The organism is Paenibacillus sp. JT22N15, assembly GCF_059383755.1.
Map to the genome: position 1 here is coordinate 173,014 of NZ_JBXENV010000006.1, position 57,671 is coordinate 230,684.

Annotated in this window: 53 protein-coding genes, 2 pseudogenes and 2 CRISPR repeat arrays (2 of these 57 only partly in view); of the genes and pseudogenes, 44 read left to right on the forward strand and 11 right to left on the reverse strand. The window is 47.1% G+C overall.

The window, feature by feature from the left end:
- Window positions 1-1,685 carry the 3' portion of a UvrD-helicase domain-containing protein gene (locus tag AC50X8_RS13560; RefSeq protein ID WP_494880074.1) on the forward strand. It extends 274 nt beyond the left edge of the window, so the window shows 1,685 of its 1,959 coding nt (coding positions 275-1,959); its start codon lies off the left edge, out of view; the stop codon is at window positions 1,683-1,685.
- A 178-nt stretch (window positions 1,686-1,863) separates the two neighbouring features.
- Here AC50X8_RS13560 and AC50X8_RS13565 read toward each other — a convergent pair whose 3' ends face one another.
- The 3 genes from AC50X8_RS13565 to AC50X8_RS13575 all read right to left on the reverse strand — a co-directional run bounded on the left by AC50X8_RS13565 (window position 1,864) and on the right by AC50X8_RS13575 (window position 6,097).
- Window positions 1,864-3,930, reverse strand: coding sequence for a serine hydrolase domain-containing protein (locus AC50X8_RS13565; protein ID WP_494880075.1), 2,067 nt, complete (start codon window positions 3,928-3,930; stop codon window positions 1,864-1,866).
- Between the two features lie 141 nt (window positions 3,931-4,071).
- The gene (locus AC50X8_RS13570) at window positions 4,072-5,355 is read right to left on the reverse strand and encodes an ATP-binding protein (RefSeq protein WP_056034601.1); all 1,284 of its coding nucleotides are present in this window, start codon (window positions 5,353-5,355) and stop codon (window positions 4,072-4,074) included.
- Entirely contained in the window at window positions 5,345-6,097 is a 753-nt protein-coding gene (locus tag AC50X8_RS13575; RefSeq protein WP_494880076.1) for a LytR/AlgR family response regulator transcription factor, read from the reverse strand. The genes AC50X8_RS13570 and AC50X8_RS13575 overlap by 11 nt, the downstream gene beginning before the upstream one ends.
- A gap of 304 nt (window positions 6,098-6,401) precedes the next feature.
- Between AC50X8_RS13575 and AC50X8_RS13580 the strand changes: the two genes are divergently transcribed.
- The 6 genes from AC50X8_RS13580 to AC50X8_RS13605 all read left to right on the forward strand — a co-directional run bounded on the left by AC50X8_RS13580 (window position 6,402) and on the right by AC50X8_RS13605 (window position 12,694).
- Window positions 6,402-7,106, forward strand: a complete 705-nt coding sequence (locus AC50X8_RS13580) for a response regulator transcription factor (protein WP_494880077.1) — start codon at window positions 6,402-6,404, stop codon at window positions 7,104-7,106.
- Window positions 7,103-8,464: a sensor histidine kinase gene (locus AC50X8_RS13585; protein WP_235533133.1), complete on the forward strand. Its 1,362-nt coding sequence runs from the start codon at window positions 7,103-7,105 to the stop codon at window positions 8,462-8,464. Before AC50X8_RS13580 ends, AC50X8_RS13585 begins: the two co-directional genes overlap by 4 nt.
- Window positions 8,465-8,656: 192 nt before the next feature.
- A complete protein-coding gene (vanG, locus tag AC50X8_RS13590) occupies window positions 8,657-9,721 on the forward strand; it encodes a D-alanine--D-serine ligase VanG (RefSeq protein WP_494880078.1) in 1,065 nt (354 codons plus the stop codon).
- 107 nt (window positions 9,722-9,828) lie between these two features.
- Window positions 9,829-10,608: a D-alanyl-D-alanine carboxypeptidase family protein gene (locus AC50X8_RS13595; RefSeq protein WP_494880079.1), complete on the forward strand. Its 780-nt coding sequence runs from the start codon at window positions 9,829-9,831 to the stop codon at window positions 10,606-10,608.
- Window positions 10,601-11,848, forward strand: coding sequence for a serine racemase VanT catalytic subunit (gene vanT / locus AC50X8_RS13600; RefSeq protein WP_494880080.1), 1,248 nt, complete (start codon window positions 10,601-10,603; stop codon window positions 11,846-11,848). The genes AC50X8_RS13595 and vanT overlap by 8 nt, the downstream gene beginning before the upstream one ends.
- A gap of 117 nt (window positions 11,849-11,965) precedes the next feature.
- Window positions 11,966-12,694 (forward strand): ATP-grasp domain-containing protein, encoded by a 729-nt coding sequence (locus AC50X8_RS13605; RefSeq protein WP_494880081.1) that lies wholly within the window; start codon window positions 11,966-11,968, stop codon window positions 12,692-12,694.
- Between the two features lie 262 nt (window positions 12,695-12,956).
- Here the strand turns inward: AC50X8_RS13605 and AC50X8_RS13610 are convergent, their stop codons facing one another.
- Window positions 12,957-13,106: a hypothetical protein gene (locus AC50X8_RS13610; protein WP_155973115.1), complete on the reverse strand. Its 150-nt coding sequence runs from the start codon at window positions 13,104-13,106 to the stop codon at window positions 12,957-12,959.
- Between the two features lie 325 nt (window positions 13,107-13,431).
- Here AC50X8_RS13610 and AC50X8_RS13615 point away from each other — a divergent pair, with 325 nt between their 5' ends.
- Both AC50X8_RS13615 and AC50X8_RS13620 read left to right on the forward strand, forming a co-directional pair.
- Window positions 13,432-13,614 (forward strand): DUF3934 family protein, encoded by a 183-nt coding sequence (locus tag AC50X8_RS13615; RefSeq protein ID WP_046231511.1) that lies wholly within the window; start codon window positions 13,432-13,434, stop codon window positions 13,612-13,614.
- A 331-nt stretch (window positions 13,615-13,945) separates the two neighbouring features.
- Window positions 13,946-14,236: a hypothetical protein gene (locus AC50X8_RS13620; RefSeq protein WP_046231510.1), complete on the forward strand. Its 291-nt coding sequence runs from the start codon at window positions 13,946-13,948 to the stop codon at window positions 14,234-14,236.
- A gap of 26 nt (window positions 14,237-14,262) precedes the next feature.
- On the opposite strand, the pseudogene AC50X8_RS13625 reads toward AC50X8_RS13620, so the two are convergent.
- Both AC50X8_RS13625 and AC50X8_RS13630 read right to left on the reverse strand, forming a co-directional pair.
- Window positions 14,263-14,490, reverse strand: a pseudogene (locus AC50X8_RS13625) (hypothetical protein); the annotation flags it as partial.
- A gap of 33 nt (window positions 14,491-14,523) precedes the next feature.
- Window positions 14,524-15,276: a helix-turn-helix domain-containing protein gene (locus AC50X8_RS13630; RefSeq protein ID WP_056034612.1), complete on the reverse strand. Its 753-nt coding sequence runs from the start codon at window positions 15,274-15,276 to the stop codon at window positions 14,524-14,526.
- A 249-nt stretch (window positions 15,277-15,525) separates the two neighbouring features.
- On the opposite strand from AC50X8_RS13630, the gene AC50X8_RS13635 reads away from it, so the two are divergent.
- The 11 genes from AC50X8_RS13635 (at window position 15,526) to AC50X8_RS13685 (ending at window position 26,504) form a co-directional block, all read left to right on the forward strand.
- A complete protein-coding gene (locus AC50X8_RS13635) occupies window positions 15,526-16,650 on the forward strand; it encodes a BMP family ABC transporter substrate-binding protein (RefSeq protein ID WP_494880082.1) in 1,125 nt (374 codons plus the stop codon).
- A gap of 105 nt (window positions 16,651-16,755) precedes the next feature.
- A complete protein-coding gene (locus AC50X8_RS13640; RefSeq protein ID WP_494880083.1) occupies window positions 16,756-18,312 on the forward strand; it encodes an ABC transporter ATP-binding protein in 1,557 nt (518 codons plus the stop codon).
- Complete coding sequence (locus AC50X8_RS13645) at window positions 18,309-19,355, forward strand: ABC transporter permease (protein WP_099516981.1); 1,047 nt, start codon at window positions 18,309-18,311, stop codon at window positions 19,353-19,355. The genes AC50X8_RS13640 and AC50X8_RS13645 overlap by 4 nt, the downstream gene beginning before the upstream one ends.
- Window positions 19,348-20,286, forward strand: a complete 939-nt coding sequence (locus AC50X8_RS13650) for an ABC transporter permease (RefSeq protein WP_056034620.1) — start codon at window positions 19,348-19,350, stop codon at window positions 20,284-20,286. Before AC50X8_RS13645 ends, AC50X8_RS13650 begins: the two co-directional genes overlap by 8 nt.
- Window positions 20,287-20,294: 8 nt before the next feature.
- Complete coding sequence (locus AC50X8_RS13655) at window positions 20,295-21,251, forward strand: nucleoside hydrolase (RefSeq protein WP_056034623.1); 957 nt, start codon at window positions 20,295-20,297, stop codon at window positions 21,249-21,251.
- A 2-nt stretch (window positions 21,252-21,253) separates the two neighbouring features.
- Window positions 21,254-22,648, forward strand: coding sequence for an ADP-ribosylglycohydrolase family protein (locus AC50X8_RS13660; RefSeq protein WP_494880084.1), 1,395 nt, complete (start codon window positions 21,254-21,256; stop codon window positions 22,646-22,648).
- A 267-nt stretch (window positions 22,649-22,915) separates the two neighbouring features.
- Window positions 22,916-23,947, forward strand: coding sequence for a cysteine peptidase family C39 domain-containing protein (locus AC50X8_RS13665; protein ID WP_494880085.1), 1,032 nt, complete (start codon window positions 22,916-22,918; stop codon window positions 23,945-23,947).
- A 48-nt stretch (window positions 23,948-23,995) separates the two neighbouring features.
- Window positions 23,996-24,460: an OsmC family protein gene (locus AC50X8_RS13670; protein WP_494880086.1), complete on the forward strand. Its 465-nt coding sequence runs from the start codon at window positions 23,996-23,998 to the stop codon at window positions 24,458-24,460.
- Window positions 24,461-25,280: 820 nt separating this feature from the next.
- Complete coding sequence (locus AC50X8_RS13675) at window positions 25,281-25,670, forward strand: iron chaperone (RefSeq protein ID WP_056034635.1); 390 nt, start codon at window positions 25,281-25,283, stop codon at window positions 25,668-25,670.
- A 37-nt stretch (window positions 25,671-25,707) separates the two neighbouring features.
- On the forward strand, window positions 25,708-26,322 hold the full coding sequence (locus AC50X8_RS13680) for an SMI1/KNR4 family protein (RefSeq protein WP_494880087.1): 615 nt from the start codon (window positions 25,708-25,710) through the stop codon (window positions 26,320-26,322).
- 29 nt (window positions 26,323-26,351) lie between these two features.
- Window positions 26,352-26,504 carry a hypothetical protein gene (locus AC50X8_RS13685; protein ID WP_494880088.1) on the forward strand — a complete coding sequence of 51 codons (153 nt, stop codon included), beginning with the start codon at window positions 26,352-26,354 and terminating at the stop codon, window positions 26,502-26,504.
- Window positions 26,505-26,626: 122 nt separating this feature from the next.
- Here AC50X8_RS13685 and AC50X8_RS13690 read toward each other — a convergent pair whose 3' ends face one another.
- Window positions 26,627-26,854 carry a helix-hairpin-helix domain-containing protein gene (locus AC50X8_RS13690; RefSeq protein WP_235533136.1) on the reverse strand — a complete coding sequence of 76 codons (228 nt, stop codon included), beginning with the start codon at window positions 26,852-26,854 and terminating at the stop codon, window positions 26,627-26,629.
- A 213-nt stretch (window positions 26,855-27,067) separates the two neighbouring features.
- Between AC50X8_RS13690 and AC50X8_RS13695 the strand changes: the two genes are divergently transcribed.
- The 22 genes from AC50X8_RS13695 to AC50X8_RS13800 all read left to right on the forward strand — a co-directional run bounded on the left by AC50X8_RS13695 (window position 27,068) and on the right by AC50X8_RS13800 (window position 52,044).
- A complete protein-coding gene (locus AC50X8_RS13695; RefSeq protein WP_494880089.1) occupies window positions 27,068-29,032 on the forward strand; it encodes an ABC transporter substrate-binding protein in 1,965 nt (654 codons plus the stop codon).
- Window positions 29,033-29,104: 72 nt separating this feature from the next.
- The gene (locus tag AC50X8_RS13700; protein ID WP_494859114.1) at window positions 29,105-30,115 is read left to right on the forward strand and encodes a FecCD family ABC transporter permease; all 1,011 of its coding nucleotides are present in this window, start codon (window positions 29,105-29,107) and stop codon (window positions 30,113-30,115) included.
- A complete protein-coding gene (locus AC50X8_RS13705) occupies window positions 30,108-31,109 on the forward strand; it encodes a FecCD family ABC transporter permease (protein WP_494880090.1) in 1,002 nt (333 codons plus the stop codon). The genes AC50X8_RS13700 and AC50X8_RS13705 overlap by 8 nt, the downstream gene beginning before the upstream one ends.
- Before the next feature lie 194 nt (window positions 31,110-31,303).
- Window positions 31,304-31,957, forward strand: coding sequence for a TetR/AcrR family transcriptional regulator (locus tag AC50X8_RS13710; RefSeq protein ID WP_494880091.1), 654 nt, complete (start codon window positions 31,304-31,306; stop codon window positions 31,955-31,957).
- Between the two features lie 56 nt (window positions 31,958-32,013).
- Window positions 32,014-32,544, forward strand: coding sequence for a hypothetical protein (locus AC50X8_RS13715; protein ID WP_494880092.1), 531 nt, complete (start codon window positions 32,014-32,016; stop codon window positions 32,542-32,544).
- 225 nt (window positions 32,545-32,769) lie between these two features.
- Entirely contained in the window at window positions 32,770-33,294 is a 525-nt protein-coding gene (locus tag AC50X8_RS13720; RefSeq protein WP_494880093.1) for a DUF6933 domain-containing protein, read from the forward strand.
- A gap of 185 nt (window positions 33,295-33,479) precedes the next feature.
- Complete coding sequence (cas3, locus tag AC50X8_RS13725; protein ID WP_494880094.1) at window positions 33,480-35,945, forward strand: CRISPR-associated helicase Cas3'; 2,466 nt, start codon at window positions 33,480-33,482, stop codon at window positions 35,943-35,945.
- A gap of 17 nt (window positions 35,946-35,962) precedes the next feature.
- Window positions 35,963-36,685: a type I-C CRISPR-associated protein Cas5c gene (gene cas5c / locus AC50X8_RS13730; RefSeq protein ID WP_494880095.1), complete on the forward strand. Its 723-nt coding sequence runs from the start codon at window positions 35,963-35,965 to the stop codon at window positions 36,683-36,685.
- Complete coding sequence (cas8c, locus tag AC50X8_RS13735) at window positions 36,682-38,616, forward strand: type I-C CRISPR-associated protein Cas8c/Csd1 (RefSeq protein WP_494880096.1); 1,935 nt, start codon at window positions 36,682-36,684, stop codon at window positions 38,614-38,616. The genes cas5c and cas8c overlap by 4 nt, the downstream gene beginning before the upstream one ends.
- A gap of 52 nt (window positions 38,617-38,668) precedes the next feature.
- Window positions 38,669-39,535 carry a type I-C CRISPR-associated protein Cas7/Csd2 gene (cas7c, locus tag AC50X8_RS13740; protein ID WP_056034664.1) on the forward strand — a complete coding sequence of 289 codons (867 nt, stop codon included), beginning with the start codon at window positions 38,669-38,671 and terminating at the stop codon, window positions 39,533-39,535.
- Window positions 39,522-40,181, forward strand: coding sequence for a CRISPR-associated protein Cas4 (cas4, locus tag AC50X8_RS13745; protein WP_494880097.1), 660 nt, complete (start codon window positions 39,522-39,524; stop codon window positions 40,179-40,181). The genes cas7c and cas4 overlap by 14 nt, the downstream gene beginning before the upstream one ends.
- On the forward strand, window positions 40,178-41,209 hold the full coding sequence (gene cas1c, locus AC50X8_RS13750) for a type I-C CRISPR-associated endonuclease Cas1c (RefSeq protein WP_494880098.1): 1,032 nt from the start codon (window positions 40,178-40,180) through the stop codon (window positions 41,207-41,209). Before cas4 ends, cas1c begins: the two co-directional genes overlap by 4 nt.
- An 8-nt stretch (window positions 41,210-41,217) precedes the next feature.
- Window positions 41,218-41,508, forward strand: a complete 291-nt coding sequence (gene cas2 / locus AC50X8_RS13755; protein WP_056034675.1) for a CRISPR-associated endonuclease Cas2 — start codon at window positions 41,218-41,220, stop codon at window positions 41,506-41,508.
- A gap of 206 nt (window positions 41,509-41,714) precedes the next feature.
- Window positions 41,715-42,900: a CRISPR direct-repeat array (repeat unit 33 nt; unit sequence GTCGCACTCCGTACGGAGTGCGTGGATTGAAAC).
- 461 nt (window positions 42,901-43,361) lie between these two features.
- Window positions 43,362-44,915 carry a hypothetical protein gene (locus AC50X8_RS13760; RefSeq protein ID WP_494880099.1) on the forward strand — a complete coding sequence of 518 codons (1,554 nt, stop codon included), beginning with the start codon at window positions 43,362-43,364 and terminating at the stop codon, window positions 44,913-44,915.
- A 10-nt stretch (window positions 44,916-44,925) separates the two neighbouring features.
- The gene (locus AC50X8_RS13765; protein ID WP_494880100.1) at window positions 44,926-46,056 is read left to right on the forward strand and encodes a pentapeptide repeat-containing protein; all 1,131 of its coding nucleotides are present in this window, start codon (window positions 44,926-44,928) and stop codon (window positions 46,054-46,056) included.
- 33 nt (window positions 46,057-46,089) lie between these two features.
- Complete coding sequence (locus tag AC50X8_RS13770; protein WP_494880101.1) at window positions 46,090-46,620, forward strand: imm11 family protein; 531 nt, start codon at window positions 46,090-46,092, stop codon at window positions 46,618-46,620.
- Window positions 46,601-47,218: a hypothetical protein gene (locus AC50X8_RS13775; RefSeq protein WP_494880102.1), complete on the forward strand. Its 618-nt coding sequence runs from the start codon at window positions 46,601-46,603 to the stop codon at window positions 47,216-47,218. The genes AC50X8_RS13770 and AC50X8_RS13775 overlap by 20 nt, the downstream gene beginning before the upstream one ends.
- 32 nt (window positions 47,219-47,250) lie before the next feature.
- Entirely contained in the window at window positions 47,251-47,625 is a 375-nt protein-coding gene (locus tag AC50X8_RS13780; protein WP_494880103.1) for a DUF4280 domain-containing protein, read from the forward strand.
- 28 nt (window positions 47,626-47,653) lie between these two features.
- The gene (locus tag AC50X8_RS13785) at window positions 47,654-50,602 is read left to right on the forward strand and encodes a CdiA C-terminal domain-containing protein (RefSeq protein WP_494880104.1); all 2,949 of its coding nucleotides are present in this window, start codon (window positions 47,654-47,656) and stop codon (window positions 50,600-50,602) included.
- Between the two features lie 17 nt (window positions 50,603-50,619).
- A complete protein-coding gene (locus AC50X8_RS13790) occupies window positions 50,620-51,060 on the forward strand; it encodes a hypothetical protein (RefSeq protein ID WP_494880105.1) in 441 nt (146 codons plus the stop codon).
- A 182-nt stretch (window positions 51,061-51,242) separates the two neighbouring features.
- The gene (locus AC50X8_RS13795; protein ID WP_494880106.1) at window positions 51,243-51,563 is read left to right on the forward strand and encodes a hypothetical protein; all 321 of its coding nucleotides are present in this window, start codon (window positions 51,243-51,245) and stop codon (window positions 51,561-51,563) included.
- Window positions 51,564-51,573: 10 nt separating this feature from the next.
- Window positions 51,574-52,044 carry a hypothetical protein gene (locus tag AC50X8_RS13800; protein ID WP_494880107.1) on the forward strand — a complete coding sequence of 157 codons (471 nt, stop codon included), beginning with the start codon at window positions 51,574-51,576 and terminating at the stop codon, window positions 52,042-52,044.
- Window positions 52,045-52,104: 60 nt separating this feature from the next.
- Here the strand turns inward: AC50X8_RS13800 and AC50X8_RS13805 are convergent.
- Window positions 52,105-52,303, reverse strand: a pseudogene (locus tag AC50X8_RS13805) (IS30 family transposase); the annotation flags it as partial.
- Between the two features lie 65 nt (window positions 52,304-52,368).
- Between AC50X8_RS13805 and AC50X8_RS13810 the strand changes: the two are divergent.
- Window positions 52,369-52,518, forward strand: coding sequence for an HNH endonuclease (locus AC50X8_RS13810; protein ID WP_494880108.1), 150 nt, complete (start codon window positions 52,369-52,371; stop codon window positions 52,516-52,518).
- A gap of 32 nt (window positions 52,519-52,550) precedes the next feature.
- Window positions 52,551-53,024: an SMI1/KNR4 family protein gene (locus AC50X8_RS13815; RefSeq protein WP_494880109.1), complete on the forward strand. Its 474-nt coding sequence runs from the start codon at window positions 52,551-52,553 to the stop codon at window positions 53,022-53,024.
- Between the two features lie 480 nt (window positions 53,025-53,504).
- Window positions 53,505-55,628: direct repeats of the CRISPR family, unit length 33 nt; unit sequence GTCGCACTCCGTATGGAGTGCGTGGATTGAAAC.
- A gap of 189 nt (window positions 55,629-55,817) precedes the next feature.
- Here the strand turns inward: AC50X8_RS13815 and AC50X8_RS13820 are convergent.
- The 3 genes in view from AC50X8_RS13820 to AC50X8_RS13830 are tightly spaced (at most 37 nt apart) and all read right to left on the reverse strand, a layout consistent with a single transcriptional unit that may run on beyond the window.
- Complete coding sequence (locus tag AC50X8_RS13820; RefSeq protein ID WP_494880110.1) at window positions 55,818-56,576, reverse strand: PHP-associated domain-containing protein; 759 nt, start codon at window positions 56,574-56,576, stop codon at window positions 55,818-55,820.
- Window positions 56,577-56,613: 37 nt separating this feature from the next.
- Entirely contained in the window at window positions 56,614-57,441 is an 828-nt protein-coding gene (locus AC50X8_RS13825; RefSeq protein ID WP_494880111.1) for an energy-coupling factor transporter transmembrane component T family protein, read from the reverse strand.
- Window positions 57,428-57,671: the end of an ABC transporter ATP-binding protein gene (locus AC50X8_RS13830; protein WP_494880112.1), read on the reverse strand. It continues 1,697 nt past the right edge of the window; only the last 244 of its 1,941 coding nucleotides appear in the window; its start codon lies beyond the right edge, outside the window; the stop codon is at window positions 57,428-57,430. The genes AC50X8_RS13825 and AC50X8_RS13830 overlap by 14 nt, the downstream gene beginning before the upstream one ends.

The window sequence follows — 57,671 nt, forward strand, 5'->3', positions numbered from 1 at the left end:
ACGGTGAGGAAATCCAAAAGAGGATTGATAATAAGGAAGGTGATACTAATTTTTTGAAAAGTAACGAAAGGTATATTGAGAAGTATGGTGATATAAGTTATGAGTTAATTCAGAGAAATCTTAAAAAGTTATATTATAATGAATTACAGTATAACTCCTTATACAGCGGCGGATTATCACACAATGATTTAATATCATTTGCTAAAATAATTCTGGATAGGTTCACTATCATCAAAAAAAGATTAGCACAAAAATTTCAAGTCATATTTGTAGATGAGTATCAGGATTCATCAGCTGATGTCCTTAAAATATTTTATGAAGCTATAAAAGGTACTGCAACAAGATTATATTTTCTTGGTGACAAAATGCAGCAAATATACAAAAATTATGATGGAACGTTTGAAGATGAATTATCTACTTTAAATAGATCAATAGCTTTGAAAACGAATCATCGATCAATACCACAGGTGATTGATATTCTAAATAAGATATATAATGATGATTCCTACAAGCAAGAACCGTCACCTAAAAATAATAATATTTTTCCTAATCATCCTCCAAGGGTATTAATATGTGAAGATATTTCTGAAAAGATATCTTCTGAAAAAAAAGTGTATCCTGATGCACTAGTCCTTGTTGTACTTAATCAAAAGAGATTTCAAACAATAGGTGCCGGTGATTTATATAAGCAGTTAAGTAGAATGGAAAGGTACTCTTTTGTTCAACAGTACTCTGCTATGGATGTTCTCATAGATCAAACAATTGATAATGCTGATTATCTCTTAAGATTACTTTTTGTCATAAATCAAATTTCAGAGTACTTTAATAGTAAGAACTTAGGTGGCATTATTCAGTTATTTAGAAATAACTCCAAAATATTTGACAAAGAAGTATATAAAGTAACAAATCACGAGGATAAAAGTCGGTTGCATAGTTTATTGGAAATGATTTTAGAGAAATATAACGACTTAAATAAAAAAAATGATATTAATTCAATTGTTTCAGTGCTTAAGACAACCGAATTGGTAAAATTAGATTATATTGAAGAAATAGTCGGTAGTGAAGAGTATCTGGATGTTTTGAAAGTGAAAATAAGTGAGTTCAAAGCAGTAGTCCAATACCTAAAAACTCCAAATGTATCTACACAGCACGGTGTAAAAGGGGAAAGTCACGATACAGTTTTTTTTATTGCGGAAGACGGTAGTTCTACGCCTTCGGTCCATATGTACCGTTTTTTTGAATTGTGGTGTAGTGTTGACATATCACTCGAAACCTTTGAAGTTTTCTACTATGAATATGTGGATTGGATTAATGAAACTGAACGATACCTAAAAATTAAATTGTCAAAAATTAACAAAGAGAAACATGAGCAGAATAAAGAATACTTGATAACAAGAGTCAACAAACTATTGGAAAACTTTAAAGACAATATAATTTTCAGTCAGTTGTGCGAACAGGACTACACGAATTATTTATCACGCCCTCTTGTGGGCACAGCGAAAGAATGTTTTAAAGAAAGTGTGGTTTATGGGACCTTAAGTGCATATCGGTTATTTTATGTTGGTTGCTCCCGAGCACGACGTAATTTGTCTATATTTATCGATGAATCAAAAATAAGCGGTTTTTCTACACAATTAATTGAAAAATTCAAAGCAACAGGATTTGATGTTGAGACTCGAAAATAATACCCTGAGTCATGCTTACTTAGATCAAAACAGCCCGATTATTCGTAATCGGGCTGTTAGAGATACATGATTAGCCGCTAACAATCTAAGTATCAATTAATCTTGTTTATCTAAAAGCCACATGAACATGAAGCTTCATCCCCCAATATAGCGTGCCGTTCATTTCTTTTTCAATCGTTTATTGCTTCTTCAAATCAATTTTAAAGGAATCCCCAGCTTTACCACCGAAAACGATCAGCCCGTCTTTTGGCAGTATCACCGATTTTTCAAGACTGGCGATCGAGAAGTTGACGATCATTCCTGCTGCATCATACACGGCAAAGCCGCTGCCTGCTGGCACATCCACAGTCATCTTTTTATTCGCTGACTTCTTGTCAATTTTATACCATACGGCATGACCGCTGGGTGGGATCGTGCTAACCGACAATTTTCCGCTGAAAAGAGGCGCGATCGCATCTTCACGGATAAAGGAGGAGCCGTCGATCATCAAATATTCTTTATTTTTCACCGAATAGAAATTCAGGTCAAAGGCATCTCTTCCGTCCGTAACCGGAATTTCAACAGCATTGACTGCTGTATTTTCATCTACAATTTTAGTGCCTGATGCGTATCCATACTCGGTATTCACAGCTATCTTCTTCACGAAATAGGGCTGCAACAAATAAAAGATAGAAGTGATTTTTTCATTCAAAGGGTAGTAGCTTTTGCCGTTTCTAGTTTCCCAAGCCTGTTTCGTTGCTGGTGTTAAAGAATTAGGGTCCAGCTTCTGATAGCTATAACCGACCATGAGCGTTTGCCCGATTCCCGGGAAATTCAAATAGGAGCCAAGCTTTAAATACGTTTTGCCATTGGTTTGCTGTTCAAAGCTTAAGGTGATGTTGCCTTCCTTATTTTTGAATTGTCCATTGCCCGTATAGACGTATTTTTGTTCAGGTATAAATCCTCCCATTAAAGCGGGTAAAGCAAGCTCTCCGTCCTCAATCGCAATATCCAACGTTGATCCCACTGTACCGTAAAATCCGGAATACGCAAGTAGATCTGCCGGCATGTCGACTTTCACGGAAGGCTCGAACGTTTTACCCTGCTGAATGTCTGGAATAATGTCCTCTGCCTTTAAATATTCTAACAACACATTGGTTGCAAAAACGCTGTTGTAAAGGGAGCTTCCTCCCGAGGAAAGCACGGCGATGGAAATGTGGTGCTCCGGCAGTGCAATCAGGGCAGCGTGATACATCATCGTATCTCCGCCTTTAGAGAGGGCTGTTATTCCATAATCATCAAACGGTGCCAAGCTGACGGCATCCCAGCCAAGACCATAGTTAAAGGTATTGGACTCATCCGAAACCCAGATGCCTTTTTTATACTCATGGCTTTGCATCGCTTCAGCAGATTGTGCGGATAAAATATCAGGATAATTGCCGATTAATACGTCAGCGAATTTACTTAATTCCTCTGCCGTTGAGTAAATGCCTCCTGTCCCAATGACATTGGCGTTTTCGACGGGCATAGCCTGATTCATCGTCGGAAAATACGTTTTAGCCAGCCGAGTCCGATCAAAGGAGTCGAGTGGTGTTTTCGTAGCGCTTAAATTCAGAGGCTTGGCTATACGCTGCGCAATGAATTCGGTATAGCTTAAACCGCTCACTCGTTCAACCAACTGCTCAAGCAGCTGGAAACCGTCATTGCTATATACCGAATATTCGCCGGGAGCTGATTTTAACCGTTCGGATTGCAAGCGGAGCAATAATTTATCATGATTGCTTGTATCATTGTCACCAAACAGCATGCTGCTTTCATAGTGGGAGCCGTAAAGTCCTGCTGAATGATTCATGAGCATACGCGGCGTTATTTGCTTGTAGCGCTCATCGGCCATTTTAAAATCCTTGATATACGTCGTCAGCGGCTTATCGATATCGATTTGCTTAGCATCAGCGAGCATCATCGCTGCCGCTGTAACGTACATTTTGCTTACCGAGCCTATTCCGAGCATCGTGTCCTTCGTAATGGGCGCCTTGGTCGCTTTATCATCTACCCCCGCGCTATCCGATAGGGCAACGGCCCCCTCATCCATAATCGCATATTGCAGCCCGCTGACACCGTAATTGGACACAATCTCCGAGGCGAGCAGCTCTGCCTTTTCCTTAACCGTATCCAGAGCCGCCCCCTTATTCGCCTGAGCAAACGTCTGGGTTACGGGGATAATGAACAGCGCAGCAGCCATTAATCCAGCAATCATTTTTTTCATTTTTAAAATCCTCCTCTTAAGTCCATTGCCAAATTTTACTTCCTGCATGTATCTTACTAGGAGGGAGAGGCATATGGAGCAAATGACCCTGAAACGAAAAAAACAATCCCTAAACAACAAGATTGTTTAAGGATTGTTCGTTCAAAAGGGCAGCATGACCATATTTTGAAAACGTTTCGGCTTCGTCTCGATCGTCATATGACCACCATATTTGTCGCATATTCTAGCAATGTTGGTTAAGCCAATGCCATGGTACTCTGGGTTCGGCTTCTGGCTGTTCAACGAGGCGGCCTCTGTTTCCATATGATTAAGGATATGGATGAACAGTGCCGATTCATTGGCATGGATGTGAATGAGAATGGAGCGATCCTCAGCGATTCGCACCTGTTTAGAAGCTTCGATGGCATTATCCAGCATATTTCCTAGGACGACACATAGGTCATACCGGTCAATGGCAACTTCCTGGGCGTTCAGGTTAAGCTTCGTATCGATTCGTATGCCATTCGCCTGGCCAATCGTAAGCGTATTCGTAACAAGCGCATCAATAACGAGATTCCCCGTATTCACCCTCTGATAGGCGCCTTCGACTTTGTTTAACGTTGTCTTAATATGCTCCATCGCTGCCGCCAGCTCATTTCGTTTAATACATTCCTCGATGTACAAAAACTGCTGGTTCGTATCATGAATGATCCTCTTAATCGATTTGAAGCTATGAACGGTTTTCTCGTAATTGGCATCCTGATAGTCCATCTGCTGCTGCAATTGGGCATTCTCATGCATAAATTGAAATTTTTCAATAATCATATCAAAAATATAAATGATCATCACATTGATGAAAAGAAATCCGATGACCGATATGAAATAGTGAATGTTCTTTTCGCTATAGCTTGTCAGCACATTAAGCTGGTACAGGCTGATTGCAGGGATAATCATGATGAGCAAATAGTAACGGTAATGCAAAGAGAAGCTTCGGTGTTTGGCAATTAGCCGGATCATTTGAATGACTGCAAACATGATGACGCAGGTGAGCAAAGTAGCCTTCGTATAAGCGAGCTGATCCTGAGCATTAATCGAATTAAAGTTGCTGAAGTCAACGGAATCCAGTTTATAAAAAATATAAAGCGAGATGAGATTAACGATGGACATTAGCACGCCATAAAGGATCGTGAAAATGATTTTGGCTTTTAACTCGACCTTATAAGACTGAGCCAAACTAAATATGACAAGCAGCGCAAAAATCGAGGATACAACAGGAGAGATATAAAAAAGTAAATACAGACAATTGAGCACGATAAAAACAATAAAATAAAGGAATCGATAAGGCTTTCTAGTTGGCTTGCCAAAAACCGAATTGAAGAAAAAAGAAATCTGGACGCCCATCACAAGAGCAATGCTAAATACAATAAACAGGTTGTCATGACTCATTTTCATTGACCCTCATGATCATAAATTTGGTATAAAAATCCTTCACTTCTTTAATTTTTGAACGGCCGATCGGCAGCTCCAGGCCACTAGACATGAGAACGACCCCGCTCGCAAACTTCTTCACATGGAGCAGATTAATAATAATGGATCGATGAATTTGCATGAAGTTGCTGTCCTTCAAGGCTGAAGCATAATCGGCAAGAATGCCTTTGCTTTCATAGGTTCCATGTGAGGTTATAAAATTCAGCTTGCTCTTTACGCTTAAGCTTTTGGCTGCCTCGATGCCAATGATGTCATCATATTTTAAAACAACCTCTTCATAAGCCGACTTGATGACCAGAAACTTTTTGTGAAGCGCTTGAAAGTATTGGCATAGCTTCATTATTTTTTCCTCAAGGATCGCAGGGGCTACCGGCTTTAATAAATATTGAAAGGTCATGACGTCAAAGCTTTCGACCATATATTCCGGGTAGCTTGTCAGGAAGACAATTTGCTCATCGAGGCGATGGAGCCCTCTAATTTTTCGAGCGGTTTGAATCCCGTTTAGCCCGCCCATTTCAACATCCAATATTAAAATATGGAAAGGCGCTTCCTCCCGCTCGTAATGAGAGAGAAGCTGTTCTCCCGAGCTGAATAATTCGATTTCAAAATCGATATTGGACTTGATCGACAAAGCAATCAGCATGCTTCTAACGAGCTCTCTTTGCTTTTCCTCATCCTCACAAATTGCTACTCGATACATAAAAGGATACCTCCCTCAGTTCCACTTGCGTCATTGTACGACGGTATCTAAATATCATACAATTATTTGGCGATGAAAAAACAGCTTTTGGGTAAAATGCATATTTGAATCCCTCAAATGACGTAAATAGGTAATAGTCGTAAAAATGGGACAGCATATAAGAGCGGTATCCGCTCATCGTTAAGAAAATGTTAAACCATTCATAAGTATTGAGGCCCTTGTTGTTAAACTGTTTCCTTCATAATGCAGGGAGGGTAAACTGTAGGGGACGAGGCAAGGGGCTTGGGAGGAAAGGGGTCACACAATGGCTGCTGCAACAATATTAATGGTCGATGATGAGAAGGAAATATTGAAGCTGATTGAGATTTATTTGCTGAATGAAGGCTATCAGCTGCTGCAGGCGTCGAACGGATTAGAGGCGCTTGAGCTGCTGAGTAAACATAGCGTTGATCTGATCATACTTGATGTGATGATGCCGAAGATGGACGGACTGGAAGCCTGCATGAAAATTCGCGAGGATCACAATATCCCGATTATTATGCTGTCAGCGAAGACGCAGGATATCGATAAAATTACGGGTCTTAGCATCGGTGCTGACGAATATGTGTCCAAGCCGTTCAGTCCGCTTGTGCTCGTTGCGCGTATTAAGTCGCATTTGCGCCGTTATAATCGGATGAGTGTTCAGAAGTTGGAGCCGAGCAGCGACCAGCAAATTGTAATTGATGATCTTGTCATTAATATTGATGCCCATACCGTTACTGTCGACGGGCAAGAGGTAAAGCTGACGCCGCGTGAATTCGCCGTACTGGAGCTGCTTGCTATTAATCGGGGCATTGTTTTGAGTACGGAGCGAATTTACGAGGTAGCCTGGAATGAGCCTTTCATGGAATCGAAAAATACGGTCATGGTGCATATTCGTAAAATTCGCGAGAAAATCGAAAAGGACCCGCAGCATCCGAAGTTTATTAAAACGGTATGGGGCATCGGCTACAAAATGGAGGCGCTATGAACAGTGAGCAAATGAGACGCCTTATATTTGCTACGCTGGGAAGCTTCGCGATTACGATAATTGGCTTGTTTGTCGCCTATGGGCTGTCAGCCAATGTGCTCATGAATTTTCGGCCATTCCGGGAAACCGTAAGAGGGCTGCAAAATATTGTAGGGACTTTACCGCTTGTCATATTTGCGGCTTTGCTTTTGTTTAGCCTCTGTTTAATCTTCTTCTACAGTCGGGAGACGAATGCGGCAAAGGCTGGTTATCGCGGAAGCCTTGCAGCATTTGGAACGGGAAGCTGGCTGTTTCGAACGATTCGCTGGAAGCTCGTATTCGGGTTTTTAATAAGCCTCGTCATCAGCTTTATTTTATTTATGCTGCTTTATTTTGCAGTCGTATTGCTTGTAGAAATAGCGCCGCTAGGCGAGCTCATACGCGGCATTATTGAAACGATAGGGCGTTTGCCGCTTATTATCGCCACCTGCTTTTTTCTCTTCCTGGTCGTATTTTTCCTAATCAGCAATCAAACGATTCATTATTTAAGGGAAATTACCTTCGGCCTCCAGCAAATTGCTAATGGCAATCTGAACTACGAGATCGCGGTAAAATCCTCGGATGAATTGGGCGAGGTCGCATATAACATCAATCAAATGGGCCACAAGCTGAACATGTTGATTGAGGAGGAGCGTAAGGCGGAGAAGACGAAAAATGATTTGATCACTGGTGTTTCTCATGATTTGCGCACACCTTTGACTTCGGTTCTCGGCTTTCTGGAGCTGATCGAACAGGATCGCTATAAAGATGAGGTCGAGCTTCGGTATTACATTGGCATTGCCTATGAAAAGTCATTAAGCTTGAAAAAATTAATTGATGATTTATTCGAATTTACGCGGGTCAATAACGGCATGCCTTTGGAAAAGCTCGAATTGGATTTGAACGGTTTTATCCAGCAGCTGTTAGAGGAGTTCGTGCCGAATTTGGAAGCGGCAGGAATGAAGGGGCGTGTCTTTCCAGACGCTGCTCCGCTCAAAATTAAGGCCGATGGCGACCGGCTGGTCAGAGCCTTTGAAAATTTGGTCATGAATGCAATTCAATACGGGCAGGAAGGCGGCTATGTCGATGTCCGTTTGCGGCGGGAGCAGGGCTATGCTGTAGTGGAGGTCGTCAATTATGGCGAGTCGATTCCCGAAAAATATTTGCCTTATTTATTTGAACGCTTCTATCGCGGAGACCAATCCCGGTCACAGCAGACGGGCGGGACGGGACTTGGGCTCTCGATTGCGAAGAGCATTGTGGAGCTGCATGATGGAACGATTGCGGTAAAAAGCAGGCGGGGCGAGACGATATTTGAAACGCGCTTTCCTTTATATTAATAACGAAAACACAATGACCTTGTATACGAGGAATTGTGTTTTTTGTTTTTGCTAAACAAATGTTAAGAAGTGTTAAGAAATGTTAAGAAATGATAAGCAAATGTTTCGATTCTACTAAGCTTACGGTTATAGGCTCATAAGAGAAGCCCGCTATGCTAGATTCATACATCTGATAGGGGGATGAAGGAGAACATGAATAAAATACGAGTGGGCGTATTGTTCGGCGGTTGTTCTACGGAATATAAAGTGTCGTTATCCTCAGCAGCCGCTGTTCTGGAGCATTTAAATCGAGATAAATATGATGTCGTCATGATCGGTATTACGAGAGACGGACGCTGGTATAGATATAACGGGGACCTAACAGACATTCGGGAGGATCGCTGGAGCAGCCAGTCTGCCCAGTGCGTCCCGGCTGTTCTATCTCCGAGCAAAGAAACGAGAGGACTCATTGAGCTTGTGCATACGGAATTTCACATCACAACGTTAGATGTCGTATTCCCGGTTTTGCATGGTAAAAATGGCGAGGATGGCACCGTGCAGGGGCTGCTTGAGCTGTCGGGCCTGCCATTCGTAGGCTGCGGCACATTATCCTCTGCCATTTGCATGGATAAAGCGGTGGCCAAAAATGTAGTCCAAGCTGCCGGACTGGAGGTACCGCCATCGATTACCGTCCTGGCTGGCGATTCCATTGCCGAAGCAGTGGGGGCAGCGGCGAAGCTGGGCTTCCCGCTTTATGTGAAGCCTTCCAGATCCGGTTCCTCCATCGGGATAACGAAAGCTTACACAGAGCAAGAGCTGATAAGCGGCATTGAGGAAGCTTTTTCCCATGACGGAAAAGTTGTAATCGAGCAGCATGTGAATGGCTTTGAGGTGGGCTGCGCTATACTTGGCGATGCCTCGCAGCCCATAATCGGCGAAATCGATGAAATTGCGCTGACGGGAGAGTTTTTTGACCATGAAGAAAAATATTCGCTAGGCACAGCAGCCATTCATCTGCCTGCCCGCATCCATAAGGATATGGCGGACAAAGTGAAAGCTATGGCGCTAAGGATTTATAGCGTACTGGGGTGCAGCGGGCTAGCAAGGGTGGATTTATTTTATGCGAGCGATGGGCGGCTCTTATTTAATGAAGTCAACACGCTTCCCGGTTTCACGGCGCACAGCAGGTATCCGAATATGATGAAGCATGCAGGCATTGACTTTCCTGAGCTGCTGGACCGTCTCATTGAGCTGGAGACAGCAAAGGCGGCATTATGATGGAAGCTATAAGCATAAGCCGCAAGCCCAGCGAGAGGAAGCATGAAAGGCAGCATGAAAGGCAGAAAGAAAGTCAGCTTGATAGGCAGCATGAATGCCGTATACAGGTGAACCGAGAAGACGTGCATAAAGGCTGCTTAATTCTAGTGAATCAGGAAAATCCGGTCAAACAAATTGTGCCCAGCCTCCGGTCATTGCCGGCAAGTATACGTAAGGCCAGCCATGTGCAGGAGCAGCGGATTATGCTTGATAAAATGTGCATCCAGCCATTGTCCGCGCTCTTGGAGGCGTGCCAGGCGGCGGACGATATTGCCGCAGTAAGCGGCTATCGTTCCAGAGAAGCGCAAGCCAAAATATATGCGGCTTCGCTAGAGGAAAATGGAGCGGCTTTCACATCGAGATATGTGGCCATTCCGGGGGCAAGCGAGCACCAGACGGGGCTTGCTGTAGATGTGGGGCTGTGCATGGGCGATATCGATTATATTTGTCCGACGTTTCCCGATGATGGCGCGAGCGGCAGGTTCAAAGCGCTTGCGGCAGAGTACGGTTTTATCCAAAGATATGAGGAAAGCAAGGAAGCCATTACGGGCATCGCTTGCGAGCCGTGGCATTACCGTTACGTGGGTTATCCGCATTCTATGCTTATGAAGCAGCTGGATTTGTGCTTGGAGGAGTACACGGCCTATATGAAGAGCTTCTCTTACCACAATGAGCATCTTTATGTGGAGGGGCGTTCTGCCTTCGTCGAAATTTATTATGTGGAAGCAGAGAAGCAGGTAACAACGGTACCTATTATTAGAGGAGATAGCTATCAACTATCCGGCAATAATCAGGACGGCTTTGTTGTGACAGTATTTCATCAGAAGGGCGATGGAAGCTGTGAGTAAATTTGGCTATGGCGGTATGGACTATTTCAAGCTGGCTGCTGCGACTCGAAAGCCAGCTCTGCATCGAGCATGGACAGAAATCAATCTCGATCATTTAGTGCATAATCTCAGGCAGTTTAAAAAGGTTGCCCAAGCAGGCACTCAAATCATGGCGGTGGTCAAAGCGGACGCATACGGTCATGGCAGCATCCCGATTTCAAGGAAGCTTAATGAAGCGGGCGTTCGCTCCTTCGCTGTTGCAGCAATTGATGAAGGCATAGCCTTGCGCAAAAAAGGGATCAAAGGCGATATCCTCATTTTAGGCTATACGCCGTTGCATCGTCTTCAGGAGCTGCGCCGCTACAAGCTGGTACAGACCGTTATTAATGCAGATGATGCGGAGAGGCTACAGTCTTTTGGAAAGAAAATAAAGGTGCATATTAAAATCAATACGGGCATGAATCGGCTGGGTGAACATTACAACGACATGGAGCGTATACGGTCGATGTATCAGCATAAAAATTTGCAAGTTATGGGCACATTCAGCCACCTCACGTCTGCGGAAAGTCACCGCAAGGAGGATGTGGATTTTACGAGGCTTCAGTTAGAGCGATTCGACAGCGTGGTCAATCAGCTCCTAGCAGATGGCGTAAATCCGGGCATCACCCATATCCAGAGCAGCTACGGCATTTTAAATTATCCGGATCGAGGTTATGGAATGGTTAGGCCAGGCATCGCCCTGTATGGCATCCTGAGCCAGGATAACGACCGCGTGCATGCTAACGTCGAGCTGCGTCCGGTTTTGTCACTGAAAGCGACCGTTACGTTGGTCAAGAGCATTCATGCAGGCGAGCCCGTCGGATACAATGGCTGCTACACGCCTTCACGAGACAGCAAAATCGCAACGGTATCGATTGGCTATGCCGACGGCATTCCGCGCGAGCTGTCCCAAAAAGGAGGTTGTGTACTCATACATGGCCAGCGGGCTTTAATAGTAGGGAAAATCTGCATGGATCAGTTGATGGTCGATGTGACTTCGATAGCCGGGGTTCAGCAAGGGGATACGGCAACGCTGATCGGACAAGATGGCAAGGAGAGCATAACAGCCGGAGAAATCGCCAAGCGAGTTGGAACGATAACGAATGAAGTGGTTAGCACACTCAGCAGCAGAGTGGAAAATGTGTATATCTCTAACGCTTTAGGCGTGGAGAGGGCTAAATCATATGCGCAAATAAAGAGAAAGACGAAGCTGCTTTATTAATAATTAATGGACTGTTCACAAGGAGCAGTCTATTTTTTGTTTTTTCCAAAAAAGGGAATGATATAATCATGATATAGATTTAATATTCGAGTAGAGCATAATAGAAAGGTGAATAAGATGAGGGCGTATATTCGGAAAAATAGCGATAATGAAATTGCGAGCCATAATTTTTATGCCGCTTTTGACGGATTCAAGCAAATGGGTTTTGAAATCCATTATTTTGAAACGGTCAGCGAGCTGTCAGGAAATCAAAAAGAAGACATCGTCGTTGGTTATGTGAATGAAGTAAGAAAAGCTCTTTTTAAACATAACATCATAACGCCTGAAATGGATTATCCTGAGGAGCTTGAAGGCTACTTGGGCAGAAAAATATGGACATCTAAATTAAGCGCGATAGCAAACAATCCAGACAGCTGGAACATATTTATAAAGCCAATAGAGGACAAAAAGTTCACTGGCGTCGTTGTTCGCGGGACAAAGGACTTAGTAGGCTGCGGCACATACGGTGAAGATCCTGATATATTATGCTCGGAGGTCGTCCATTTTGTAACGGAATGGAGATGCTTCGTCAGATACGGGGAAATATTAGATATACGCAGGTATAAAGGCGACTGGAGAATGCATTTTGACTATAAAGTCGTTGAAAAGGCGGTTGCACAGTTCACCTCCGCGCCTAAAGGATATGCGATAGATTTTGGCTTAACGGATAAGGGGGAAACCTTGTTAATAGAAGTGAATGATGGATATGCATTAGGGCATTATGGACTATTTTCCGTCGATTATGCGAAGCTTTTGATGGCGAGATGGGCAGAGCTGACCGATACTAGAGATGAATGTGATTTTTAATCCAATAAAGTGCAGGCAACTGAAAAGGAGTGTGCCGAAAATCAGCATCATCTGCTACGTTTCAGGGGGCTCCTTGCACAAAGCTAGAGTTGGCGGACACAGCAGCCGCTATATCAACAGAATCCGGGTTAAGGCACAACTGGCGGACTCAGGAGCCGTTAATGCGTTGCAAAAAGCCATTTTGACGGGAGTATTGGGGCAATAGCGGATTTCCTGTCCCCTTACAGCCTAAAATCGGAGAAAAAGCCAAAATAGTGGATCCTCAGTCCTTGAAAAAATGAGGAAGGTTCCCGAGCGTCCCCAACGGTGCGGTTTCAGCGACGAACGACTGAATATTGCCTGAATCAATAATAAAATTCGTCATCTTTACCAGCGAATCGGCGTTGTTGAAGATGCTTTTTTTGTCCGACATTGGCCCCTGTTACCCTGCTTTCGCCATGAAGAGCTATCATTTATAATCGCTACCTCTGGCAAATCAAGCGTTTCATTGTTATACTGAGTCTGCATCTGTCTATTCCATTGGTTGCACAGCAGGTCTGTCAATTAATGCAGGCGTAGGAGATGCTTTTTCATTTTTTAAAATATAGGAAAGCATATGATTTCGCCATACTTTCTCTATATTTCTCGGAATGAAACGCGCCGCGCCGCCAGAGGACGGCGAGAGCCGTTTCACCTTGGCTGGATTTATGCAGCAAGCAACGGTCTCGATTTTGAGCCAACCATAAAGGAGTGATTTTTTGAGCAAGGCGAAGGGCAAGGGTGGAACAGGCAGAGGAACGGACAAGAAGGGCTGGAATCGGTGGCAGGCTAGTGCCAATAAAGCCAAAAACGCGCCTAAGCCTTATAAAAGCAAAGGGACTAAAAACCAGGATGGAGCCGCTGCTTCAAGTACTCAAAAAGGCGAGAAACCCAGCGTTTAGCCCAAAAATAAAAAACATAAACGTTCTATATATTAACGCATAGCATGAATGATGATATTATAGAAGTAACTGAAATCTTGGTCAGCAAGAAGCAGCGCTTTCCAGAAGGCTTTTTTTGAAAATATAAGACTTTATAAGTTTCACGCTTATAAATGAACTTATATTCCACCTGCGAAACGGAAGCCTTGCCGCCAAAGGATGGCTTCAGCTGTTTACGCTTGAGTGTTTAAAAGGTTTTTAAAAAGATCAGACTCCATGTATAGGGATTTTGCATGGGCCTGGAGTCGATCGCACAAATTGAAGGAGTGGTAATCTGAGAAAGCAAAAACCAATGTCATTTGACGACCTGTTGAAGGAACTGCAGGGACAGAAAACAAACCAGGAAGATCCGAACGAGGTATCCTTAAACGAGCTGTTTAACGATGCATTTATGAGCAAGCATTCCAGCAGCAGCAGCTTTGGGCAGTTTTTGGAGAAAGGCAATTTTCAAGCAGAGACGCATGAGGAGATCGACAACATTCCTGATGAGCTGTTTGATCGCCATGTTGCGCGCGAGACCGAGTTTGCAGATTGGAAATCCATGCTCGATACAGCCACGAAGACATATAAAGGCAAAGCTTAGCTTAAGCGGCAACATGAAATAGGCTGTTAATGGATAGATGAGATGAACCCACACGCCATGCTTGGTGAGTTCGTCTCATTAATTTGGCCTATGCTATGGTGCAACAGAGCGGGCAAGGCGAAGCCAAGGTCGTCTATGCAAAAGGATGGATGACTGCGACGCCTGCACGTAGCCCCACAGCCCCGGGCCTCTTCAGCCCAGCTGCCACCACGGAAAATACGGTATGGACCATATACTTCCGCATCATATAAATCCTCTTCCCTCTATAGATTAATATTTTCAATCCCTCACAAAATTTTGCCCTTCCTATAGGTACGAGGCGTACAGCCAATTTCCCGTTTAAACATGCTGCAAAATTGCGCATCATTGGCAAAGCCGGCATCGGCGGCAATTTCAGAAATATGCATCTGGGTACCTGTTAGCAGCGATTTTGCATATTCCAGACGTTTTAGCAAAATATACTGGAGAGGCGCGATGTTGTAGCGTTCCTTAAAAAGGTGGCGGAAGCGGTCATAGCTATAACCAGACATGTCAGCTAGCAGCTCAACGGTGAGCTTCTGCTTATAATGATCATCCATATATTGCAGCACATATTTGACCCGATCTTCTGATGGATGGGGTGTTTTTCGGTTTCCAAAAATTTGCTGAAGCGGCGGAAGCAGCTCATTGAGGAGAGCATTCAGCGATTCGCTGTCGGTTCTCGGACGGATGAAAAATTCCTCTTTTATGCGCCATAAATGCTTTAAAATCGTATGGCTCGCATCGTCGTCATAAACCCCGCTTAATCCTTTTAATTCCACATCAGGAGCGTTAAAACCAATGAACAGCACCTCGCCCTCCAATTCATGAATCTCGCTATGAATATGCCGAGGAGCGATGAGGGCAATCGTATGCTCTTTAAAGCGATATTTACGGCCTGCAATGACGGTTGGACCCATACCGCGAATGTAATAAACAAGCTCGTAGCACTCATGCTGATGAGGAGGGATGTTAGTATTTCTCTCATGTATGTCATTTGCTAAATACAATAATCGATTCATAACAGCCCTCCTTCGCGTGTATATAGCCGAATCGTATAAAAAGTTGACCGAATCGAGATAATTATTTGATTTCGAATTTGATATGATCGTATCATCCCGAACAAGCTATTCAGAAAGCGTACCTTTATTATAACCTATTTATTTTCTACATTACACTTGGGGTAAGCATTCTTTTCAGGAGAGCAGGCGCGGGCGGCTAGTTTCAAAGGGAACACGTCTTTTAATCGACAGAGAGTGGGGGAACAGAGAATGAAGAAAAATGTGATGGCATTACTCATGGTTTCGGTTCTATTGGTGCTGGCAGCTTGTGGTGGAGGAAATACGGGGACAAGCAGCGGCAATTCAGCTGGCTCAGGCAGTACAGGCGGGGATAAGAAGCTGAAGGTTGTTCTGCTCGTAGCAGGTACACTCGGCGATAAATCTTTCTTTGATGCAGCGAACAAAGGATTGGCGCTTGTTAAATCCGAATTGGGCGCAGATACGAAAGTGATTGAAATGGGAACAGACAAAACGAAGTGGGAACCTACTTATCAAGATATAGCAGCGCAGGACTGGGATATTATCATCTCCGGCGGATCTGAAATTACCGAGATGTTTAATGCGACAGCAGAAACGTATCCTGACAAAAAATTCATCAACTACGATACGGATATTGAAGAAACACCGGCTAACGTATATGCGATGTCTTACGCAACGAATGAGGTTTCCTTCCTTGCTGGCGCAGTAGCCGCGATTGCGACGAAATCCGATATTCCAAATGCGAACAAAGATAATGTGATTGGCTTTGTCGGCGGCATGGACATTCCCGGCATTAATGCATTCCTGGTTGGTTATATCCAAGGGGCACAATACGTCGATCCTGCCATTAAGGTAGCCGTTTCCTATGCGGGCGATTTCGTTAACCCGGCGAAAGGCAAGGAGCTGTCGCTCATTCAGTACAATTCTGGTGTCGACGTGATTTTCAACGTGGCTGGCGCGACGGGCCTGGGCATCTTCGATGCAGCGAAAGACAAGAAGCGTTACGCGATTGGCGTTGACTCCGACCAAGGGTCCCTGCTTCAGGAAACGGATAAAGAAAAAGCGAATCTGATCATGACGTCTGCTATTAAAAAAATCGATACCTCTATTCTTGGCGCAGTGAAGAAAACGCAAGAGGGCACACTCGAATATGGACAACGCCAAGTGCTCAGCTTTGATCAAGATGGCGTAGGCATTGCTGAAAATGACATTTACAAATCGATCTTCACGGCTGATATGCAGAAGCAAGTAGAAGATATCAAGCAAAAGCTGGCTAAACAAGAAATTAAAGTAGACAACGCGATGGGTATGGAAACTTCGCAAATCGAAGCCATCCGCAACGCGGTTAAACCATAATAACGATCCGCAAAGCTTAGTGCAGTTGGTCATTCTTCTCTTTCCATCAGGAAGAAGGCCAGCTGCCTCTTTATAATGACCTCCGAAAGGTAAAGGGGTTTTACGATGATGCCGAATCAGCTGCTCGAAATGAAAAATATTACGAAGGTTTACCCGAACGGGGTTGTCGCCAACCAGAAGGTGCAGTTTACGCTGGCCGAGGGCGAGATTCACGCAATCGTTGGTGAAAATGGCGCCGGCAAATCCACGCTGATGAAAATGATGTTCGGCATGGAAGAGCCGAGCGAAGGCGAAATCATTCTTCGGGGCAAGCCGGTAAGGCTGGCTTCGCCGCAGGATGCAATAGATCATGGCATCGGCATGGTCCATCAGCATTTTATGCTGGTGCCGTCATTCACCGTTGCGGAAAATATGGTGCTGGGCATGGAGCCAAAGAAGGGCGTCAGCATTAATTACAACGAAGCGGTGCGAATGACAGAGGAGATGAGCAAAAAGTACAATCTGCTCGTTAATCCGAAGGCGAAGGTTGAGGACCTCAGTGTCGGCATGAAGCAGAAGGTCGAAATTTTGAAAGCTCTGCTGCGTGGTGCGGAAATTCTTATTCTTGATGAGCCGACCGCCGTACTGACCCCGCAGGAAACCGAGGAGCTGTTCCGCGAGCTGACGCAGCTTAAGCAGCAGGGGCATACGATCGTGTTTATTTCCCATAAGCTGAAGGAAGTTAAAGCGATTTGCGACCGGATTACGATTATGCGCGCTGGCAAAAGCGAAGGTATTTTTTGGACGAAGGATGTTACCGAGCAGGAAATTTCCAAGCTGATGGTCGGCCGTGACGTTGTGCTGAGGTATGACAAGGAGAAGAAGCCTTACGGGGCGCCAATCCTTTCCGTTACTGATTTTTCATTGGCGGATGAAACGGGCAAGGCGCTGCTGGACAAGGTAGCGTTCAAGGTGCGTGGCGGCGAAATCGTTGGTATTGCTGGAGTCGAGGGCAATGGGCAAACTCAGCTTGTTGAAGCTTTAACGGGCAGTTTGGCTGTGCGCAGCGGAAATGTGGCTGTTAAAGGCACGGACATTCAAGGCTATGATATCCGCAAAATTCGCTCGCTCGGCGTTTCCTATATTCCGGAGGATCGCATGCGCCAAGGGGCAGCCAAAGACGCAAGCATTTCCGATAATTTGATTTCTACGCAATACAATACGAAAGCGATGAACAAGGGCCTCTTTTTGAGGAGTAAAAAAATAGCGAAGCTTGCGGCCACTCTCATTGAGGAGTTCCGCGTGCGCTGCTCGGGCCCGAATCAGCCGATAGGCATGCTTTCGGGCGGCAATATGCAGAAGGTCGTCGTCGCTCGTGAATGCTCGACAGCGCCGGATTTGCTCATTGCCGAGCAGCCGACACGCGGCGTCGATATTGGGGCAGCCCAATTTATTCACCAGAAGCTGATTGAGCTTCGGGATGGAGGCAGCGGCGTGCTGCTCATTTCCGCAGATTTGAATGAAATATTGGAGCTGAGCGACAGCCTGCTCGTCATGTATGAAGGACAAATCGTCGCTTATTTGGAAGAGCCGTCAATGGTAAGCGAGGAAGAGCTCGGACTGTACATGCTGGGCCTTAACCGGCAGGACGAGCAGCAAATCAGGAGGGCCGTGGAAGCATGAAGGTAAAATATTTTGAAGTCATCCGAACGACAGCGGTCATTCTGATTGCGCTTGTTCTCGCTTTTATTATTATTTCCATTGTCAGCGAGCAGCCGCTGGAGAGCATTCGCATCTTCCTGTGGGAGCCGCTGAATACGAAGGGGCATATCGGCAACGTCATTGAAATGGCGATTCCGCTCATGTTCACAGGACTTGCGGTATCGCTGCTGTTTAAAGCGAATTTGTTCAATCTCGGAGCGGAAGGGCTCTTTTATTTTTCCGGGGTAGTTGCAGCGTCGCTTGCGATTCATCTTAGTCTGAACAGCTTTGTGCATCCGATTGTGGCCATCCTTGCTGGGTCGCTCGTCGGTGCGGTGTTATCCGCTATTCCAGGTATTCTCAAGGCTAAATGGAATGTAAATGAGCTCGTCAGCTCGCTGATGTTCAACAATATTTTGTTTGGCATCGGGCTTTATATTTTGAACTATAAGCTGCGCGATGCTCAGGCCTTTGCAGCCGTATCCTTCAAGTTCGAGAAAACAGCGATGCTCACCAAGCTGATACCGGGCACGCGTATTCATACGGGGCTGATTATCGTGCTGGTGCTGATCGTAGCGGCGCATTATTTTCTATACAAAACCAAATGGGGCTATGAGCTGAGAATGACGGGGGCCAATCGCGAATTTGCGGGCTATTCCGGCATGAAGACGGCCAAGGTCATCATTATCGTACATTTAATTGCTGGCTTTATTGCGGGCATGGGCGGCTCGGTCGAGGTGCTGGGCATGTACAATCGCTTCCAGTGGTCGTCGCTGCCGGGCTACGGCCTGGATGGTGCGCTAGTAGCGATGCTGGCGAAAAATAACCCGTTTTCGGTCATTGGCGCAGCGCTCTTCCTGGCTTATATCCGAATCGGAGCCGACCAGATGGCGCGTTTCTCCGATGTGCCGGCAGAAATGATTTCAATTGTGCAGGCCATTATTATTTTGCTGATTTCGGCAGAGCAGTTTTTGAAGTTCTGGAAAAATCGGATGCTGCTCAAGGAGGCACAGCGTAATGTCTAGTTTGTTTGATGTCATTTTCACGACTGAATTTGCGTTTTCTGTCCTCCGGGTAACGACTCCGATTTTGTTCGCGGCACTAGGAGCACTCATTTCCAATCGTGCGGGCATTATCAATATTGGACTTGAGGGCATTATGCTGGTGGCGGCCCTTTCAGGAGTTGTAGTCAGCGCTTATACGGGCAGCTCATGGGTTGGGCTGCTGGGCGCGGTAATGGCGGGCACGCTTATTTCCGGCATACTGGCTTTTTTCACCCTGCATTTCAAGACGCATATTATTCTCGGCGGGGTCGCGATCAATATGTTTGCCTCCGGGGGAACCGTATTTATTTTGTATTTGCTAAGCGGGGACAAAGGCTCCTCGACCTCGCTTCCGAGCAAGGTGCTGCCTAGCGTGGACATTCCGCTGCTTAAGGATATTCCGGTGCTGGGACCGATTTTCTCCGGCCATAATGTATTGACCTATATGTCGATTATAGCGGTTTTTGTTGTGTATTATATGCTGAAAAGAACGCCGCTCGGCCTGCGCATTCGCTCAGTCGGCGAAAATCCGCAGGCTGCCCAGTCCGTAGGGGTCAGCGTAGTGAAGGTGCAGTATACGGCGCTGCTGCTGAGCGGCTTTTTCGCAGGACTTGGCGGCGCATATATGTCGATGGGCTACCTGTCGCTGTTCACGCGGGATATGACCGCCGGACGGGGCTGGATTGCGATTGCCGCGGAATCGATGGGACGGAGTACGACGGTCGGCACAACGCTGACATCGCTATTGTTCGGCGCGGCGGATGCGCTGGCCAATGCGCTTCAGGTGCTTAAAATTCCGGCAGAGCTAATCGGCACACTCCCATACGTCACGACCGTTATCGGTCTCATCGTATACGCCGTCAGCGAATCCCGTAAGAAGAATAGGAAGCTTAAAGCGAAAGTGAAAGGATGATTAACACGATGGCTAGACCGATTATTATCGACTGTGATCCCGGGCATGATGACGCGATCGCTATTTTGCTCGCACTTGCCAATCCACAGCAGTTGGAGGTAAAAGCGATTACGACGGTTGGCGGCAATCAGGTGCTGGAGAAAATTACGAACAACGCACTGAAGCTGCTCAGCTTTATAGATAAAGATATTCCGGTGGCGAAAGGCGCGCCCGGACCACTGCTAGGCAAGCTCGTAACCGGAGAAGAGGCGCATGGCGATTCGGGCATGGACGGCCCAGATTTGCCGCCTTCCCGGTTCAAGCCGGTCAATAAACATGCGATTGAGCTGATGGTCGAAATTATCCGTTCCTCGGAGCAGAAGGTAACGCTCGTGCCGATCGGCCCGCTGACGAATATTGCGCTGCTGCTCAAAGGCTTCCCTGATGTAAAAGAGAACATCGAGCAGATTTCCCTAATGGGCGGAGGCATCAGCTACGGCAATGTAACGTCAACGGCAGAGTTCAACATTTACGTGGACCCGGAGGCTGCACGAATTGTGTTCGAATCGGGCGTGCCGATTACGATGAGCGGTCTGGATGTGACCGATAAGGCGGCTATTTATCAAGAGGATATTGATGCGCTGAAGCAGCGCGGCGAGGTTTCGCATATGGTGGGCGAGCTGCTCGACTTTTATTCCATCTACAGCCGCAAGCTGGGCTTTGAGGGCAGCTCGCTGCATGATCCGTGCGCAATCGCTTGGCTGCTTCGACCAGAGCTGTTCCAAAGTGAAAGCTATTACGTCTCGATTGAGACGGACGGCAGGGTGACGAGAGGCATGACCGTAGCAGACCGCCGCAAAAAAACCGATGAAACGGCGAATGTGCAGGTGCTGATGGATGTGGATCGTGAAGCCTTTATTAAGCTGATTTTTGACGCTCTGGCTGTACATGATGAGAACGCCAAAGCTCGGAAAGGGCAGGCTTAATTATGGCAGGCTGGGATAAGCTTCAGGAAATTGTCCGTTTCGAAATCATTCAGCGCGGGGAAGAAGGCTGCAACGTAGACGGGTTTGCGGAAAAGCTGGCTGCGGCGGGTGAAAGCCATGACGCGCTTATGGAGATTTATAATGAGCTGTCTGCACTGGAAGTGAGCGCGGATTTTCCTTATGAGGAGCCTTCCGATTTGGAGGCAATCCGCAGGCTGCGCCCCGAAGGCCCGAGAGCGCTGGCAGCGGATTTAACCGATGAGCAGTGGCTGGACAAGTTTTACGGTGCTTGGCTCGGACGCAGTGTTGGCTGTGCGCTAGGCAAGCCATTGGAGTTTTGGGACTATTTGTATGGCAAAGACGGCCGGCCAGGCTGGGAAAATATTGAGCTGTGGTTTCGCGGCGCTGGCGCTTGGCCGATTAAAGGTTATACACCGGGCGAATCGACGGCAAAAGAGCAGTATGGGCTGGGGCTGAATGATTGGTCGCCCATGAGCACAAGCGAGACCATTCAGTATATGGAGAGCGATGATGACATCCGCTATACGGTACTGGGGCTGTTACTGCTTGAGCAAAAAGGGCTCGCTTTCGACTCTTGGGACATCGGCAAGCTATGGCACAAAAACCTGACCTACAGCCAGGTTTGTACAGCGGAGACGCAGTCTTATTTGAATTTTGCTCATGAGACCTCTCATCTGAATGGGGACAAGCCTGCCGATTGGGCTGAACGCCTGGAGCGGGTGCGGATGCATATGAACCCTTACAGAGAGTGGATTGGCGCGCAAATCCGTGCGGACGGGCTCGCTTACGGCGCAGCCGGAAAGCCGGAGCTGGCTGCGGAGCTTGGCTGGCGCGATGCGTCGTTCTCGCATGTGAAGAACGGCATCTATGGCGAAATGTTCGTTGCGGCGATGATTGCGGCTGCTTTCGTTGAGAAGGACAGCAAGCGAATTGTCGAGATTGGCCTCAGCGAAATCCCGGCAACGAGCAGACTGGCTTATGATGTGCGCAAAGCGGTTTCCATTGCGGAGAAAGCAAGCAGCGACCGCGAGCTGGTGAGCCAAATTTGGGAAGCCTTCAGCCATTACGATGCAGTGCACACGAACAATAATGCAGCACTTGTTGCGGCGGCGCTCGTGTATGCAGGCGATGATTTCGAGAAGGCTGTGACGACGGCCGTCTATGGCGGTATGGATACGGATTGCAATGGCGCGACGGTTGGCTCGATTATGGGTGCGAAGCTTGGCGCGAAAGCGCTGCCGAAGTCATGGATTGATCCGCTGAATGACACGCTGTATGCGGAGCTGAGCGGCTTTCATCCGATTGCGATCTCTGAGGTTGCACGGCGGAGCTATAACGTTTTTCGGAAAATGGAGGCGGAATTGAATCATTCCTAATATAGCGAAAAAGGCATTGGAGGACGTTGTCCCTCCGGTGTCTTTTTTTTATGGAAAGGGCCGCCTAATAGAAATCATATTGACAGTGAAATCTTGGAAATGATAGAATTCATATTAATCCCGGTTGTTAACTTAGTTTTTGAAAGTTCAAACCATATCGTTGTATGAATCTTGCCAATTGACAGCGCTAAATAGGAGTGGGATAATAGCTTCGACTCTACCAATATTGGGTGATTTATACAATGTGAATAAGGGAGATATGTTTCAATGAAAATTCATCTGCCGCTAGCTGATTCACCTATTTATGGCTATTTGCACCACGCGTATTTGTTCGGTATTATTGGACATTCCGAGAGCTTCCAACCGTGGATGCACAGCTATTACACCCAATTATTTTGCGCGAAGGATTTCGTAGAGCTAGCTTGTCCAGTGAATTTTTACCAGTTGGATAATTGCCCGCTGCGTGATACCCAGGCGATATCCCGTTCACTCGTCATTTCCTTAACGGACATCCATCGCTTCATTCAAACGAGTCTTGAACAAGGCTATCATGTTCTCTCTTTCATCAACGAGTATTACATGCCCTACAGCGACTTTTTTGGGGTGAGAAATTTCACGCATGATTTGTTAATCAGCGGGTACGATAGCGAGCAGCAGAGCTATCTGGTGACCAATTTCGTGGACGGCAAATATCAGACCTTCTCCGTTTCCTATGACGATTATGAAAACGCATTCAATAATGCAGCCTTTTTTGACGAATACGGCAATTACGAAGAATATAAGACACGAATTTGCTTATACCGCGCTACCGACCACAAGTATGTGTTCACGGCGGATTCCGTTCTCTATTTTCTGGAGGACTACCTCAGCGCCACGAATCGTCTGAAAACCATATTTGCCAATGAGAGCAATCTGGCCTTCGGCATGGACGTGTATCGGTACATAGCGGAGGAGCTAGTGAAAGTAACCGATGGAACCCGAGAGCCTGACGGGCGGCCGCTGCATATTTTATGGGAGCACAAGAAGTGTATGCGGGCGAAAATCGAATTTATGCTGGCCCAAGGCTACATCAAGGACGAAACGCTGTTATCTGGTTATGAACCAATCGAGCGGGACGTCAACCTGCAACGGGTGACTCTCATGAAATATAGACAGACCCATAACAATGACATCCTTCATACGATTAACAGTAATCTGAACCGGATTAAAGACCGGGAACGAGAGGTTCTTAACCGTCTGCATGACGAAATGCTAGCTTGCAAGAGCTATTTTCCGACAACGGATTGGGTGCGAGTTTAGAGCGAGTTCAGAACGGACATAAAATATGATTCATAAGGAGCGTTAATGATGGCTAATGTACAAACGTTTAAGGCAACAGCGCATTTACAGGATGGGGTTAAAGTGAAAGCGACAGCGAGACAGTTCGAATTGACTATTGATGAGCCGAAGAGCCTTGGCGGGACAGATACGGGGATGAATCCTGTGGAAGCGCTGCTTGCCTCATTAGGCGCATGCCAGTCTATTGTGGCCCGGGTGTATGCCCCTAAGTTTGATGTGAAGCTTGACGATTTCCAGGTTGAGGTTGAAGGCGATTTGGATCTCGATGGATTTTTCAATAAAAGCGAGGTTCGTCCGGGCTATTCCGACATTCGCTATACGTTCAAGATCAAAACAGATTCGCCCAAGGAAAAGGTAGATGCCTTCGTTCAATTTTTGGAGAGCAAATGCCCAGTGGGGGATACTCTTGCCAACCCGGTTCAGATGAAATTAGAGCAGATTATTATTGAAAATACAGAGACAGCTGCGCTGTAGGCTGTTTGCACTATTATTGTAAAAAAATATAAGGCCCGTGGTCTCCTAGGAGATGACGGGCCTTATCTAGGTTGTGTGTGCAAGTCGGAGCCACTCGCTGCTGCTTGCCTACAGCTTATTTCAAACCAATCTCGTCTGATGACTCTAGGTTTGTGAAACGCAGTATGCGATAGCGGCTGGAAACACTGTGGCTGGCAGTACGGTTGCTGAGAGTACTGTTTCTGGAAGTACGTTTGCTGTGCGTGCTGTTGTTGGAGTACTGTGGCTGAGAGCACGCAGCTCTGAAAGCACTCTCCTTTTTTTGAAGGACTCAGATTCCGCTATTCTGGCTTTTGCTCCGATTTCTGGCCGCATGCGGACAGGAAATCCGCTATTGACCTCCTCAACCCGTGAAAATGGCTAATAGTTGCGCATTAGCGGCTCCTGAGTCCGCCGCCTGTTCCATAACCGTGATTCTGCTGAAATAGCGGCTGCTGTGTCCGCCAGACCTGTCTTTGTGCAGGGAGTAAACACCTGAAGCGAAGAGCATGAATCTACCTCATGTCTTTGTTTAAGGTCTAATTGCTGATGAAAAATATGACTTTAATAGTATAATCAATAGTATACGTATATTCATTGAAACAACAAATGGAGCCCTTCAATGCTTTCCTTGCAATTTGAAGAAGATGTGAGTACAATCGCTTTTTTCGTTGTCTATATTACACTTATAATCAATCATACAGCCTGGGGCGCTATTAGGTTTGGTGTTATTGTATTTACTTTAATTATGTCTAATTTATGGAACTGATTTTTGAATGAATGAATGGAAAGGAGCTTAATGATGGACAGCAACCAAACGACGTTTGAAACGATCGACGAATATATCGCCGGCTTCCCGCAAGAAATCCAAGAGCTGCTGCAGGCGATGCGGAAGGTCATTAAAGAGGCAGCGCCGGAAGCGACGGAGAAAATCAGCTACCAGATGCCGACATTTGAGCTGCATGGCAACTTGGTACATTTTGCGGCGTTTAAAAAGCATATCGGATTTTATCCCGCTCCAAGAGGCATTGCAGCCTTCAAAGAGGAATTGTCCGTTTATAAAGGGGCAAAGGGCTCGGTTCAGTTTCCGCTGGACAAGCCGCTGCCTTATGAATTGATCAGCAGAATTGTCGCATTTAGAGTGGCTGAAAATACGAAAAAAGCACAAGAAAAGTTGAACAAGAAAAAATAAAAGGCATAACGCCGATAAGGAGTGAGAAATTAACGAGATGGATATTTCTCAGCAGCTACAGGACATTCATGACATTGAACAATCGCTACAGCTTGCTTTTCCAGCAGCGTATAAGGCATTTATGACAACGGATGAGGTTCAGTCCGCTAATCCTAATACAGAATACAACCTCGTCGATTTTAACGGCTATACCGCTTGGGGCATTCGGTTTATTAAGCTGGATGCTTCCTATCCTGAAAATCTTGAAGCGATAGCCGAGGTTGTCCTTCAGCCGCGCAAATTAATTCCATTCGCATGGAGCATCAGCAGCGGAGACTGGCTTATTTTTGATTATCGCGAGTCGAATGAGAGCCCTAGCCTTCTATATATTGATCATGAAATGGCTCTTTGTTTAGAGGATGCGGAATCGGAGGCGCAAAGCGAGAATACAACGGTTGAAGAGATGATGGAAGGTAATCTATCCGTTTTGTGCGAAAATTTCGAGATGTTTCATGCAGCTTTGAAGCTCGCGATAGACGAGACAGACGAGACGGACTTTGTAGATGAGATAGGCTCGACAGACGAGTCAGACGATGTAGATGCGATAGACTCGATAGATGAGACAGACGATGAAGATGAAGAGGGGAATCACGTACCCATCCCTGAAAATTAAACTGGAGCAGACTTCTGCGATAAAATGGTTTGCATGCAGAAGCTTATTTTTTTGATAGGACGGCTTGGGACGAAGAAAATGAGGGCGAGGTCATGCGCGAGGACTACCACGGTGGGGATGTCGAAGTGTATGCGCAATCGTTCGCCCAGTTTCTAGAGAAGCTAATCGACGAGCGTTCATAACCTTTTTGTAACAGCAGCTATTAGTTTTTAAAAAATAAGCGGAGTATAAGTTTCCCTCTTATACTCCGCTTATTTTTCACCGCGAAACGTTAGCTTTACCGCCAGAGGACGGCGACAGCCGTTTACGCTTGTTCAGCGAAGGATTGTCCGTTGGCAGCGAGCGCTTCCCGGATGATCCTTATTGCTTTAGGCCCGACCCCGTGCAGCTTCAGCACCTCCGCCTCGGTGAGTTTTGTGAATTGCTCCAGCTGCACGTATCCGGCAGCGGTGAGCGCGCGTGTTGCTGGCTTTCCGACATTGGGCAAATCGCCCGCCTGGTCTTGATCAGGCTTCTGATTAGATGCATCCACGTTCATCCCTCCTTCTAAATGTAGGCTTTCCTTGATACTTATCATTCGGGAAAGCCTTTATTATTTCCTTCCTTCCGATAGACACTTCGCATGATTTCACATCAACCATTGTGTGTGAGAATTATTATCACTTATAATAGGAGGACAAGAACAATCGATGGGGATCGACATGGGTGCATATTAGCAGCATGAGGAAAGGAAGGATAGGGCACTTTGAATCAGAGTGAGCATATATTGCTGTGGAACCAAGCCTCCATCCGCGTGATGGACGTGCGGCATACGATTATGGAGCGAGGGGAGGAGCTGCGTTCTTATCGACTGCCGGCGAGCGCTTTTTTGTATACGACTCGTGGTCATGCTGAAGTGCGGCTGGATGGCAAGACGGTGCTGGTGGAGCGTTTTCATATGCTGCATGGCGGGAAGGGCATGTGTCTGGACATTGTGCCGGATGATGGGTTGGAATACTACTTGATTTTGTACAAAGCGGTGTTGCCACTGCCGAGCCGTCAGGAACTGGTTCAGTTAATGGAGCAGCATAATCCGTTTCAACTGCAATATAGCTTTGTTTCCCGCCAGCCTATTGCTTTGCTCGATAAAATCCAGCGCATGGAGCGGGAATGGCAGCATCCGAACGTGCTGGATCAACTATATATTAAGACGATGTTCTACCAATTCATACATGAATTATTTCAGCAGCTATCCAATCAAGATATTCATGTGCAAAAAGCGGACTACGTCTCGCAAGCCATTCGCTACATGCAGGAGCATTACGCGAAGCGTATTGCGCTCGGCGAGCTTGCCGAGCTGCTGGATTGCAGCGTCAGCTATTTGTCCCGCAAGTTCAAGCAGACGATTGGACAAAGCCCAATCGACTATTTAATTGCGCTGCGCATCAGCAAAGCGAAGGAGCTTCTGCTTGGAACGGAGGCGACGCTGCAGGAAATTGCCGAAAGCGTCGGCTTTCCGGATGACAGCTATTTTAATCGCCTATTCAAAAAACATACTGGCATGTCGCTGGGGCAATACAAAGCGAAGGTTCAAAATAATCCTGTATCCGGTTCAAGATATGCCCTTGTCCCGCGAAGGCTCAAACGGTATAGTGAGTATGGTTATGAAAATCATTCTCACTACAAGGAAGAGGGGCCTTTATTTATGTACAGAGAATCAAGAATATCGATGATGGCAGCTGTGCTTATTTGCTTCACACTGCTGCTTAGCGCCTGCGGAGCAGGTACACCAAGCACGAACGCGACGACGAATCCAAGCTCCGCATCGCCAAGCAGCAATGCGGCAGCTGCTTCGCCAGCCGCTACCGATACGGCTACAGCGGACGCTTCCCGCATCATTAAGCATGCGATGGGCGAAGTGACTTTGACAGGGACGCCGGAGCGCGTCGTCATTTTGACGAATGAAGGAACAGAGGCGCTGCTTGCGGTAGGCATTAAGCCAGTTGGCGCGGTTCAATCATGGGTTGGTGACCCATGGTACGAGCATATTAAAGATGAAATGGTGGATGTGACGGTTGTAGGCGACGAATTGCAGCCGAACATTGAGCTGATTGCCAGCCTGAAGCCGGATTTAATTATTGGCAACAAGGTGCGGCAGGAGAAAATTTATGAGCAGCTGAACCAGATTGCACCAACTGTATTTGCCGAGGATCTGGCTGGCGATTGGAAAATTAACTTCAAGCTGTATATGCAAGCGGTGAATAAACAGGATGAAGGCGACAAAGCGATGGCGGATTTCGATAAGCGCGTCGCGGAGGTAAAAGCGAAAATTGGCGATAAAGCGGCAACAAAAGTATCCGTGGCCCGCTTCTCGGCTTCCCAAGTACGTATTTATCAGAAGCAGACGTTCTCCGGTGTGCTTTTAGATCAGCTAGGCTTTGCTCGTCCAGAATCACAGGATGTGGATTCCTTTATTGAAGTGATGTCCAAAGAAAGCATTCCTAAGATGGACGGGGACGTATTGTTCTACTTTGTAACAGAAGCGGCAGGAAAGACGGATGCGGCTAAAGTAGTGGAAGAGTGGATGAATGATCCGCTGTTCAAAAACCTTGATGTTGCGAAAAATAACAAAGTCGTTCAAGTAGATGAGGCGATTTGGAATACAGCCGGAGGCTACAAGGCGGCCAATCTGCTGCTGGATGAAATTGTTAAATATTTCGACATTCAATAAAGAGACTGAAATAAATGTGCAGGCTGACGTCATTTTTATTGGCGTCGGCTTCTTTTATTGGGAGGAGAAGGGATGTCTAAGTGGATGGAGAGACCAGGCAGCAAGCTTGTCGTACTCGCAGCGGGAGTTGTGATTCTGTTTATTTGCATGCTTGCGAGCGTATTGTTCGGGCTCCAGCAATTTGGCTTAAAAGATTTGTGGCTCGCCTACAGCCAGTTCGATGGCTCGAATGAGCATCTGATTTTGACCCATACCCGCATGCCCCGAGCGCTTATTGCGGCTGTAGTAGGAGCGAGTCTAGCGGTGGCCGGCGCCATTATGCAGGTGCTGACGCGCAACCCGCTTGCATCGCCGTCGATTTTCGGCATTAATTCCGGTGCGGTGCTGTTTATTGTCGTAGGGCTGGCCTTATTCGGCTCGTCGCTGACGATGAGTCATATGATTGGGCTTGCTTTTACGGGGGCGGCGGTCACGGCCGTGTTCGTCTATGCGCTTGGCATGCAGGGAAGAGGAGGCTTTGAGCCGATTCGGCTCACCTTGGCAGGAGCTTGTGTAGCGGCATTTGCGAGCTCGGTTACCTCTGGCCTTATTTTAATCAATAAGCAGTCGCTCGAATCGGCGTTGTTCTGGATGATCGGCTCCGTGTCAGGGAGAGAGCTGAACCATCTCGTGATGGTACTGCCGTACATAATCGCCGGGCTGCTGCTCGCGTTCCTGCTCTCGGGCTCCTTGAATGTGATGGCACTCGGAGACGAAAATGCGAAGGGACTGGGGCAGCGTCTCATGCTAATCCGCCTTCTATGTACGGCAGCTGTCGTGCTGCTTGCGGGAAGTGCCGTTTCTGCCGCGGGGCCGATTGCTTTCATCGGGCTGGTTATTCCTCATTTATGCCGGGCGCTGGTCGGAAATGATCACCGCTGGCTGCTTCCCTACTGCGCAGTGGCAGGGGCTTTGCTGCTGGTGGCGGCCGATCTGCTGTCCCGATTCGTGCTCCTGCCGAAGGAGGTTCCAGTAGGCGTTGCAACGGCGCTTATTGGCGTGCCGTTCCTGATTCATGTGGCGAGGAGGAAGAAATATGCCTAAGCAGCGCACAGGGAAAAATATTTCAATCCTGCTTACGTTAAGCATCGTGCTCGTTGGTTTAAGTATTTTATGCTTAGCTATGGGGAGCGTCGCTATTCCGGTTAAAGAAGTGCTGCTGTCGCTGCTTGGCCGCAATGCGGAGGACAGCGATTTAATTATTATGCAGTTCCGTTTGCCACGGATCATAGCCGCCTTGCTCATTGGCGCAGCGTTAGCGGTAGCAGGCTCCTTGCTGCAGGGCGTCATTCGCAATTCGCTGGCATCGCCGGATTTGCTTGGCATAACGGGCGGCGCGTCTGTCGCGGTCGTTGGTTTTATGACCTTGTTCACCGGCTACAGCATCCACTTCGTTCCGGTCATTGCGATTTTTGGCGCTTTTGTCGCAGCGGCGCTCAACTACGGCTTGGCCTGGAAAAAAGGCGTCTCCACGCTGCGGCTCGTGCTGATCGGCATTGGCATATCCACGGCGATGAGCGCCCTTACGATGTTTCTGCTCATAAGCGGTCCCGCTTATTTGGCCGCGCAGGTGCTGAACTGGATGACGGGCAGCATTTACGGCACGAACTGGTCGTATATTAAAGCGCTGTGGCCGTGGGTCGTTGTGTTTATTCCATTGGCGCTGCTTTTTGCCAAGGAATTGAATGTGCAGTCGTTAGGCGAGGATGTCGCGCGCGGCTTGGGAAGCCGGCTTCAGCTAAGCCGCTTGCTGCTGCTGTTCTTTAGTGTGGCGCTTGCCGGAGCGGCTGTCGGCATTGCCGGAACGATTTCTTTTATCGGGCTGCTTGCGCCTCATATGGCTAGAAGGGTTGCAGGCCATTCGTATGCAATGATCATCCCGGTGTCTGCGCTGCTGGGCGCGATCGTTTTGCTGCTTGCCGATTTAGCAGGGCGAATGCTGTTTATGCCGCTGGATATTCCCGCTGGTGTGTTTACGGCAGGAGTCGGGGCTCCGTTTTTTATGTATTTGCTGTTTAAACGCAAGGCTGGTGTTTAGGATTGTGAATGATAGCTAATCATTTTGCGGGCGCAGAATCCGCTAATCTAGTAAAGCGTCAAATGCCTCTCTGCTATTACTATAGTGGGCATTTGGCGTTTTTTATATCAGCTTAACCAGCTATTGACAATGCAAGGGTTTTTCTATATCGTTTTAATTGACATCAATGTCAATTAAAAAAAGAGGAGTTCGCAATGTCGCCACGTACAAAGGAACAAAATGAAGAAATTCGCAAGCAGAGGTCGCGAGAAATTTTGCAGGCTGCCATCGTTGTGTATGCGGAGAAAGGTTACGCCGCCTCCGAAATCGGAGAAATTGCTGAACGGGCTGGCTTGGCGCGCGGTCTGGTGTACCATTATTTTAAAAATAAGCAGAACTTGTTTCAAAAGCTTTACACGCACATGATGGACAGGACGGAGCAGTTTACGAAGTCTCATTTCGGGCAAGCGGGTTCAGCATTTGATTTGTTTGAAGGGTACGCTCGAATCGTGTGCAAGCAAGTTTTGGAAGAGCCTGCTGTTTCGCATTTTTATATGCGTATTAGTATGGATGTGTCTTATATATTTCCCGCCGAATCCTTTTCCCCGTTCGAATGGGTGAAAAGCTTCATGCAGCCTATGGAGCAGGCCATTGTGAGGGGCATTAGTGAACAAACCATTCGCTCTGGCAATGCCAGCCTTCTGGCCATGCAGTTTTGGGGTGCGATATCACAGGGAATGAGCTATTTAGAAAAGCGGCAGCAGGAGCTCGTAACGCAAGGGGCTACGCAGTCAGAAGTGCTAAAGCAGCTAGAAATGGTGCTTGAGCAAGTTATTGAATCGGCCTTGGCGGTTATTAAACCAAGCTGATTTTTTTTACTTTTTTCATTGACACTTATGATAGTCTAAAAAGGAGTGGTAAATGAATGGCGTTAGCCGTAATGAGCAAACAGGATTTTGATACCTTAAATGATGAAAGGCTTGGCTGGGCTTGCAGCAAGCACATTCTTCTGCAAATTCGCGGTAAAGATAGGCAGGCAAAAAACGAGGCGATGGCCGGGCTCAATGAGAGCCAGCGGGCGTTATGCATGTTCCGAGTGTTTTACGATCATGCCAAAAACTCGGTCAGCGAATATTATGGATGGGTTTCTCAACTGCTTGCCGAACCGGGCTATTGGTCAGGTGTGACCAGCGGACTGCAATTTTTTGGCGACAGCTCTATGCTGCGCTTGCTTGAGGAGACGAAGGAGATTTTCGAGGAGAGAAGAGTGAGGCTCGGCCTGCAGTGGAGCGATGCGGTTTTGAAAGATTTGGAGCAGGATCATGACCTTATGGCTGCGGCTAGCCGATTATTCTCACATTTAAATGAGATCGCACCGCAGAGCTTAAGGCTCATCCGTACGTACATTCAGGCGAATCCGCAGCAGTTTGTACAATGGGAGAACAGTGAGCTTTAGGCAGCGCTGTGGTGATGGGAAACGGTCAGCAGCTTGTATGGAAAAATAGCGAGGTTTAGGGCCGAAGCTTTCGCCAGTACGCCCAAGCTTTCATATAATCGTCCCAATCATGCGGATGATCGCGTGAGCAGCTTGCGCTTCCCACCAACGGAAAAACTTGATAGGATAATTATAAAGCTCTGATGGTGAGGGCGGCTAGCTTCAGACGGCAGGAGATGAGCGGATATGATTACTTTGCAATGTACGAAAAAGCTTGAAAGCGAGCTTGGGATGATGGATTTTGTGGAAGTGCCGACGGCGGGAGATCGGCTATTTGGCTGGCATGCCCATCTGTTTTTGCTGAATCGCCGGAAATGCGTGTTGATTATGAATAATGAGACCAGATATAATTTTGTGCTGAATGGCTTGAAAAAGCAGGATTTCAAACGGTTCCATGAGCTTGTAATCGAGAGCATCGCTGAAAATTTGCTTGCTGATAAGGCGGACAAGCAGGTGATAGAAAGCTATATGCAAAGTGCTAATTCTTTCCTCTTTACGAAAACCAGTGACCGCAGCATTATTAGTCAAATGAATGAAATGATACAGGTAATAAAGTATATGCAGCAGGATTTCTTGGATGCTGGCGGGGAAATAGATGCTCAAGGGCTGTATAATTTGAACCGTTTCTTAAATAAATTTGTCATGCTGAAATTGCCCTTGGCTTATTCGGGTGAAACGATGCTGGCGGCATTACATAGCCGGTGGCTATAGCTTTTTAATGTGCATTTGCAAGCTGTTGTTTGCTTGCCTGGAACAGAAGACCACTCCCAAAAGGGGTGGTCTTCTGTGCGTAAAAGACGGTAATTTATCTATTTTTATAAATTTTAGTTGGAAATAGAGGGATATGTTGGAAATTGTCGAATCTGTGTTTTAAATCTAGTTCAGGAGGCGCTTTGGTGTATATTGCACATATTCGAGAGAAAGACGGCAAAATTCAAACGGTCAAAGAGCATCTGATCGAAGTAAAGGAAGGCTGTGAGCAGCTTGGAGGCAAGATTGGTGCAAGCCATCTGGCGGGACTAGCTGGTTGGCTTCATGACCTAGGTAAAAATACGACTGCTTTTAAAAATTATATCCAGCTCGCAGTAGCAGCGGCGAATGATGGGGATACGAGGGCGCCGAAAAGAGGCTCTGTCGATCATTCGACCGCAGGCGGCAGACTGGTCTATCGCAGGTACCACAAGAAAAGCACGAAAAATACGGATAAGATGGCGGCAGAATGGATCGCCAACTGCATTATTTCCCATCATCAAGGGCTGCGGGATTTTATTGATCCGGGCAAAACATCGCCATTCTTAAAAAGAGTGGATGAAAAGAAGGAAGCAGACATTGAGCAGGGCTATGAGCAAGCCAATGCGGTTTTCTTCGAGCAGCATACCGAGGCTGAGATGGATGCGTATTTTGCCAATGCAGCAGCCGAGCTTGAACAGCTTATAGCGGTTATGCAGAAATATAAACTGCCGAGAATCACCTGTTCGCTGCTGATCAAGTACATTTTCAGCTGCCTGATTGACGCGGACCGAACCAATTCGCGGCAGTTTGAAGAGGAGGAAGCAGCGGAAGCAGCTGAGGATCATGCTCCATTTTTCAAGAGAAGCTACAAGGCTTTAATGAAAAAGCTGGACGAAATGGACGAAGCGGAGGACGCCGACCATCCGATTAACCGCCTGAGACGGGAAATGTCGCTGCAATGTGATACTTTTGCGCTTCGTCCGTCAGGTATTTACACGCTGTCCATTCCTACAGGGGGCGGGAAGACGCTGGCGAGCCTGCGTTACGCGCTAAAGCATGCGATAGAGACAGGAAAGCAGCGCATTATCTATATCGTGCCGTATACAACGATTATTGAGCAGAATGCGCAGGAGATCCGGGATATTTTGCAGGAACACGATATGATTTTGGAGCATCATTCGAATGTCATTGAGGAGTCTGATCCGCCTGAAAAAGTGGAGGAAGCCGAAGCCTATGATATCCGGCGCAAGAAAATCAAGCTGGCGAAAGATACGTGGGATCGCCCGATTATTTTTACAACGATGGTCCAGTTTCTGAATACGTTTTATGCGAAGGGAACGCGGAATGTACGGAGGCTGCATCAGCTTTCAAATGCGGTCATTATTTTCGACGAGGTGCAGTCGGTACCAATCAAATGTATATCGTTGTTTAATGCGGCGCTGAATTTTTTGCATGCCTTTGGGCGCTCCAGCCTGCTGCTTTGTACGGCGACGCAGCCTGCTCTGGATGGAGTGAAGCATCGCCTGCAATTGAAGGAAGATGCTGAAATGATCGAAAATCTGGATGAAGTAGGTCGGAGCTTTAAGCGGGTGGAGGTTGTGGATCGAACGACTCCGAGCGGCTGGAAGGCGGAGGAACTGGCGGATTTTGTGCTGGACAGGATGGATGAGATCGACAGCACGCTGGTGATATTGAATACGAAGTCGGCTGTGCGCAAGCTGTTCGCTGAGCTGGAGAAGCGTCAGATTTCAGGGGACTGTGATGCAAGGCTGTTTCATCTCAGCACAAATATGTGCGCGGCTCATCGTAAGGACGTGCTTAAAGAGCTAATAAAAGCACTCGCTGCGGAAGAAAAGGAACGGGTCATTTGCGTAAGCACGCAGCTTATTGAAGCAGGCGTCGACATCAGCTTTGAATGTGTTGTTCGCTCCCTTGCTGGTCTTGACTCCATTGCGCAAGCAGCAGGCAGATGCAATCGGCATGGGAAGGACGCGATTCGGAATGTTTATATTATAAAGTCTGCGGATGAGGTACTGACGCATTTGAAGGAGATTAGCATCGGTGCGGAGCAAACGCAGCGCATATTGAACGAGATGAAGGAAAATCTGAAGCTTTATGGGGGAGAGCTGTTATCGAAGGCGGCGATGCAGGCTTATTTTAGCTACTACTATGCCCTGATACAAGATGACATGCAGTATCACATACAGAAGCTGAATCAAAATATTTTCGAGCTGCTGGAACTAAACAAGGGATATGCTGATGGTTACCTAGGAAAGAACGGTAAAGCTCCTGAGCTGACCAGCTTTTCGGCGTTGGCTACGGCGGAGCAATATTTTGAAGTCATTAGCAATGTGGCGCGAACGGTACTCGTTCCTTATAACGAGGAAGCGAGAGAGCTGATTCTTGACTTGAACGGCGATCTGAAGGCAGGTGAGCTTGGCGTGCTGCTGCGTAAGCTTCAGCCGTATGTCGTCAACATTTATGAGCTTGAGTTTAGGAAGCTTGATAAAAATGGTGATATTCAGCCCCTTCTGCATGGCGAGGTGCTGGCTTTAAGTGAAACGGCTTATTCTAAGCAGTTTGGTGTGGAGACAAATGGCGATGGTGAGTTCTCGTCTGCAATTATTTAAAGGAAAGGAGGATATCCATGCGTAATCAAATTGAGTTCGAGGTAAACGGGAAATACGCGTTGTTTACAGATCCATTGACCAAAATCGGTGGAGAGAAATTCAGCTATCAGGTTCCTACTTATCAAGCGCTAAAAGGGATTGTGGAATCGATTTACTGGAAGCCTACAATCATTTGGTACATCGACAGGGTTCGTATTATGAACGTCATTCAGACGGAGTCCAAGGGAATTCGCCCCATTGAATATAACGGCGGCAATACGCTTGCCTATTATACCTATTTGAAGAATGTGAAGTATCAGGTTCGCGCCTATTTTGAATTTAATCCTTATCGGGAAAATCTAGTCTATGATCGCAACGAACATAAGCATCATAATATCGCTAAACGATCGGTTCAGGCAGGAGGGCGCAGGGATATTTTTCTCGGGACGCGTGAATGTCAGGGGTATGTAGAGCCTTGCGAATTTGGAATAGGAGAAGGCTTTTATGATAAGGTGCCGGAAATAGACTTTGGCCATATGGTGCATGGCATTAGTTATCCAGATGAAACGGGAAGACTTGAACGCGAGACTAGGCTTTGGAGAGCCAAGATGGAGCATGGCATCATCAAATTCATTCGTCCAGAAGATTGCCTTCTGACTAGGAAAACCGGGGAAGGTGTCGCAAAAGCATTTGGCCCTGAAAATATGGAGTCTGTCGACCAACTGCATGAGCAAATATTTGCAGAGGGGGAGAATGCATGAGCTGGCTCGCGAATTTGAGCAATACCTATGATAACCATACGGATGCTATAGGGAATTTTGAGAAAAAAAGAAATGGCCGTGAATATGCGCTCATCCCGATTTCACATACGACACAAAGTGCGCATATCGAGGTGATTTTGAACGGGAAGGGCGAATTTCTAAGAGCGAAGGTGATTGAGAAGGAAGAAGGAAGCACGATCATTCCATGCACCGAGGCTGCGGCGAGCCGGACAAGTGCGCCTGTTCCCTATCCTTTGTTCGATAAGCTTATGTATGTCGCTGGTGACTATGAGCAATTCGTTGGCGAGGTGAAGAAGTATACGCCTTATACAGATTATTTGGAGCAGCTGCGTGCATGGTGTACATCGGATTATTCCCATCGCAAGGTGGAAAGTGTCTATCAATATTTGCAGAAAGGCACGCTGATAGCGGATTTAGTAGAGTATCAGGTGCTATGGACAGACATGCAAGGCAAGCTGCTGGAAAAATGGGTGCAGGCGGAAGGCGAGGAGAGCAAGGAGAAGCCAGCTATTTTCAAAGTGATTGCCTCCGATCAAAGCTCGGCTTTTGTGCGATTCGCCGTACAAATTACGGGTGACAACGAGCCAAGGCTGTGGCGGGATCGGGAGGTTCAGCAGTCTTTCATTGATTTTTATAATGGGCAGCTTGCTGAGACGGACTTATGCTATGTGACAGCCAAGCAGCTCCCTTATGCGGACAAGCATGCTTCGCGTATTCGTAACTCTGGTGATAAAACGAAGCTGATTTCAGCCAATGACTCAAGCGGCTTCACGTTTCGTGGCCGGTTTCGGACGAGTCGGGATGCGGCCTCCGTCAGCTACGAGGTTTCGCAGAAGGCGCATAACGCACTAAAATGGCTGATTGATCGGCAATCCTTCACTCTCGACGGCAAAGTGTTTCTCGTATGGGGACCAGATCGGCTTGAAGTAATCGACCCGGCGGGGGATTTGTTCGACTATCTGGAGGATGAGGAAAGCGATGGATCGCCTAACGGGAATGTGGCACATAGGGATCATGCGCTAGAAGTAAGAAAGGCGCTTAGCGGCTTCCGTTACGACGGCGAATATAAATCGAATGTCATTATTATGACGCTTGATGCGGCAACTCCAGGACGGCTGTCCATCGTGTATTACCGCGATATGAACCGTGAGCTGTTCATGGACCAATTGCAGCTATGGCATGAATCTTGTTTTTGGCGTCATAGGTACCGTAAGAACGAAGCGAACCAATATAAAGTTTTTACAGGTGCGCCAGCGACAAAGGATATTGCTTTCGCCGCTTACGGGCCGCGAGCAAGCGACAAGGTGGTGAAGGGGCTGCTGGAGCGAATGCTGCCTTGTATCGTGGATGCACGTCCGATTCCGATGGACATTGTTCGCAGCGCAATAAGCCGCGCCTCTAATCCTGTAGGGATGGAGCCATGGGAATGGGAGAAGACGCTGAGCATCACCTGTGCGCTCGTTAATAAATCAAATAAGAAGGGGGTCTTCCAAGTGAGCCTAGATAAACAATTGGATGATCGAAATTATCTGTTTGGCAGAATGCTCGCGATTGCCGATGTGCTGGAGAGACGGGCATTAGGAAGAGAAGAGAAACGGGCAACGAATGCAGTCCGCTATATGAATGCTTTTGCTCAGCGTCCAGGACGTACATGGACGATTATTCAATCCAATCTACAGCCTTATCAGGCGCGGATGGGAACGGATGCGAGATATTACAACAGTTTGCTCGATGAGGTGGGAGCGATGCTGAAGCCTGAGGAGTTTACGGATGCTCCGCTTAGCGGGCTGTATCTGCTTGGTTTTTACAGCCAGCGTCACGACCTGTATACGAGCAAAAAAGATAAAGGCGACACAACGCAGGGGCAAGATAGCGAGCAAGGCAGCGATCAGGACGATACAGAGGAATAGCAGGGTCTAGCAATCTACGAGTTTACTAATAAATATACAGGGAGAGATTTAAATGAGCGTACTTGACCATAAAATTGATTTTGCCGTTATTTTATCCGTCCGAAATGCCAATCCGAATGGCGATCCATTGAATGGCAATCGTCCAAGACAAACATATGAAGGGAATGGCGAGATTTCTGATGTGTGCCTAAAGCGCAAAATACGTAACAGGCTGCAGGACATGGGTGAATCGATTCTCGTACAGTCGGATGAGCGCCGTGACGACGGGCATCGTAGCATTAAAGACCGTGTAGATGCGAATGCGGATATTCAGGAGTATGCCAAGGGTAAAAAACAAAACAATGAGCTTTACGCGCAGGCAGCCTGCAAGGCATGGATTGATGTGCGGAGCTTCGGGCAGGTGTTTGCTTTTAGCGGTACCGATGTTTCTGTTGGTATTCGTGGCCCAGTATCTATTCATACTGCTGTCAGCGTTGAGCCAATCTCTATTTCCAGCATGCAAATTACGAAAAGCGTCAATTCGGTGACGGGCAAGGACCCGAACAAGAAGGGTTCGGACACTATGGGGATGAAGCATAGAGTGGATTTTGGCGTCTACGTCATCTACGGCAGCATCAATACACAATTGGCGGAGAAAACGGGCTTCACTAAGGACGATGCGGAGAAGATTAGACAAGCACTTATTTCTCTTTTTGAAAATGACACCTCATCCGCGCGCCCGGACGGCAGTATGGAAGTTCATAATCTTTTCTGGTGGAAGCACCAGTCCAAGCTTGGACAATACTCCTCAGCGAAGGTACATCGCTCCTTGGAAATTCAACTGAAAGAAGGAGTAGTCGAAGGAAAGTCGATCGACGACTATACTTGGACGATTCAGCCGCTTGAGGGCTTGGAGCCTCAAAGATATGTGGGACAATAACGAAGAAGATTTTTTAATGCTTTCTGGCATTCAGCATTTCAACTTTTGCCGGAGGCAATGGGCGCTTATCCATATTGAGCAGCAATGGGAAGAGAATGTACGTACCGTTGAAGGTGCGCATTTGCACCGCAAAGCCGACCAGCCGATGCTGCGGGAGAAGCGTGGGGACAAGCTGATTGTCCGCGCGCTTCCCGTACAATCACGGAGGCTGGGTATTTCCGGCATATGCGATGTAGTTGAGTTCGTTCGAGATAGCTCAGGTGTTCCACTGGCGGGAGAGGAAGGCTTATACCTTCCGTACCCCGTGGAATACAAACGCGGCAAGCCGAAGCGGAATGATTCCGACCGCTCGCAACTAGTAGCCCAGCTCATTTGTCTGGAAGAGATGCTAATGTGCGAGCTGTCAATGGGCTATCTCTATTATGATGAAATCAAGCATCGGGTTGAGGTGCCGGTCACTGAAGGCGACAAAGAGAGGGTCAAGCAAAGTCTGGACGAGATGCGCCACTACTATGAGCGGAACCATACGCCGAAGGCGAAGACGGGGCCGCATTGTCAGAGCTGCTCTTTGAATATCGTTTGTTTGCCGGAAATGCTGGAGCGAAAACCCGTTTCAAGCTTTATCGAAAGCAGGTTATACGAATGAAAAAGCTGCTGAACACGCTGTTTGTGACGATGCCAGATACGTATTTATCACTCGATGGCGAAAATATTGTTATTAAGCGTGACGACGAAATTGCCGGACGCTATCCGCTGCATAATTTAGAGGGAGTCTGTACCTTCGGTTATGCGGGAGTCAGCCCAGCTCTTATGGGGAAATGCGCAGAAAATAACATCGGACTGACCTTTATGACCCGCAATGGGCGTTTTTTGGCACGGATAGTCGGTGAGAATAAAGGAAATGTTGTACTTCGCAAAGAGCAGTATCGCATTTCCGATGATGAGCGCCGAAGCGCTATTTTTGCCAGAAATATGATTTTGGGCAAAGTTTATAACAGCAAGTGGGTGGTTGAGCGTGCCTTGCGGGATCATGCTCTTCGTTTGGATACCGAGCGAATGAAGCAGGTCAGTGCTTCGCTATCGGAATCTATGAAGCTTATTCGTGGCGTGGAGCAGCTGGATATTTTGCGTGGATTGGAAGGAACGGCTGCTGTGCAATACAACTCGGTGTTTGACCAGTTGATTTTGCAGCAAAAGGAGCAGTTCTTTTTCCATGGGCGAAATAAGCGTCCTCCGCTGGATAATGTCAATGCGTTGCTTTCTTTTACTTACTCGCTGCTTGCAAAAGATGTGACAGCCGCGCTGGAGTCCGTGGGACTGGATGCTTACGTCGGCTTTCTGCATCGGGACCGTCCGGGGCGAGCCTCGCTTGCGCTGGATATGATGGAGGAACTGCGGAGCGTATATGCTGACCGAATGGTGCTCTACCTGATCAACAAGAAGGTCGTTAACGGCAGCGGCTTCGTGAAAAAAGAAAATGGAGCCGTCATCATGGACGATGACACGAGGAAAACGGTGCTCAAGGCGTGGCAGGAACGCAAGCAAGAGAAGATTATGCATCCCTATTTGAACGAAAAGATAGCCTGGGGGCTCGTTCCTTACGCTCAGGCCCTATTGCTTGCGAGGCATATTCGTGGTGATTTGGACGAATATCCGCCATTTTTCTGGAAGTAGGTGATCATATGCTCGTATTAATTACGTATGATGTGAGTACATCAAGCAAGGAAGGGCGTAGAAGGCTCTCCCGAGTGGCAAAAACCTGTCTAAATTACGGTCAAAGGGTGCAAAACTCCGTATTTGAATGCATTGTAGATGCGACTAAGTTTCGCCAACTGAAGTATGAATTGGAGGAGCTAATCGATAAGCAGACGGACAGCCTGCGCTTCTACAATTTGGGTGATAATCACAAAAGCAAGGTTGAGCACATTGGTGCAAAAGAAGCTTATGATATGGAAGCACCGCTTATTCTATAAGTGAAAAAATTTTTGCGGATTCATGGTGCGAATGTGAAGCTCACATAAAAACCCTAGGGGATTCGCACCTCAGAAATTGTAGAAAATTGTCGAATATGAGTCACTTCAAGAAAAGTCAAGGTTTGACTCAGATTTTTTTGGTATTATATTTATTGAAAAATGGGGTGATTGATGCCATGATGGGATCAATCACTTGTATTTTCGCTGTCGCACTCCGTACGGAGTGCGTGGATTGAAACCACGATTGCGAAAATCGCTAATTTGGCTGATTTTGTCGCACTCCGTACGGAGTGCGTGGATTGAAACTCCATTGCTCCGTCAAAATCCTAATCTGGTTGGCCCGTCGCACTCCGTACGGAGTGCGTGGATTGAAACACCGATCCGTCAGCCGATGAGCATATCCATTAAGGTCGCACTCCGTACGGAGTGCGTGGATTGAAACTGGGAGGGCTATACACCAATGATCGAATGGAAAAAAGTCGCACTCCGTACGGAGTGCGTGGATTGAAACATAATACTCAACCTCTTTTACCAGGCTGATTATTGGTCGCACTCCGTACGGAGTGCGTGGATTGAAACAATGGCTTGGCTTTAATACGGTATGGCGGCTTGTCGTCGCACTCCGTACGGAGTGCGTGGATTGAAACCGAAGTGCTGGTCCCGGTGGATTGGTCCAGCCCGTCGCACTCCGTACGGAGTGCGTGGATTGAAACTCAACGAAGGCTGTTATGGCCTCTTTTAACGCGTCCGTCGCACTCCGTACGGAGTGCGTGGATTGAAACAAATACCCGCTTAACGTCCCAATCAAGGATTGGCGTCGCACTCCGTACGGAGTGCGTGGATTGAAACACCAATTCTTACGATGGCTGGAGCACCCAATATAAGTCGCACTCCGTACGGAGTGCGTGGATTGAAACTTCAAACAAACCTAAGTGAGCAAAAAATTCTGCGGTCGCACTCCGTACGGAGTGCGTGGATTGAAACCTTTGAGGATTTGATCACGCATTGAAAGTTTGCCGTCGCACTCCGTACGGAGTACGTGGATTGAAACAGGCTGCCATCATCAGGCGAGGTTGACCCAGTTACCGTCGCACTCCGTACGGAGTGCGTGGATTGAAACGGAAGAACCAGCCGAGAAATGTATGCCGGGCGTAGGTCGCACTCCGTACGGAGTGCGTGGATTGAAACGACAGCGGTAAAGCGGGCGACAGCGCGGAGCAGGCGCGTCGCACTCCGTATGGAGTGCGTGGATTGAAACGCGAATGGATAATCCGCAGCCAACCGGAGCAGCCGTCGCACTCCATACGGAGTGCGTGGATTGAAACTCCCTAAAGGTTAATCCGCGAACTGACGTTCTATGTCGCACTCTGTATGGAGTGCATGGATTAAAATTTTGAATTAGAGGTAGATGCGACCTTTCAAAAAAAGTCGCACTCCGTATTGTAGAAGAACAGTAAGTGTCACGGACTCAAGGTAAGATTAAAAATCAACTTAAGAGGTCATATGAAATACGCAGGACCTCGAGTAGCACAGCCTAATTTTTAGCAGTAAGACAGCGGAAAATTTCATGATAGCACGGGCCTAACGCTAGAATTTAGCGTTAGGCTTTTTTTGTTTTCAAGCTCCTTTTAGCTGGTGTTTGGAGATAGGCATAAGCAAATTTACTTATAAAAACAGTTAAATCTTTGTTATAAAACACAAAATTACAATAAAATATTGCTGTATTAGTTCCTACTATTTTGAATTGAAATTACTAGAATTGTATTAACTTTCCTGTATCAGGCGCCGATAATGATAGAAATAAAATATAGTAAACATATACAAATTACCATCTGAGAGGGAGAAACAAACGAATGGGTGACCAAGTGCTGAATTATGGAGATATTCGAATGACCTCTTATGAGCTTGTCCGTCTGCATGAACTGGAAGTCGTCAAAAGCGTCAATGACCATGCTTATTTAAGGTTTTCAGGCGTGATTCATGAAGAGAAGAAGGATAGCTATGTCAATCAGACTACGGCCCAGACACCGGTGAAGGTGCTGCTGAAGGACAAGGAAACGGGAAAGGACGAGGTGCTGTTCAGCGGCTTTGTGCTTGATGTGGAGGTTAAGGCGGTTCGCGGCATTTATTACATCGAGGTAAAAGCGGTCTCTTATACGTATTTGCTGGACGTGAAGCGGAATAAACGCTCTTTTCAAAACCCGAAGCTAACTTATAGCGGACTGGTGGACGCCGTCATTTCTCATTATTCCAAAGCGGATTGTATAGATGCAGCCAGCCAAGGCAAAGCGATTCAAACGATTGTGATGCAGTATGAGGAGACAGATTGGCAGTTTCTGAAGCGTATCGCTTCACGGTTTTATACGGTGCTTGTTGCTGCGGCTGAAATGAGCGCGCCATGCTTCTTTCTGGGACTGCCAGAGGGTCAGGACAAGGGCAAGCTTGTGGCCAAGCATTATACCGCGAAAAAACGGGTTTCGGAGTATCAATATGCAGTAGAAAATGATGTGCCCGGCATTGATGATCAGGACTACACCGTGTATGAGGTAGAAAGCGAACGGCTGCTGGTGCCCGGCAACGAGGTGCTTTTCAAAGCCAGAAAGCTTGTTGTAGGGCGTGCAGTATCCTGTATGAAAAATAGTATTCTCACCCACACCTATCAGCTGTTCCCGAGGAAAGGCCTTCGGCAAAAGAAGGAATACAATCAAGCGATCATTGGCGCTTCCATTCAAGCGACGGTCGTCAAAATTAATAAGGATACGGTTCGCGCCAAGCTGGATATGGACGATCAGGAGGACCCGAATACGGATTATTGGTTCCCCTATTCCACGATTTATGCATCCGAGGGCAACACCGGCTGGTACTGCATGCCGGAAGAGAACGACAACATTCGCATTTATTTTCCCAGCAGCAAGGAAGAAGAAGGCTATGCAATCAGCTCGGTCAAACGGGGAGCGACCTCTGATGCCAAGTCATCAAGCGGTTCATCAGGTTCAATAGGTTCAATAGGTTCAGCAGGAGCAAGTGGATCAACAGGGACAGCGGCAGCTTCACGGGCTGTTGCACCAGCTGCCTCCGCTTCTGGCGGGGCCAAGGACGATGGCTCGGATTGGATGTCCAATTCGGATCGCAAAAGCTTTCGCACGAAGTACGGAAAAGAAATTGTGTTGGAGCCGCATCAGATCGTCATTCAGGCAGGCGGCATGTCGATCGTCATCAGCGATGCGCAGGGTATCCAAATTACGAGCGATCAAAACATTAGCATAAATGCAGGCGGCAGCATGATGATGAAGGCTAAAAACATTCAGCTGTCAGCGGGCAAAATCGAGCTGAGCGGCAAAGCGAATACGATTACGCTGGGCGACAGCCTCGTCAAGGTTGACGGCGAAGAAATCAAAATGAATTAGAAGGGCGCATATGGCGATGATTAAACAGCAGGTGATCCAGCATTTTACCGAGCATCATGGCATGCCGGCGTTTGAACATCAGATTGCAGAGCTGGAGCATTATTTTTTGCAAAATAAAGCAGGGCTGGTGGACGGTTTGATCGCTTCCTTCCGTCAGATGTGCGGACATCTGCATAATCTTCAGCAGAATGGGCGGAAGGGGCCGATTGCATTTATTCACTATTCGATGCTTCGCACCTCCGTTTTGGATCAGTCGTTCACTTACAAGATGGAAGGCTACTCGGAAAAATGGTACGGCGACCCGGAGCCTTTCTTTCATGCTTATGATGCAGGCTGGCTGTATAGAGATATCCCTATCATCCGGCAGGTGCTGGACAGGGCGCGCAAAACGTATATGAATCAGATTAGGACAGGTGAAGTAGAGCGGATGGTACTCAGGCAGCTTGAGGTGCTTCATCCTTTTGTTGTCGCCATTGCGCGTATGGCTATGCCGCTAGCCATTCAGCTGCCTGAATATAAGGTACTCATAAAGGCGCCTGTGCTGCGTGTGAGAGTCGGCGAATATATGGATTTCAGCGAGGATGTTTATGTGGAGCATCAGGAGCCGCGCGATGAGCGGGATATTCGAAATCGTCTGGAACAAGACCAGGGGCAAGGGCATAGACAGGGGCAAGGGCAAGGCGGCATTCAGCCTTATGACAGCTTGCGGGGGCTGGATTTGAAGGGCGTAAAGTGTAAAGCAGCTGATTTGCGATATGTGGATTTCAGTGATAGCGAGCTGACCGATAGCGGGTTTCAGAGCTGTGCCCTTATTGGCTCGAGATGGCAGGCTTGCTCCGCCGCAGGGGCGGATTTTCGGCACTCCTTACTAACGGATGCCGACTTTCGGCATGCCGATTTGCGCGGAGCCCTCTTCGAGCATTGCAGCGGGCAGCCGTTTAAAGAGGGGCTTCACCGCTTCCCTGGACTGCTTGGCGTACAGTTTGATGGTGCGAATTTGGCAGGGGCGAGCTTTGTTGGCGCAAGGCTGGGGCGGTCGAGCTTTGAAGGCGCCAATCTGGAGTTGGCTGTTTTTTCTGCGAAAGATCAGCAGCTTTTCCCGCTATCTGAGCAGCAAAGGAAGGTCATTCAATGGGTATAAGCGGGTGCAGGCGCAGTTGGAAGGGGGAGCGCAATGAGTGAGTATTTTATTTTAAAGGAAGATCAGCAGCTGGATGGTACCTTTAAGCCGCCTAGATTTGACAATGGCAAGCCTTTTGCACAGCTGCCTGCGATTTCCGTAGTGGATGTGGCGGCTCAAGGAGATGTCGAGGTGCTGGACTGGCTGGAGCGACCAATCCGCATGGTATCTGACAAAATAAAAACGATCGCCATTAAATATAACGCCCGGATTGCTTTCAAAAGAGTGTATTTCATGAACCGGGAGCAGCAGTTCCAGCCGCTTTATTGGGCTATGCAGGTTCCGCCCATCGACGCGCTATCGGTTCAAAGCAGCTTTCATCCAGATCAGACGATAAAGCGGCTGGTGCTCGCGCGGAGCAAAATAGCAGGCCATCATATGTTTACCCTTGCGGGAGTGAGAGAGCCTTATCTCGTCCTCAGCTTGGCGGCGGCGGAGAGCTTGCTGCGCCGGGAGGCGACGGGGGTTACGCTTAACCGGGTCGAGGTAGATGAGGAGGGGCCGCATGAAGCGTTATATGGATGAACAAATATTGGATACGTGGATCAGGAAGCCTCATGCAGATACAGCGGACCGCGAGCCGCAATGGGTAGTTGAAGGCGAAGGGAGCTTTATCAGAATAGACGGACAACCATATCGCATGCAGGAGCTGTGGCTGCTGGATGGGCGCGTAAGCTTAATGCTGCCTTCCTCGCTATCGGCAATGCAAGAGTCGGGATCACTCAAAGCGCAAGTGGAGGCCAAGCAGCAGCGAAAGCATGAGCAGTGGTCATTTACCGATGAGACGAAGAGCATTGTATGTACGCTCAGTTGGTTAAAGCATGAGCTGCAGCGGCCTTACCTCGAGGGATTTGCACAAGCGATGGTCGTGAAAATCAAGCAAATGCGCCCAGAGCTGCTGCTAACGGGCGGCGGCATGCTTAAGCCGGAGGCACATGAAATCGCCTTCTACGAATGCCTTCTTCCAGAAGGGGAGAAGTCCGTTTATCAGGTTGTAGGGATGACCGTGATTGGCGGGAGAGTGCTGATGAGCAGCTTTCAATTCCCGCTGCGTGAGGTAGAGCTGTGGCAGCAGCTGGCCCATGCAGCTATTTCTACACTTAAGCTGGCGGAATCATTCTAAATTGCTGAGGAAAATGCGAGGAGGGGTAGGAGATGTTTTTTACGATGCTGCTGCAAGCGCTGATGAGCGGCATGCTGGAGGGCGAGCATTTTTATGTCGTCAGAGGGGCCGTATTAAAATGCAGCGAAGGTTCTGATCCGGGCGTGCTTAATTTGCCGACCTCCCATGGCGTCTATATCAAAGACCAGCCTGTTCTGCATGTAATGGATGCCGTTCCGATCGACAACATCAGCCATTTTGGCTTTTGCAAAAAAACGGGCGGTGTCTGCGAGCCATTGACCTGCGGGCCATGGACAGATGGCAAGAAGGATGTGCTCATTGACGAGCAGCCTGCACTGCTTAGTCAATCACAATTAATGTGCTCCACAGGAGGCACCATTACGATCGATCAGGATGGGCAGCTGTAGCCATTAAAGGGCGCTGAGGGGGATGATGATGAAGGCAAAGGAAGTGGAGGAAACGGCGGCAGATTACAAGGATCTGCGCTTCGTATGGCCCTATGGCAAGCTGCAACTAGAGCAGCTGGAAATCATTCATGCATTTGGGGAGCACGGCAAATTAATTGTAACGGGTACCGTAGCAGAGGAAAAGGAAGATGAAATTATCACCCATGCTTCGGCAAATGATCATATCGGGGTGTACCGGGTACTCAAGGATGGCAGGAAGCAGCCGCTTTTTCTCGGACAGCTGCATCATGTCGAACTGCATGCTGCAAGGGATGGGGTTCGTGTGCAGCTTGAAGTCTTGTCCCATACCTATGATTTTGATACGCGCAGGAAGAAACGTTCTTTCCAAAGCACAGATTGTACATATAATGGGATTGTATGGTCTATTGTACGCGAGTATGGGCGTGGAGACGTTATTGATACGGTGTTTGGGAAGAAAAAGACGGGCAAATTTATCATGCAATATGAAGAGACGGATTGGGAATTTCTGAGGCGCTTGGCATCTCATGTCGGGGCGGAGCTGGTACCGGATATTGCGGCGCATAAACAGCAGTTCTGGATCGGCATTCCGGATGGCAAGGCTCCAATTGAGCTGGAAGGCCATCCCTATGAGATTAAGCGGGAATTAGCGCCTTATTTGGAATGGGAAATGAACCATGAGTCTGGCGGGCTAGAGCAGCATTATACATCGTATCGGTTTGAGTGGGGGAGGCTGCTCCAGCTTGGCGATGAGGTGAAGCACGGCCATGTCACCTATTTCATTACGAAGCGGCATGGATGTCTGAAGCAGGGGCTGCTTCAGTGGAGCTATGAGTGTGCGCTGCCAGAGGGCTTGAAGAAGCGGAAGCTGCATAATCTGGCGATCATTGGGGCTTCTATCAATGGCAGCATCATCGACGTGGAGCGCAACCAGGTGAAGCTGCATCTGGAGATGGATAGCAAGCAGGAAGCGGGAGAAGCGCAGTGGTTCCCGTATTCAGCAGAAGGGAATCAGGTGCTGTACATGCTGCCGGAGAAGGGGGCGGCGGTTAAGCTCTATTTTCCAAGCGCAGACGAGGATGAGGCGATTGTGACCCACGCGGTGCGGATGAAAGCGGAAGGGGCGCAGGCGGAGAAAAGCCACAAGACGATGGCCGATCCGGGCGTCAAGTCATTCGGCAATCCGCAGGGCAAGGCCTTCAGCCTGGGGGACAGCGAGCTGCATATGACCGCGCAAGAGGGAGCGCTGTTCATTTCACTGAACAAGTATACGGGTGTGACGCTGAACAGCTCGACGGCTGTACAGATTCAAGCTGCTGGCTCTCTAAGTCTGAGCGGCGGTTCCATTGAAGTAAGCGGTGAAGAAAGTCTATACATTCAGACCGCAACAGAGTCAATCGACTTAGGGGAAGAAGTGAATGTAAAGGGAAGCGAGATTGAGCTAAAGGCAAGTGTGACGCAAACGTATGAGCGAATATTAAGCCCCTTCGAGCAGCAGGTGCAAGAAAAGGGAATCCAGCGAGTGGCGACTGAGCGGATGAAGGAAAACCAAAAGGCGCAGGGGGAAGGTGAAAAAAAAGCGCTGAAGAATGCAGCGTTGGAGCTTTGGGATTTGGTAGTAGATGCAGCGGATATTCTCATTGACTCGGATACCGTATACGAGTGGGTGAGCGGCAAGGAGGCAGCACCGTTAGAGGAACGTAATGATCTAATGAAAGGATATTTACAGGCAGTAAATTACACACTGGAAACGGTAACGCTGCAGAAATCGGGAGAAGAAATCTGGGGCGATCTATCTTCCACTGCCACAAGCTTTGTACAGCCGATAGCGGACATGCCTACTTCTAATCCAATCATGTTTAATCCAGCCTTTAAGTTAGTCCCGACAAGCATGGCGATGAACCCAACCGAATGGCTCTTTCAAACGAAAGAAGAGAGCGAGGAAAGCGGTCAGAAAACGGTGGAAGGCTACATGCGCATTGTGGATACGGCAACTGTTGTTTATGGTGCAGCGGGAGCGACGAAGTCCCTTGCTAAAGGGGTAGGCAAAGGCGCTAAGAACGGGCATGCGGATGGAGGAGATGGCCCGGAGGGGAAGAAGGAGAAAGATGGTGAAGGGAAGCCGCTTCTCACAAATCAAATGGATGAAGCAGCCGCGGCCGCATCGAAGGACGGCAAGCTGAAAACGAACGCGTCAACGCTTGAAAAGCTATTGGATGAGCTGGAAAAGGAAGGTATACTGGTAGAAAAACTGCGTAATGCTGTGCTGGATATGCTGCCTTTCCGCGTAGTTGTGAGGCAAACGCCAGATGGTTCAATGTTCTGGCAGATGATGAACAAGACGGAATATAGACAGATGACGCGGATGGATGGCGATGGTGGCGGTAAGCATGGTTCTGAGGGGACGGGTAAACCGAAATCAGAAACGGAAACTAAACAAAAGGAAAGAGAAGAATACGAAAGGAAGGAAAGAGAGGACCGAGAAAAAGAAGAATCAGATACTGAGGGGACAGGTAAACTAAGCGTTACAGAACCCACACTTCCTCCAGGGGGGGAACCTAAAGGCAAGTATGAAAAGCCGGACCCTAATGATCCTCGGCCGAAAGAACTACAAAATGAAGCAGCAAATCTTTTAGCTAGCAAAGGCTATGACATTGAGATGCTACCTGATACAAAGGGTGGAAACGGTTATGGAATAAAAAAAACATCGAGTCCAGACTTTTTAATAGATGGCAAAGCATTTGATTGCTATTCACCCAAAGCTAATACACCTGTAAGGAATATTTGGGATACTGTAAAAGGAAAAACTGAGAAACAAGCAAGTCGAATTGTTATTAATTTGGATGATTTTTTAGGATCAGTTGATGATGTAGCTAAGCAATTTAAAGAATATAAGATAGACACACTAGAAGAATTACTAATAATTAAAAATGGGAAAGTAATCAGACTTTATCCATAGAATTGGAGGAGGAATATATGTTTTATTTGTTCTTCTTGGTTGGAGATTATGATTTTAATTATCTAAAACAAACAGTTACTGAAATATTGTGTAATGGCGAGATAATAACTGACTCAAATGTAGAACTTGAGGTGATAACTGATGGATTTAACGTAAGTATTACAGAAGGCGGAGATGGTGTGAAATTTCGAAGTGAGGATTATGAATTGAATTTCAAATATAAGATGTGGTTTGATATCTATAGTGATCATTCTAACGGAATAAATGAATTAATGAAATTTATAGGAAGTATTATGATTAGATTGGATGGCGAGTGCTTATTGGAATCGAATGGAGATACCCCTATAATGATAAGAAGAGATAATATGGTTGTTGTTGATGATAAGGGGTTGTCAGGGACTGAAAAGTTCCCATTTCATGAATTGAGATTAGAGTATCAAGAAAGTAGCATTAATTAGCCTTGTATAACACTAATATTCCCCCAATAAGTTTTTTGTACAATAATATGTGAATAGTATAACCTGAACAATTATAAAGCGTTACATGAAACAGGTCATTTATGGTCAGTAATCACCATGATTGACCTGTTTTTTTGTTTTCCTCTAAGGGGACGGGTAAAGTTATAGGAAATAGGGCAGTATTGGACAAAATGTCATCCATGTCTGCCATGTATAAATCTAATTTGGCATATGATTGTTCTGAGATCGCAGAGGATTTAGCTCAAGCTGCCGGAGGTAAGGGGGAAATTTTCACAATAAAACCCTTAGAAAAATTCGGGACTATAAAAGTTGAAGAGTACGGGGAGATGAAAATCTTTATTTATCATACTGTATACTCAGATGGTAAGTATATTTATGATCCCCGTCTTAGCGATAAGCCTATACCAATCAAGGATTATATGGATAATATAAGCAAAGGTAGTGACGGACAGATTTTAGTAATTAAGCAGACATTAAAGTGAGGGCGAAAAAATGACATTGAAAAGTATATATTTAATGGAAAAAGAAGAAGTGGAGTTACAAGATTTAATGGCGTATACTCTCGCTAAATTAGGTTCATTTGAATGGTACAGAACGTCAATGTATACCCCTAGTAATATTTATGATGCTCCTGCAGGTTTTTACTTTAGATTTCACGAAAATAACGAAATGTATGAGTTATTAGGTAATTGTATCGAAACTTATCACGGTAAACTTAATTGGTGCATTCATCCAAGTCATAACACAAGACACAAAAACTATATTATTGAGCCAATTATGATTTACGAAGTAAAATTGAAAAAAGAATATTTGGAAAACTATAATTTAAGAGAAATTCTTAAAGAGAGTTACGAAAGTTTATGTGAACAGGCAATTAATGATATTCCTCTTTTATGTAATCACATTGAAGACTGGTTTCGATTAGAAAAGAAACGACCTTATCTACCGACACTTCCTCAATAGAATTAAATGTTTGTTTTCGATGAAGAATTAGCAGGTGATATCAATTAGTGAGACGGATTGTCAAGCCAAATCCGACAACTCAATAATAAAAGTTTCATGCACGGTTTTCCATCCGAGACAATTTCGAGGACGATCACACTAATTCCTCTTCCGAAGCGTCTTCGAAATCATAGGCTTTGGGATAGAACTCTCGCAGTAGCCCGTTCGCATTTTCATTGGTGCCTCAATTCCAGGATAAATAAGGGGCGGCAAAATATAGGATAGCATTGACTTCATATGCGTATATTATCTCTAATTTTTAAAAAATATCGCTGGGGCTAACTAGTGCCGAATAAACCTATAATTCATCCAATAATAATTATAACCCAAGCAACAAAATGGCATTGCACTGAAGTGCCTGGGAAAATGCAATTAGTGCCTTTTGTTATTCACAATATCACAACTCATAATGGCGGTAGGTCTAATGGTATGTGAGCATATGCGCCGAGATAAGTGAGGAAACGATTATGCAGATGAAAGCAAAGTCAATTATTTATCCATTACCTTCAGATCAGCTATTATCAAAAGAAGAAGGTTTCTGGAGGGTACAATTACCATCAGATTATAAAGAGTTTATTAAAATATATAATGGGGGCAGTCCAGAAAAACGGTCTTTTAGTTGTAATGGTCATAATTATTTAGTCACTAGATTTCTTTGCATTCTGGAGGACCCAACAAAAAATGAATATGGAATATTTGATATTGATGCTACAAAATCTCAGCTTGATGAAAGATTAGTTGACGATGAAGACTTAATAGGAGTTGCATTATTACCAGTTGCTGTACTGTTTTCTGGTGACTTTCTATGTTTGGATTTTCGTGAGTCTAGAAATAGTCCTGATGTTTGTGTGTGGGATCATGAAAATTCTGGAGAATTTGACCTAGTAAGTTACCATGTTGCAGATAGCTTTAAAGAGTTTTTGGCAATGTTAGCCGAATAAAAATGAGTAATGCTCTGACTCCTTACTCATATTCATATAAGCTTATTTACAATTCCAACAATAGCTAACAAACCAAAAACTAAAAAAATCGGTGGACTTTTAAAAAGCTTATTCCAACTTGAATCATGAGTTAGGAATGAGCTTTTTTATTGCTGAAAAATAAAATTCACACTGATTATGAGCAGAAGTACGATTGAAGTAAGAATCACAAAAGCAAGGTGGAGCACATTGGTGCAAAAGAAGCCTATGATATGGAAGAACCGTTTATTCTATAAGCGAAAAATTTTTGCGGATACATGGTGCGAATGTGAAGCTCACATAAAAACCCTAGGGGATTCGCACCTCAAATATTGTAGAAAATTGTCGAATCCGAGTCATTTCAAGAAAAGTCAAGATTTGACCTAGATTTTTTTGGTCTTATATTTATTGAAAAAAGAGGTGATTGATGCCATGATGGGATTAATTACTTGTATTTTCGCTGTCGCACTCCGTATGGAGTGCGTGGATTGAAACTCCAGAAAAAAACGAAACGATCCATTCGCAACTTGGTCGCACTCCGTATGGAGTGCGTGGATTGAAACAAGCGACGGTTAGCGGCGCTAAAATGACGGGTAGTTGTCGCACTCCGTATGGAGTGCGTGGATTGAAACTGTTACAACAGCTGCGAATCCGGGGGACTCATCGGTCGCACTCCGTATGGAGTGCGTGGATTGAAACTGTACTTACTGGCTCACCGCAAGCAAGTACCTCTGGTCGCACTCCGTATGGAGTGCGTGGATTGAAACCACGTTTTTTGCGTTTAAATACTCGTGGCAGTATTGTCGCACTCCGTATGGAGTGCGTGGATTGAAACGGCAAGCAGACCTTTGCGGCTGCTAGCATCAAAGTCGCACTCCGTATGGAGTGCGTGGATTGAAACACGCCCCTGCTTATGCGCCACCTCTAAGCTCGTGCGTCGCACTCCGTATGGAGTGCGTGGATTGAAACACCACGTCCATATTTACGGCGGTCAAAGATTGGAGTCGCACTCCGTATGGAGTGCGTGGATTGAAACGTCATACATCTTGCGTGGACAAATCTTACCAGAGTCGCACTCCGTATGGAGTGCGTGGATTGAAACACTTTCCTTCATTCCTTGACCACCTGCCAAAAGGCGTCGCACTCCGTATGGAGTGCGTGGATTGAAACTAGCTATCCCGCATCCATGACAAGCCTTCCAACAGTCGCACTCCGTATGGAGTGCGTGGATTGAAACAACGCGCAAAAAGCATCGCTCGAAAGTAATTACAAGTCGCACTCCGTATGGAGTGCGTGGATTGAAACGCCTCCATGTCATACTGGTCTAGGTTATACGTCTCGTCGCACTCCGTATGGAGTGCGTGGATTGAAACACAAAAGCCCTGCGATCTATTTCGCGGACTATAAAGTCGCACTCCGTATGGAGTGCGTGGATTGAAACTTTATCAATAATCTCCCGAACCCATGATTCGGACAGGTCGCACTCCGTATGGAGTGCGTGGATTGAAACACAAAATTCGAACTCTATTTCTTACACCGAGAAGGTCGCACTCCGTATGGAGTGCGTGGATTGAAACTCTCAAGCTCTGCCTAAAGATTTTGAACATCAGGTCGCACTCCGTATGGAGTGCGTGGATTGAAACCAGAGGTCAGGCGGTGCATACGTCAGTTTGACGTCGTCGCACTCCGTATGGAGTGCGTGGATTGAAACAGTTCCTTGACCAAATCCTTGACGCCGTCTTTTAATGGTCGCACTCCGTATGGAGTGCGTGGATTGAAACGCCGACTCCATCAATGAAGACAGGCGTTATTAAGTCGCACTCCGTATGGAGTGCGTGGATTGAAACCCCCGATAAGCATTGCCTCGTAAAGCAAAATCAGGTCGCACTCCGTATGGAGTGCGTGGATTGAAACCGTTAATTGTCGCTTTCACGGTTACTCTCCCCCAAGTCGCACTCCGTATGGAGTGCGTGGATTGAAACTAAAGTTTTGATGGCAGGATGTCTTTTTTCGTGGTCGCACTCCGTATGGAGTGCGTGGATTGAAACGTCTGTTAGCGTGTCTAGCGCCCCATCAATGTCTGTCGCACTCCGTATGGAGTGCGTGGATTGAAACAACGTGACTATGTAGTCGACGATGATGAATTTAAGTCGCACTCCGTATGGAGTGCGTGGATTGAAACATGGTCATTGCTTTGATAATGGCTTATACGTGCGTCGCACTCCGTATGGAGTGCGTGGATTGAAACACCGCCCGTCACGGCCGCACGGTACGGCTCTGGAAGTCGCACTCCGTATGGAGTGCGTGGATTGAAACTCCCCCCTCATCACACATGGCCATTGGCCACTCAGTCGCACTCCGTATGGAGTGCGTGGATTGAAACGATTTATTGAACGCGATGACAAAATCTCTCTATCGTCGCACTCCGTATGGAGTGCGTGGATTGAAACATAGCGAGAAGCTTGTTTTGGAACGTAGCTCATTGTCGCACTCCGTATGGAGTGCGTGGATTGAAACTGTACTTACTGGCTCACCGCAAGCAAGTACCTCTGCGTCGCACTCCGTATGGAGTGCGTGGATTGAAACTTACCTGATGAATGTAAGTGCCAATGAACCATTTGTCGCACTCCGAACGAAATACGTGAATTGATACGCCTCCCGAACGACTACAAATCCGAGTTACTAAGCGCACATTCATTTAAATTGAAAAAAACAGGCTGTTTCCGCGTCGTATCCTCCACGCGGAAGCAGCCTATTTTTACTAAAAGCCTCTATTTATTCCACCGTCATCGTCTTCTTCAAAAGCTCCTTCATCATCTGCGCAGCCTTCACCTTGACGCTGAGGCAAGGTGAAATTTCCACGGAGTAGCGACCGCTTTGCAGCTCTTCGCGCAGCTCGGTGGCAGTGCGGCATTCCCGCTCCAGCACGTTCCATACGCTGCCGAACTGGAGCGGCTGATGGGAGTCGCTGCCTGCGCAGGCGGGCAAGCCGATTTCAGCCGCAAGCTGGCGAACCTGATCGGCCATGGCGGGGCCATATTGATACAAGTCCTTCGCGTTAATGTCCAACGCGTGAAGCCGCATCAGCTGCTCGGCCGCGTACTGCGTGAGCGGATTACTCTCCCGCATCGGATGCGCGCCAATCCGCAGTACAGGAGCACCCTCCGTACGATCCATCAGCTCGGAAAAGGGGATAAAGCTGCCTTTTTCCGCATAGGGCTCCAATTGCTGGCGCAATTCCCGCAGGTACAAGCGATTGCCTATGATTAAAATATGCCCGCGCTCTGCAACATCTACCTCCATGCCCGTAAACACCTTCAGTCCATTCACATCATAATAATCGTCCTGATAGGCGAAGGCTGCGTCAAGCTGATCCAGCATATCGGTATAATTCAGCGTGTTAAAATGCTCGGTCAACGCAATGGCGTTTAGACCATTTTCAATTGCTTCAGCCGTCATGGCGGCGAAATAGTCGAGCGAAAAATGTGTTTTTTTCGATAGCTTGCCGTGGGTGTGCAAATCAAGATTCATCATATAGCTGAGGTCTCCGTTTCCGTTTTGATAGTCAATTTTATAGTGAAAAATGCTGTCCTGCTACCGCCAGCACAATCATATAGCAGAGGGAGCAGCCGAGAAATACAAAGTCCAATGGGCGAATGCGCAAATAGGCGAGCTTCAGCTTCTTCGCGTCCGGGCTGACTAAGGAATAAGTAAAGCCGCGCACCTCCAGCGCTTCAACCGTTGTGCGGGTGCGCTTCGCCGTATTCAGTATGAGCGGATAAAAGGCGCGGACGCTAATCGTCGCCAAGTAGACGAGGGAGCGCCAGCCGAAAATCCCTTTCCGCTGCGGCGAGCGTCCACGAAGGCGGAAGGAATGAATAATGTTGTGATATTCCTCGATTAGAATCGGCAGCATTCGGTAGCCATACGATACGCCGAAGCTGAACTGCGCCGGCATGCCCAGACTGAGCAGCGCGTCGCTCAGCTTCTCGGGGTCCATGCTGGAGAATACAGCAATGCTGGCGAGTGAAATGAGCAATATTTTCAGCGTAAGTGTCATGAGGGGCCAGAAGCTGGCGAGACTTCCGCCGAAGAGCAGCGAACCGAGCAGAATGTAGCTGATTTCGCTGACGAGCCCAATGCCCATAATGATGAGGACGAGCGGGCTGACCTTGGAGGACAAGGTGAGCGCGACGATTGGCACGAGCAGCCCCAGCAAAATGAATTTGTTATGAATGAACCATGGCGCTATAGCGAAAAAAGAATACCAGATGATGAGAATCCTCGGGTCGAAGCGCGATAAAAAAGTAGATTGGCGGCCGAAGGCGGTGCGCATCAGCTCGATTTTGATTTGCTCGACGCTGAGCTTGTCGATCAAATTTTGTTTAATGGCTTCCACTCGTGATGGCCTCCTCTCTAGGCAGCTGCTCTGATGCGTCCGCAGATGCGGCCCCAGTCAGGCGGCAATGCAATTCGTCAACGGACAGACAAGGCGGCTCCAGGCCGAGCCGATCGCTGAGCAGCGTAATTTGCGGCGGAATGAGTCCGGCCTGTTCCAATACGTGAAGCTCGCGGAACAAGGAACGCGTATCTGTATCCAGCAGTACCCGGCCACTATGCATCACGATG

Bases quoted from the DNA above. Each gene is read 5' to 3' on its own strand.
- AC50X8_RS13765 (WP_494880100.1), top strand. From the start codon at position 44,926: ATGGCGATGATTAAACAGCAGGTGATCCAGCATTTTACCGAGCATCAT.
- cas4 (WP_494880097.1), top strand. From the start codon at position 39,522: ATGTGGGACAATAACGAAGAAGATTTTTTAATGCTTTCTGGCATTCAG.
- AC50X8_RS13820 (WP_494880110.1), bottom strand. From the start codon at position 56,576: ATGATGAATCTTGATTTGCACACCCACGGCAAGCTATCGAAAAAAACA.
- AC50X8_RS13705 (WP_494880090.1), top strand. From the start codon at position 30,108: ATGCCTAAGCAGCGCACAGGGAAAAATATTTCAATCCTGCTTACGTTA.
- AC50X8_RS13570 (WP_056034601.1), bottom strand. From the start codon at position 5,355: ATGAGTCATGACAACCTGTTTATTGTATTTAGCATTGCTCTTGTGATG.
- cas2 (WP_056034675.1), top strand. From the start codon at position 41,218: ATGCTCGTATTAATTACGTATGATGTGAGTACATCAAGCAAGGAAGGG.
- cas8c (WP_494880096.1), top strand. From the start codon at position 36,682: ATGAGCTGGCTCGCGAATTTGAGCAATACCTATGATAACCATACGGAT.
- AC50X8_RS13670 (WP_494880086.1), top strand. From the start codon at position 23,996: ATGGCTAATGTACAAACGTTTAAGGCAACAGCGCATTTACAGGATGGG.
- AC50X8_RS13800 (WP_494880107.1), top strand. From the start codon at position 51,574: ATGACATTGAAAAGTATATATTTAATGGAAAAAGAAGAAGTGGAGTTA.
- AC50X8_RS13605 (WP_494880081.1), top strand. From the start codon at position 11,966: ATGAGGGCGTATATTCGGAAAAATAGCGATAATGAAATTGCGAGCCAT.
- AC50X8_RS13770 (WP_494880101.1), top strand. From the start codon at position 46,090: ATGAGTGAGTATTTTATTTTAAAGGAAGATCAGCAGCTGGATGGTACC.
- AC50X8_RS13760 (WP_494880099.1), top strand. From the start codon at position 43,362: ATGGGTGACCAAGTGCTGAATTATGGAGATATTCGAATGACCTCTTAT.
- cas5c (WP_494880095.1), top strand. From the start codon at position 35,963: ATGCGTAATCAAATTGAGTTCGAGGTAAACGGGAAATACGCGTTGTTT.
- AC50X8_RS13680 (WP_494880087.1), top strand. From the start codon at position 25,708: ATGGATATTTCTCAGCAGCTACAGGACATTCATGACATTGAACAATCG.
- AC50X8_RS13585 (WP_235533133.1), top strand. From the start codon at position 7,103: ATGAACAGTGAGCAAATGAGACGCCTTATATTTGCTACGCTGGGAAGC.
- cas1c (WP_494880098.1), top strand. From the start codon at position 40,178: ATGAAAAAGCTGCTGAACACGCTGTTTGTGACGATGCCAGATACGTAT.
- AC50X8_RS13580 (WP_494880077.1), top strand. From the start codon at position 6,402: ATGGCTGCTGCAACAATATTAATGGTCGATGATGAGAAGGAAATATTG.
- AC50X8_RS13665 (WP_494880085.1), top strand. From the start codon at position 22,916: ATGAAAATTCATCTGCCGCTAGCTGATTCACCTATTTATGGCTATTTG.
- AC50X8_RS13715 (WP_494880092.1), top strand. From the start codon at position 32,014: ATGGCGTTAGCCGTAATGAGCAAACAGGATTTTGATACCTTAAATGAT.
- AC50X8_RS13785 (WP_494880104.1), top strand. From the start codon at position 47,654: ATGAAGGCAAAGGAAGTGGAGGAAACGGCGGCAGATTACAAGGATCTG.
- AC50X8_RS13700 (WP_494859114.1), top strand. From the start codon at position 29,105: ATGTCTAAGTGGATGGAGAGACCAGGCAGCAAGCTTGTCGTACTCGCA.
- vanG (WP_494880078.1), top strand. From the start codon at position 8,657: ATGAATAAAATACGAGTGGGCGTATTGTTCGGCGGTTGTTCTACGGAA.
- AC50X8_RS13790 (WP_494880105.1), top strand. From the start codon at position 50,620: ATGTTTTATTTGTTCTTCTTGGTTGGAGATTATGATTTTAATTATCTA.
- AC50X8_RS13635 (WP_494880082.1), top strand. From the start codon at position 15,526: ATGAAGAAAAATGTGATGGCATTACTCATGGTTTCGGTTCTATTGGTG.
- cas7c (WP_056034664.1), top strand. From the start codon at position 38,669: ATGAGCGTACTTGACCATAAAATTGATTTTGCCGTTATTTTATCCGTC.
- AC50X8_RS13660 (WP_494880084.1), top strand. From the start codon at position 21,254: ATGGCAGGCTGGGATAAGCTTCAGGAAATTGTCCGTTTCGAAATCATT.
- AC50X8_RS13620 (WP_046231510.1), top strand. From the start codon at position 13,946: ATGTCATTTGACGACCTGTTGAAGGAACTGCAGGGACAGAAAACAAAC.
- AC50X8_RS13565 (WP_494880075.1), bottom strand. From the start codon at position 3,930: ATGAAAAAAATGATTGCTGGATTAATGGCTGCTGCGCTGTTCATTATC.
- AC50X8_RS13815 (WP_494880109.1), top strand. From the start codon at position 52,551: ATGCAGATGAAAGCAAAGTCAATTATTTATCCATTACCTTCAGATCAG.
- AC50X8_RS13710 (WP_494880091.1), top strand. From the start codon at position 31,304: ATGTCGCCACGTACAAAGGAACAAAATGAAGAAATTCGCAAGCAGAGG.
- AC50X8_RS13575 (WP_494880076.1), bottom strand. From the start codon at position 6,097: ATGTATCGAGTAGCAATTTGTGAGGATGAGGAAAAGCAAAGAGAGCTC.
- AC50X8_RS13675 (WP_056034635.1), top strand. From the start codon at position 25,281: ATGGACAGCAACCAAACGACGTTTGAAACGATCGACGAATATATCGCC.
- AC50X8_RS13630 (WP_056034612.1), bottom strand. From the start codon at position 15,276: ATGAATCGATTATTGTATTTAGCAAATGACATACATGAGAGAAATACT.
- AC50X8_RS13780 (WP_494880103.1), top strand. From the start codon at position 47,251: ATGTTTTTTACGATGCTGCTGCAAGCGCTGATGAGCGGCATGCTGGAG.
- AC50X8_RS13655 (WP_056034623.1), top strand. From the start codon at position 20,295: ATGGCTAGACCGATTATTATCGACTGTGATCCCGGGCATGATGACGCG.
- AC50X8_RS13775 (WP_494880102.1), top strand. From the start codon at position 46,601: ATGAAGCGTTATATGGATGAACAAATATTGGATACGTGGATCAGGAAG.
- AC50X8_RS13720 (WP_494880093.1), top strand. From the start codon at position 32,770: ATGATTACTTTGCAATGTACGAAAAAGCTTGAAAGCGAGCTTGGGATG.
- AC50X8_RS13645 (WP_099516981.1), top strand. From the start codon at position 18,309: ATGAAGGTAAAATATTTTGAAGTCATCCGAACGACAGCGGTCATTCTG.
- AC50X8_RS13610 (WP_155973115.1), bottom strand. From the start codon at position 13,106: ATGTCGGACAAAAAAAGCATCTTCAACAACGCCGATTCGCTGGTAAAG.
- AC50X8_RS13650 (WP_056034620.1), top strand. From the start codon at position 19,348: ATGTCTAGTTTGTTTGATGTCATTTTCACGACTGAATTTGCGTTTTCT.
- AC50X8_RS13640 (WP_494880083.1), top strand. From the start codon at position 16,756: ATGATGCCGAATCAGCTGCTCGAAATGAAAAATATTACGAAGGTTTAC.